Origin of the sequence: Streptomyces sp. CB03238 (genome assembly GCF_002099185.1) — a bacterium.
GTDB lineage: Bacteria > Actinomycetota > Actinomycetes > Streptomycetales > Streptomycetaceae > Streptomyces.
The window spans coordinates 1-41,900 of record NZ_NBCN01000040.1; the positions used below are offsets into that span (position 1 = coordinate 1).

43 protein-coding genes, 1 rRNA gene and 2 pseudogenes are annotated in these 41,900 nt (G+C 71.5%); 22 read left to right on the forward strand and 24 right to left on the reverse strand.

Going from position 1 to position 41,900, the window contains the following annotated elements; genetic code table 11:
• Positions 1–277 (forward strand): annotated as a pseudogene (locus BKD26_RS40965) (hypothetical protein); the annotation flags it as partial.
• Between the two features lie 278 nt (positions 278–555).
• Here the strand turns inward: BKD26_RS40965 and BKD26_RS37155 are convergent.
• Both BKD26_RS37155 and hemL read right to left on the reverse strand, forming a co-directional pair.
• Positions 556–1,245, reverse strand: coding sequence for a histidine phosphatase family protein (locus tag BKD26_RS37155; protein WP_084907426.1), 690 nt, complete (start codon positions 1,243–1,245; stop codon positions 556–558).
• A complete protein-coding gene (gene hemL / locus BKD26_RS37160; RefSeq protein WP_084907428.1) occupies positions 1,242–2,549 on the reverse strand; it encodes a glutamate-1-semialdehyde 2,1-aminomutase in 1,308 nt (435 codons plus the stop codon). The genes BKD26_RS37155 and hemL overlap by 4 nt, the downstream gene beginning before the upstream one ends.
• Positions 2,550–2,851: 302 nt before the next feature.
• Between hemL and BKD26_RS37165 the strand changes: the two genes are divergently transcribed.
• From BKD26_RS37165 to BKD26_RS37180, 4 genes are all read left to right on the forward strand, one after another.
• The gene (locus tag BKD26_RS37165) at positions 2,852–3,439 is read left to right on the forward strand and encodes a hypothetical protein (protein WP_073753226.1); all 588 of its coding nucleotides are present in this window, start codon (positions 2,852–2,854) and stop codon (positions 3,437–3,439) included.
• Positions 3,440–3,443: 4 nt separating this feature from the next.
• Positions 3,444–3,983, forward strand: a complete 540-nt coding sequence (locus BKD26_RS37170) for a GNAT family protein (RefSeq protein WP_084907431.1) — start codon at positions 3,444–3,446, stop codon at positions 3,981–3,983.
• Between the two features lie 86 nt (positions 3,984–4,069).
• Positions 4,070–4,810 (forward strand): phosphodiesterase, encoded by a 741-nt coding sequence (locus tag BKD26_RS37175; protein ID WP_084907433.1) that lies wholly within the window; start codon positions 4,070–4,072, stop codon positions 4,808–4,810.
• A 152-nt stretch (positions 4,811–4,962) separates the two neighbouring features.
• Entirely contained in the window at positions 4,963–5,697 is a 735-nt protein-coding gene (locus BKD26_RS37180) for a Mut7-C RNAse domain-containing protein (protein ID WP_084907493.1), read from the forward strand.
• A 44-nt stretch (positions 5,698–5,741) separates the two neighbouring features.
• Here BKD26_RS37180 and BKD26_RS37185 read toward each other — a convergent pair whose 3' ends face one another.
• Complete coding sequence (locus tag BKD26_RS37185; RefSeq protein ID WP_084907435.1) at positions 5,742–6,302, reverse strand: TetR family transcriptional regulator; 561 nt, start codon at positions 6,300–6,302, stop codon at positions 5,742–5,744.
• Between the two features lie 116 nt (positions 6,303–6,418).
• Here BKD26_RS37185 and BKD26_RS37190 point away from each other — a divergent pair, with 116 nt between their 5' ends.
• Complete coding sequence (locus BKD26_RS37190; protein ID WP_084907437.1) at positions 6,419–7,840, forward strand: FAD-dependent monooxygenase; 1,422 nt, start codon at positions 6,419–6,421, stop codon at positions 7,838–7,840.
• A gap of 83 nt (positions 7,841–7,923) precedes the next feature.
• Here BKD26_RS37190 and BKD26_RS37195 read toward each other — a convergent pair whose 3' ends face one another.
• Positions 7,924–8,409, reverse strand: a complete 486-nt coding sequence (locus tag BKD26_RS37195) for a hypothetical protein (RefSeq protein WP_084907439.1) — start codon at positions 8,407–8,409, stop codon at positions 7,924–7,926.
• A gap of 122 nt (positions 8,410–8,531) precedes the next feature.
• Here BKD26_RS37195 and BKD26_RS37200 point away from each other — a divergent pair, with 122 nt between their 5' ends.
• Together BKD26_RS37200 and BKD26_RS37205 are read left to right on the forward strand one after the other, a co-directional pair.
• Complete coding sequence (locus BKD26_RS37200; RefSeq protein ID WP_084907441.1) at positions 8,532–9,323, forward strand: SDR family NAD(P)-dependent oxidoreductase; 792 nt, start codon at positions 8,532–8,534, stop codon at positions 9,321–9,323.
• An 86-nt stretch (positions 9,324–9,409) separates the two neighbouring features.
• Positions 9,410–10,210, forward strand: a complete 801-nt coding sequence (locus BKD26_RS37205) for an LAGLIDADG family homing endonuclease (protein ID WP_084907443.1) — start codon at positions 9,410–9,412, stop codon at positions 10,208–10,210.
• 27 nt (positions 10,211–10,237) lie between these two features.
• Here the strand turns inward: BKD26_RS37205 and BKD26_RS37210 are convergent.
• Positions 10,238–10,447: pseudogene (locus BKD26_RS37210) on the reverse strand (RtcB family protein); the annotation flags it as partial.
• Between the two features lie 198 nt (positions 10,448–10,645).
• Here BKD26_RS37210 and BKD26_RS37215 point away from each other — a divergent pair.
• The 3 genes from BKD26_RS37215 to BKD26_RS37225 all read left to right on the forward strand — a co-directional run bounded on the left by BKD26_RS37215 (position 10,646) and on the right by BKD26_RS37225 (position 13,751).
• Positions 10,646–11,479 carry a hypothetical protein gene (locus BKD26_RS37215; RefSeq protein WP_084907444.1) on the forward strand — a complete coding sequence of 278 codons (834 nt, stop codon included), beginning with the start codon at positions 10,646–10,648 and terminating at the stop codon, positions 11,477–11,479.
• A gap of 129 nt (positions 11,480–11,608) precedes the next feature.
• A complete protein-coding gene (locus tag BKD26_RS37220; protein WP_084907446.1) occupies positions 11,609–12,334 on the forward strand; it encodes a DUF3558 domain-containing protein in 726 nt (241 codons plus the stop codon).
• Between the two features lie 127 nt (positions 12,335–12,461).
• On the forward strand, positions 12,462–13,751 hold the full coding sequence (locus BKD26_RS37225; RefSeq protein WP_084907495.1) for a DUF2637 domain-containing protein: 1,290 nt from the start codon (positions 12,462–12,464) through the stop codon (positions 13,749–13,751).
• A gap of 16 nt (positions 13,752–13,767) precedes the next feature.
• On the opposite strand, the gene BKD26_RS37230 is transcribed toward BKD26_RS37225, so the two are convergent.
• Both BKD26_RS37230 and lysS read right to left on the reverse strand, forming a co-directional pair.
• On the reverse strand, positions 13,768–13,971 hold the full coding sequence (locus tag BKD26_RS37230) for a hypothetical protein (RefSeq protein ID WP_084907448.1): 204 nt from the start codon (positions 13,969–13,971) through the stop codon (positions 13,768–13,770).
• Positions 13,972–14,105: 134 nt separating this feature from the next.
• Positions 14,106–15,848, reverse strand: coding sequence for a lysine--tRNA ligase (gene lysS, locus BKD26_RS37235; RefSeq protein ID WP_084907450.1), 1,743 nt, complete (start codon positions 15,846–15,848; stop codon positions 14,106–14,108).
• 172 nt (positions 15,849–16,020) lie between these two features.
• On the opposite strand from lysS, the gene argS reads away from it, so the two are divergent.
• From argS to BKD26_RS37265, 6 genes are all read left to right on the forward strand, one after another.
• Positions 16,021–17,778, forward strand: coding sequence for an arginine--tRNA ligase (gene argS / locus BKD26_RS37240; RefSeq protein WP_084907452.1), 1,758 nt, complete (start codon positions 16,021–16,023; stop codon positions 17,776–17,778).
• A 180-nt stretch (positions 17,779–17,958) separates the two neighbouring features.
• The gene (locus BKD26_RS37245; RefSeq protein ID WP_084907454.1) at positions 17,959–18,738 is read left to right on the forward strand and encodes a hypothetical protein; all 780 of its coding nucleotides are present in this window, start codon (positions 17,959–17,961) and stop codon (positions 18,736–18,738) included.
• A gap of 39 nt (positions 18,739–18,777) precedes the next feature.
• Entirely contained in the window at positions 18,778–19,503 is a 726-nt protein-coding gene (locus BKD26_RS37250) for a DUF4253 domain-containing protein (protein ID WP_084907456.1), read from the forward strand.
• A gap of 105 nt (positions 19,504–19,608) precedes the next feature.
• On the forward strand, positions 19,609–20,151 hold the full coding sequence (locus BKD26_RS37255; protein ID WP_084907458.1) for a hypothetical protein: 543 nt from the start codon (positions 19,609–19,611) through the stop codon (positions 20,149–20,151).
• A gap of 83 nt (positions 20,152–20,234) precedes the next feature.
• Positions 20,235–20,753, forward strand: coding sequence for a SigE family RNA polymerase sigma factor (locus BKD26_RS37260; protein WP_084907460.1), 519 nt, complete (start codon positions 20,235–20,237; stop codon positions 20,751–20,753).
• Complete coding sequence (locus tag BKD26_RS37265) at positions 20,750–21,421, forward strand: hypothetical protein (RefSeq protein WP_084907462.1); 672 nt, start codon at positions 20,750–20,752, stop codon at positions 21,419–21,421. Before BKD26_RS37260 ends, BKD26_RS37265 begins: the two co-directional genes overlap by 4 nt.
• Here the strand turns inward: BKD26_RS37265 and hemB are convergent.
• The 3 genes from hemB to BKD26_RS37280 all read right to left on the reverse strand — a co-directional run bounded on the left by hemB (position 21,418) and on the right by BKD26_RS37280 (position 24,075).
• Positions 21,418–22,416 (reverse strand): porphobilinogen synthase, encoded by a 999-nt coding sequence (hemB, locus tag BKD26_RS37270; protein WP_084907464.1) that lies wholly within the window; start codon positions 22,414–22,416, stop codon positions 21,418–21,420. The genes BKD26_RS37265 and hemB overlap by 4 nt on opposite strands.
• A gap of 86 nt (positions 22,417–22,502) precedes the next feature.
• The gene (locus BKD26_RS37275) at positions 22,503–23,333 is read right to left on the reverse strand and encodes a helix-turn-helix domain-containing protein (protein WP_241519032.1); all 831 of its coding nucleotides are present in this window, start codon (positions 23,331–23,333) and stop codon (positions 22,503–22,505) included.
• Positions 23,334–23,634: 301 nt separating this feature from the next.
• Entirely contained in the window at positions 23,635–24,075 is a 441-nt protein-coding gene (locus tag BKD26_RS37280; RefSeq protein WP_084907499.1) for an ATP-binding protein, read from the reverse strand.
• Positions 24,076–24,261: 186 nt separating this feature from the next.
• On the opposite strand from BKD26_RS37280, the gene BKD26_RS37285 reads away from it, so the two are divergent.
• Positions 24,262–25,047, forward strand: a complete 786-nt coding sequence (locus tag BKD26_RS37285; protein WP_084907497.1) for a helix-turn-helix transcriptional regulator — start codon at positions 24,262–24,264, stop codon at positions 25,045–25,047.
• Positions 25,044–25,304 carry a DUF397 domain-containing protein gene (locus BKD26_RS37290; RefSeq protein WP_084907468.1) on the forward strand — a complete coding sequence of 87 codons (261 nt, stop codon included), beginning with the start codon at positions 25,044–25,046 and terminating at the stop codon, positions 25,302–25,304. The genes BKD26_RS37285 and BKD26_RS37290 overlap by 4 nt, the downstream gene beginning before the upstream one ends.
• 68 nt (positions 25,305–25,372) lie before the next feature.
• Here BKD26_RS37290 and BKD26_RS37295 read toward each other — a convergent pair whose 3' ends face one another.
• The 5 genes from BKD26_RS37295 to BKD26_RS37315 form a co-directional block, all read right to left on the reverse strand.
• Positions 25,373–27,037 carry a bifunctional uroporphyrinogen-III C-methyltransferase/uroporphyrinogen-III synthase gene (locus BKD26_RS37295; protein WP_084907469.1) on the reverse strand — a complete coding sequence of 555 codons (1,665 nt, stop codon included), beginning with the start codon at positions 27,035–27,037 and terminating at the stop codon, positions 25,373–25,375.
• Positions 27,034–27,993 carry a hydroxymethylbilane synthase gene (hemC, locus tag BKD26_RS37300; RefSeq protein WP_084907472.1) on the reverse strand — a complete coding sequence of 320 codons (960 nt, stop codon included), beginning with the start codon at positions 27,991–27,993 and terminating at the stop codon, positions 27,034–27,036. Before hemC ends, BKD26_RS37295 begins: the two co-directional genes overlap by 4 nt.
• Complete coding sequence (locus tag BKD26_RS37305) at positions 27,990–29,336, reverse strand: glutamyl-tRNA reductase (RefSeq protein ID WP_084907473.1); 1,347 nt, start codon at positions 29,334–29,336, stop codon at positions 27,990–27,992. The genes hemC and BKD26_RS37305 overlap by 4 nt, the downstream gene beginning before the upstream one ends.
• Positions 29,333–30,118 (reverse strand): redox-sensing transcriptional repressor Rex, encoded by a 786-nt coding sequence (locus BKD26_RS37310; protein WP_084907475.1) that lies wholly within the window; start codon positions 30,116–30,118, stop codon positions 29,333–29,335. The genes BKD26_RS37305 and BKD26_RS37310 overlap by 4 nt, the downstream gene beginning before the upstream one ends.
• A 741-nt stretch (positions 30,119–30,859) precedes the next feature.
• Entirely contained in the window at positions 30,860–31,129 is a 270-nt protein-coding gene (locus tag BKD26_RS37315; protein ID WP_084907477.1) for a glutaredoxin family protein, read from the reverse strand.
• Between the two features lie 102 nt (positions 31,130–31,231).
• Between BKD26_RS37315 and BKD26_RS37320 the strand changes: the two genes are divergently transcribed.
• The 3 genes from BKD26_RS37320 to BKD26_RS37330 all read left to right on the forward strand — a co-directional run bounded on the left by BKD26_RS37320 (position 31,232) and on the right by BKD26_RS37330 (position 34,820).
• Positions 31,232–32,137, forward strand: coding sequence for an HAD-IB family hydrolase (locus BKD26_RS37320; protein WP_073753144.1), 906 nt, complete (start codon positions 31,232–31,234; stop codon positions 32,135–32,137).
• A gap of 483 nt (positions 32,138–32,620) precedes the next feature.
• The gene (locus BKD26_RS37325) at positions 32,621–33,400 is read left to right on the forward strand and encodes an ECF subfamily RNA polymerase sigma factor, BldN family (protein WP_084907479.1); all 780 of its coding nucleotides are present in this window, start codon (positions 32,621–32,623) and stop codon (positions 33,398–33,400) included.
• Between the two features lie 229 nt (positions 33,401–33,629).
• Positions 33,630–34,820, forward strand: coding sequence for a DUF5667 domain-containing protein (locus tag BKD26_RS37330; RefSeq protein ID WP_084907481.1), 1,191 nt, complete (start codon positions 33,630–33,632; stop codon positions 34,818–34,820).
• A gap of 78 nt (positions 34,821–34,898) precedes the next feature.
• Here BKD26_RS37330 and BKD26_RS37335 read toward each other — a convergent pair whose 3' ends face one another.
• The 9 genes from BKD26_RS37335 to rrf form a co-directional block, all read right to left on the reverse strand.
• Positions 34,899–35,951, reverse strand: a complete 1,053-nt coding sequence (locus tag BKD26_RS37335; RefSeq protein WP_084907483.1) for a lysophospholipid acyltransferase family protein — start codon at positions 35,949–35,951, stop codon at positions 34,899–34,901.
• 17 nt (positions 35,952–35,968) lie between these two features.
• On the reverse strand, positions 35,969–37,027 hold the full coding sequence (locus BKD26_RS37340; protein ID WP_084907485.1) for an NAD-dependent epimerase/dehydratase family protein: 1,059 nt from the start codon (positions 37,025–37,027) through the stop codon (positions 35,969–35,971).
• Between the two features lie 159 nt (positions 37,028–37,186).
• Complete coding sequence (locus BKD26_RS37345; RefSeq protein WP_003948845.1) at positions 37,187–37,285, reverse strand: AURKAIP1/COX24 domain-containing protein; 99 nt, start codon at positions 37,283–37,285, stop codon at positions 37,187–37,189.
• A 151-nt stretch (positions 37,286–37,436) separates the two neighbouring features.
• Positions 37,437–37,646: a helix-turn-helix domain-containing protein gene (locus BKD26_RS37350; protein ID WP_158071103.1), complete on the reverse strand. Its 210-nt coding sequence runs from the start codon at positions 37,644–37,646 to the stop codon at positions 37,437–37,439.
• Positions 37,647–37,774: 128 nt separating this feature from the next.
• Positions 37,775–38,590 (reverse strand): phosphatase, encoded by an 816-nt coding sequence (locus tag BKD26_RS37355; protein ID WP_084907487.1) that lies wholly within the window; start codon positions 38,588–38,590, stop codon positions 37,775–37,777.
• A 119-nt stretch (positions 38,591–38,709) separates the two neighbouring features.
• The gene (locus tag BKD26_RS37360) at positions 38,710–39,885 is read right to left on the reverse strand and encodes an acetoin utilization protein AcuC (protein ID WP_084907501.1); all 1,176 of its coding nucleotides are present in this window, start codon (positions 39,883–39,885) and stop codon (positions 38,710–38,712) included.
• Positions 39,854–41,017: an MFS transporter gene (locus BKD26_RS37365; protein ID WP_084907489.1), complete on the reverse strand. Its 1,164-nt coding sequence runs from the start codon at positions 41,015–41,017 to the stop codon at positions 39,854–39,856. The genes BKD26_RS37360 and BKD26_RS37365 overlap by 32 nt, the downstream gene beginning before the upstream one ends.
• A gap of 43 nt (positions 41,018–41,060) precedes the next feature.
• Positions 41,061–41,705, reverse strand: a complete 645-nt coding sequence (locus BKD26_RS37370) for an HAD family hydrolase (protein WP_084907491.1) — start codon at positions 41,703–41,705, stop codon at positions 41,061–41,063.
• A gap of 62 nt (positions 41,706–41,767) precedes the next feature.
• Positions 41,768–41,884 (reverse strand): 5S ribosomal RNA (gene rrf, locus BKD26_RS37375).
• Positions 41,885–41,900: the final 16 nt, after the last annotated feature.

Here is a 41,900-nt window from a genome sequence, read left to right on the forward strand (position 1 = left end):
GCTGCGGGCGCGGGCGATGCGGGCGGGCGGGGGCTGCGAGCCCGAGGCCGACGCGGGCGCGGCAAGCCCGGGGCGGGACGGGGTCCGCTCGCCGCGACCGGGACCGAAGGTTGGGGGTGGCCGCGCGGGCGGGGGCGAGCGCCGTGGCGTGGCGCTGCAGGCTCGGGGCGGGCTGCGGGCCCGGGCGCTGCGGGCGCGGCTGCGGGCTGCGGGCTGCGGGCTGCGGGCCCGAGGCTGCCGACGCGAGGCTGCCGACGCGAGCGCGGGGCAAGCCTAGGGGGACGGGGTCCGGTCGCCGCGAGCGCGGCCGAAGGCCGGGGGTGGGCCGCGCGCCACAGCCGGGCACCGCTGGCCCGTGCACTGCGGGGCCCGAGGCCCGGCGCGGGCACGGGCAAGCCCGGGGCGGGACGGGGCCCGCTCGCCGCGGCCGGGACCGAAGGTTGGGGGTGGCCGCGCGGGGGGGGCGAGCGCCGTGGCGTGGCGGTGCCGGCGCCAGGCCCGCCCCGGGCGCCGGCCGGCCCACGTGGGGGCGGCGGCGCCCGGTGGGGGCGTGGGTCAGGCGCCGAAGGCCTTGGACTTGCCCTTCGCCGGCTTGGCACCGGCCAGCAGGTGCGGCGGGACGAGGTCGCGGGCGGGCTCGCTGTAACCGACCGAGACGATCTTGTCGCCCTGGTAGGTGAACGTGGTGAGGGACGCGAGCGTGCACTGCCGGCGGCGCGGGTCGTGCCACAGCCGCCGCCGCTCGACGAAGCTCCGGACGATCCAGATCGGCAGCTGGTGGCTGACGCACACCGCCTCATGGCCGCGTGCCGCGTCCCGCGCCGCGTTCAGGGCGCCCATCATCCGGACGACCTGGTCGATGTACGGCTCGCCCCAGGACGGCCGGAACGGGTTGGTCAGGTGCCGCCAGTTGGCCGGCCGGCGCAGCGCGCCGTCGCCCACGCCGAACGTCTTGCCCTCGAAGACGTTGCCCGCCTCGATCAGCCGCTCGTCGGTGGCGAGGTCCAGACCGTGCGACTTGGCGATCGGCTGGGCGGTCTCCTGAGCGCGCTCCAGCGGTGAGGAAACGACGTAGCTGACGTCCCGGCCCGCCAGGTGCTCGGCGACCCGGTCGGCCATCTGCCGGCCGAGCTCGGACAGGTGGTAGCCCGCCCGGCGCCCGTACAGGATCCCGTCCGGGTTGTGCACCTCACCGTGGCGCATCAGGTGGACGACGGTGATCTCGTCGTTGCCGGAGGTGCTCATGCCGTGGCCTCCGCGGCGGCGCGGGCGGCGGCCGGCAGCGCGGCGGCGATGCGCTCGATCGCGCGCTCGTCGTGCGCCGTGGAAACGAACCACGACTCGTACGCGGACGGCGGCAGGTAGACCCCCTGCGCCAGCATCGAGTGGAAGAACGCGGTGAAGCGGAACGCCTCCTGCTTCTTCGCGTCGTCGTAGTTCACGACCTCGGCGTCGGTGAAGAAGACCGAGAACATGTTGCTCGCCGTCTGGAGGCGGTGCGCCACGCCCTCCTTGGCCAGCGCCTGGGTCACCAGGCCCTGGATCTCGCGCGAGACGGCGTCCACCTTCTCGTACGCCGCGTCGTCGAGCAGCCGCAGCTGCGCCAGGCCGGCGGCGGTGGCGACCGGGTTCCCGGACAGGGTGCCCGCCTGGTAGACGGGGCCGGCCGGGGCCAGGTGGGCCATCACGTCGGCGCGGCCGCCGAACGCGGCGGCCGGGAAGCCACCGCCCATGACCTTGCCGAAGGTCATCAGGTCGGGCGCGACGCCGTCGACGCCGTACCAGCCGGCCTTCGACGTACGGAAGCCGGTCATGACCTCGTCGGAGATGTACAGGGCGCCGTTCGTGGCGCAGATCTCCTTCAGACCGGCGTTGAAGCCGTCGCGGGGCGGGACCACACCCATGTTGCCGGGCGACGCCTCGGTGATCACACAGGCGATCTCGCCGGGGTGCGCGGCGAACGCCTGGCGTACGGCGTCGAGGTCGTTGTACGGCAGGACGATCGTGTCGCCCGCCTGGGCGCCGGTGACGCCGGGCGTGTCGGGCAACCCGAAGGTGGCGACGCCGGAGCCGGCGGCGGCCAGCAGCGCGTCCACGTGCCCGTGGTAGCAGCCGGCGAACTTGATCACCTTCGCGCGGCCGGTGAAGCCGCGGGCGAGGCGGATCGCGGACATCGTCGCCTCGGTGCCGGACGACACCAGACGTACCTGCTCGACGGGCTCGATCCGGGCCACGATCTCCTCGGCGAGCGCGACCTCGCCCTCCCCGGGCGTACCGAAGGAGGTGCCACGGGAGACGGCCTCCTGGACGGCGGCGATCACCTCGGGGTGCGCGTGGCCGAGGATCATCGGCCCCCACGAGCAGACGAGATCGACGTACTCACGCCCGTCCGCGTCCGTGAGGTACGGACCCGTACCGGACACCATGAACCGGGGCGTACCGCCCACGGCCCGGAAGGCCCGTACGGGAGAGTTCACGCCGCCGGGCGTCACGAGGGACGCGCGGTCGAAAAGCGTCTGTGAGACTGGGGCTTCGTATGAATACGGCACGTTGGTCCTGACCTGCGAGAACGAGTTGACGGCAGCAATGCTCGGGCATGGCGGCCGGCGCGAAGGAGTGGGCCTTCCTTGAACGGCCTGCCTGCCCGCGACGTTGTTTACGACGAGGCGCCGGACCTCCGGGTCTGCGAAACTGGGGCGTCATAGGGAATGCTCACGGAATCCATGGTGTCAGAGGCCCGGACGTTCTTGCGGACAGGTGTTTCACCGCACGTCCGCGGGGGAGGTCACTGTCACGATGATCGGGTTGCGCGGCGGGGGCTGTGTTACCTAAAAAGCAGTCGGGTGGAGATATGCATCGCGGTGGCGGACTGGGCGAGGGGACCGACGACCTGGGACCCGAGCCTGCCCGGCGGGGGAAGCACCGGCGCGAGCAGGACAAAGCCTCGCAGGACAGAGCCTCCTTGGGGCCGATGGGCGGCGGAAGCGGGGGTGGCCGGGGCATGGGGGTGACGTACAAGTACTTCGGCGCGCCCAATGGTGCGACCGCCGCCCGCGTACCGATCTCGATGCGGCCCGAGGAATTGGGCGGCGACGAACTCGGTATGGGCGGCATGTTCACCAAGATCAAACCGGAGACCATAGCCGCGATGGTGCTCACCGGCATCCAGGGCATGCCCCTGCACAAGGTGCCGCCGCTGGAGCTGGTGGTGCTGCACCCCGACTACGCGGTGGTGAAGCTGCCGATGACGGTGGTCGACCCGCTGCGCGGCATCGGCGAGGAATCGGTGGGCGCGGCGGCGTTCATCTGGTCGACGGTCCCCGACCGTGGCGGGCCGCGGGACGCGTTCAACGTGTACCAGCTGCTGCACGAGTGGCAGGACTTCTCGGTGCGGCTGCACGAGGCGGGGCATCAGCCGTACTGCCTGGTGTGGCCCTGAGCACATGGGCAGCGGAGTGTCGCCGGTACGGCTCGAGGCGTGGTCGGAGCGGGACTTCGACCTGCTGCGGGCGGTCAACGCGCCCGCGTTGATGGCCCACCTGGGCGGGCCGGAGACGGCGGAGCAGCTGGTCAAGCGGCACCAGCGGTACGTGGACCTGAGCGCGGACCGCACGGGGGCCGGGCGAATGTTCCGGATCGTGCTGGAGCCGGAGGGCGTCCCGGTGGGCGTGATCGGCTTCTGGGAGCAGACCTGGGACGGGACGCGGGTGTACGAGACCGGGTGGACGGTTCTGGGCGGCTTCCAGGGGCGGGGCGTCGCGACGGCGGCGACGGTGGCCGTGGCGGAGCGGGCCCGGGCGGCGCGCAAGCACCGGTATCTGCACGCGTTCCCGGCCGTGGACAACGGCCCGTCGAACGCGGTGTGCCGGAAGGCGGGGTTCGAGCTGCTCGGTGAGCGGGACTTCGAGTACCCGCCGGGGCACCTGCTGCGGAGCAACGACTGGCGGCTGGACCTGGAAGCGGCCGGTCCAGGCTCGCGCTAACGGCTTAGGCTCAGGCAACCATTAGGCGCTGTTCGGCGCGCCAGCGCTGCCCGGCGCCTGGGTGCCGGCCGACGGAGGGGGCTCCCTTGCTGCTGGCTCACATCAGCGACCTGCATCTCGACGGCACCGAGCGCGTGACGGAGCGGACGGCCCGCGTCGTCGCGTACCTGAACGGGCTCACCCGGCGGCCGGACGCGGTGCTGGTCGCGGGTGACATCGCGGAGCACGGCACCCCCGGGGAGTACGCGGAGGCGGCGCGGCTGCTGGACGCCCTGGACGCGCCCGTGTTCACCTGCCCCGGCAACCACGACGACCGCGCCGCGTACCGCAAGGTGCTGCTGGGCGAGCCGGAGACCACCGGGCCGGTCAACCGGCTGCACCACGTGGCCGGGCACGCGCTGCTGCTCTGCGACTCGACGATCCCGGGCGAGGACGCGGGCCTCCTCGACGACGAAACGCTCGACTGGCTGGCGCGCGCGCTCGACGAGCTGGGCGACACCCCGGCGATCCCGGCGTTCCACCACCCGCCCGCGCTGCTCCACCACCCGTACGTCGACTCCATGACCCTGACGAACGCGGACCGGCTCGCCGAGGTGCTGGAGGGGCGGCCCACCGTCCCGGCCGTCCTCACCGGCCACGCGCACACACCGGCGGCCACGACGTTCGCGGGACGCCCGCTCCTGGTGGCGCCGGGTGTCGTGTCGACGCTGCGCCTGCCGTGGGAGAGCGGCGAGGGCCTGACGGACCGGGTGGCCCCGCCCGGGGTGGCGTTCCATGTGGTGGAAGGGGACGGGCGGGTGACGACGCACTTCAGGGTCGTGCCGTAGACGTACCCCGGGCGCCCCCGCCCGCAGGCGCCCCCGCCCGCAGGCGGCCCGACCCACGGGCGGCCCTGCCCACCGGCGGCCCCTCCCGCAGGCGCCCCCGCTCCGGCGAAATGATCTGGCTGGCCCGGCGGGCCCGGTGGCATGCTGGCGACGTGAACGGACCGGAGATCCACATCAGCTTCGCGCCCGGCCTTGGCCTCTTCGTCGCCGCCCCGCGCCGCGCCGGGCGTTCCGTCGTGGTCACCGACGGGGCGTCCACGCTCGGCCACGTCGTCGAGTCGCTCGGCGTGCCCCTCACGGAGGCGGGCCTGCTGCTGGTCGACGGCCGCCCGGTCACGCCCGCGCACATCCCGGCCGCGGGCGAGCACGTCCAGGTGCTCGGCATCGAGCGCCCGCAGCCGGTGCCGGGCGCGCCGCTCAGGTTCCTGCTGGACGTTCACCTCGGGACGCTGGCGCGGCGGTTGCGGCTGCTCGGCGTCGACGCGGCGTACGAGAGCGAGGACATCGGCGACGCGGCGCTGGCCACGTGGTCGGCGAAGGAACGGCGCGTGATGCTCTCGCGCGACCGGGGGCTGCTGCGGCGCCGCGAGCTGTGGGCCGGGGCGTACGTCTACAGCGACCGGCCGGACGACCAACTGCGGGACGTGCTGGAACGGTTCGCCCCGCCACTGGCGCCGTGGACGCGGTGCACGGCCTGCAACGGCCCGCTGGCGGACGCCGACAAGGACGCGGTGCGCGACCAGTTGGAGCAGGGCACGCAGCGCACGTACGACGTCTTCGCGAGGTGCACCGAGTGCGGCCGGGTGTACTGGCGCGGCGCGCACCACTCCCGCCTGGAGGCCATCGTCGAGGACGCGCTGCGCGAATTCGGCGACGCGGCCGCCTAGAGGCCCTGTCCGGCCGCCCGCCGGTCAATGCCGGTCAATGCCGGTCAAGGCCGGTCGGCGGTCAGATACCGCTGGATCGTGGGGCTGAGCCAGGCGATCACCTCCTCGCGCGACATGTCGACGGCGGGCGGCAGCCGCAGCACGTACCGGGCCAGCGCCATGCCGAGTATCTGCGAGGCGGCGAGGGCGGCGCGGCGTGGGGCGTCGGCCGGGTCGGGGCAGACGCCGGCCGCTATCGGGCCCAGCTGCGCCTTGAAGACCGCGCGCATGCGCTCGGCGCCCGCGGCGTTGGTGACGCCGACCCGCAGCACGCCGGTCAGCACGTCGTCTTGCTCCCAGCGGTCGAGGAAGTGCGCGACGAGGACGGCGCCGATGTGCTGTGCGGGCTGCGCTCCGAGCGGGGGGAGGCGCAGGTCGATCTCGGAGGCGGCGGCGAAGAGCCCCTCCTTGTTGCCGTAGTACCGCATCACCATCGACGGGTCGATCCCCGCGTCGCGCGCGATGGCGCGGATGGTGGCGCGCTCGTAGCCATCGGCGGCGAACCGCTCCCGGGCCGCCTCGAGGATGGCGGCGCGGGTGGTGTCGGAGCGGCGGGGGGTCGTCATGCCAACAACTGTAGGCCAACAACCGTTGACACGCCAGAGCCGACGGGTCTACCGTTGCCAACAAGCGTTGACCAACAGATGTTGACCCATCCACCGTTGGCACCCAGGAGGCAGCCATGAACGGCACGGCCGGCACGGAGTTCGACGTCATCGTGGTGGGCGCGGGGCCCACCGGACTGCTGCTCGCCGGCGACCTCGCCGCCGCGGGCGTGAACGTCACGGTCGTCGAGCGCCGACCGCACGAGATCAGCAACATGACGCGCGCGTTCGGCGTCCACGCCCGCACCCTGGAACTGCTCGACGCCCGGGACCTGGCGGACGAGCTGGTCCACAAGGGCACCCCCGTCACCCGGCTGCGGTTCTTCCGCAAGCTGTCGCTCGACCTGTCCCGCCTCCACTCCCGCTTCCCCTTCCTGCTCATCACCCCGCAGTACGAGGTCGAGCGCCTGCTGGAGCGGCGCGCCGTCGCCGCGGGCGTCGACTTCAGGTACGGAACGGAGCTGCGCGCCCTGCACCAGGACGACGGCACGGTGACCGCCGAGGTCACCGGCGCGGACGGGACGCCGGGCACACTGCGGGCCCGCTACCTCGTCGGCACCGATGGCCACCGCAGCGCCGTGCGCCGCGAGCTGGGCCTGCCGTTCCCCGGCGGCGCGGTCATCCGCTCCATCGTGCTCGCCGACGTCCGCCTCGCCGAGGAACCCGGCGAGCTGCTCACGGTCAACGGCACCGGGGAGACGTTCGCCTTCATCGCGCCCTTCGGCGACGGCTGGTACCGGGTCATGGGCTGGAACCGCCACCGCCAGGTCCCCGACAGCGAGCCGGTCGGCCTCGACGAGGTGCGGGAGATCGCCCGGCTCGCCCTCGGCTCGGACTACGGCATGCACGACGCCCGCTGGATCTCCCGCTTCCACAGCGACGAGCGCCAGGTCCCCGCCTACCGGACGGGCCGCGTCTTCCTCGCCGGGGACGCGGCGCACGTCCACTCCCCGGCCGGCGGCCAGGGTATGAACACCGGCCTCCAGGACGCCGCTAACCTCTCCTGGAAGCTCGCCTCCGTCCTGCGCGGTGAAGCCCCCGACCCCGAGGCCCTGCTCGACAGCTACCACGCCGAGCGGCACCCCGTCGGCACGATGGTGCTGCGCAGCAGCGGCGCCCTGGTCCGCCTCGCCATGGCCCGCAACCCCTTCGAGCGCACGGCCCGCGCTCTCGGCGCCGCCTTCCTGAACGCGGTCCGTCCCGCGGCCACCAAGGCGATGGGCATGATCAGCGGCATCGGCATCGCCTACCGCGCCGAGCGCGGCGCCCACCCCCTGGCGGGCCGGCGCGCCCCGGACCTGGCGCTCACCGAGGGGCGGCTGTACGAACTGCTCCGCAAGGGCCAGTTCGTCCTCGTCGCCCCGCAAGGCGCCGCCCCCCAAGCGCCCGGAGTCCCCCTGCCCGGGCGGGTCATACGGGCGAGCTGGGCGAACAGCGCCCGCCAGGACACCGTCCTGGTCCGCCCCGACGGCTACATCGCCTGGGCGGCCGAGGCCTGACCCCCACCACACGCCGCCGCCCGCGCGGAACGCTGCTCCGCAGACCTGCCGGTAATCAGCTGGTTCCCCCGGCACCGCCGACGTCAGAAGACGTACGGGTCCCCCGTGGCCAGCACCAGCACCCGGTGGTCGTTGTCGGCCGGGTTCCGATCCGCCGCGCCGCCGTTCCACACGGTGGCCACCCGCGCCGTCAGCTCCTGCGGCGCGCCGGCCGTCCGCAGGCTGAGCGCCGTCTCGTGCCGCGTGCCGTCCGCCCGCAACGGCCCGGTGGAGCACAGCACCTCCCGCTCGCCGCCCCACACGCAGCCGGCCGGCAGGGCGTGGCCGGCGGCGAGCGGGACCGAGAAGGCCAGCCGCACGGTCGTGTCGTCGAGCCCCGACGGCCCGTGGTTCTCACTCAGCAGGACGACATCGAGCCGCCCGTCCCAGAGCGTCACATGGCCGTGGTGCGCCACATCCGCCTCGGGTCCGGCCATCCCGTCACCGACCGCCCCGGCAGCCCCACCCACACCCACCACCGTCGCCACGGCGACGGACACCACCAGCAGAGCCCTGCACATCGCAACCATGTCCGGAACATACCGATATGACCGGTCGCTATGCGTCTCCCCCGCCGCTCCGGAGGGATCTTCGTGGCCGCCTATGCTGGCCGCGTACCGGCCGTTCGATCACCCGCGCGAGGAGTACCGCCATGACCGCCGCCACCCCCGCCGGCTCCCCCGCCACCCCCGCCGCCCCCGTCGCCGTCGTCACCGGAGCGAGCAGCGGTATCGGCGCCGCCACGGCACGCCGGCTCGCCGAGGCGGGCCACCATGTCGTGCTCACCGCCCGCCGCAAGGACCGTATCGAGGCCCTCGCCGCCGAGCTCACCGCCGCCGGCCACCGGGCCACGGCGTACGCCCTCGACGTCACCGACCGCCCGGCCGTCGACGCCTTCGCGGCCGGCCTGGAGCGTTGCGACGTGCTGGTCAACAACGCGGGCGGCGCCCTCGGCGCGGACCCCGTCGCCACCGGCGACCCCGCCGACTGGCGCCGGATGTACGAGGTCAACGTGATCGGCACGCTCCACATGACCCAGGCCCTGCTGCCCGCCCTCACCGCGAGCGGCGCCGGCACGGTGGTCGTCGTCTCCTCCACCGCCGCCCACGCCACCTACGAGGGCGGCGCCGGCTACGTCGCCGCCAAGAACGGCGCCCGCGTCCTGGCCGAGACCCTCCGCCTGGAAATCCTCGGCACCCCGGTCCGCGTGATCGAGATCGCCCCCGGCCTGGTCAAGACCGACGAGTTCGCCACGACCCGCTTCCGCGGCGACACCGAGAAGGCGGCCAAGGTCTACGCGGGCGTCCCCGACCCCCTCAGCGCCGATGACGTCGCCGACACCATCAGCTGGGCGGTCGCCCGCCCCGCCCACGTCAACATCGACCTGCTGGTGGTGCGCCCCCGCGCCCAGGCCTCCAACACCAAGGTCCACCGCGAGACGTGACGACCACCAAGCCACGAGCTCACCAGTTCGAGTGACACAACACCGTTCCAGCACCGCAACCCACTGCCGTCTTCGAGTATTCGTTCATGACGTTCATGAACCTCACAGACCCCAACTACGCCTACATGTTCGGCTTCTTGCAGGCGGACGGTCATCTCACGAGCGGACCGGGCCGCAAGGGCCAGCTCTCGGTGGAGATCAACTATCGCGACGCCCACATCCTCACCGAATTCCAGCAGTTGACCCCATACAACAGCTCGATCAGCGAGCGCACTCGGGCCACCAACTTCTCGGAGTCCCATCGCAGTGCGACGTGGAGGCTGTGGTCGTTCGAAGCGCGCGAGACACTCATTGAGCTCGGACTCCCCAGTGGCCCGAAATCACGGCGCATCACTCCTCCCCGCGTATCCTTCTCTCGAGCGGACTACCTGCGCGGCATCATCGACGCCGACGGCTCCGTCGGTTTCACAGCCGACGGCCTCCCGTTCGTGAGCCTCACAACAAGCAGCACAGCCATTGCCGCCTATCTGTGCCATTACGTGAAGCGCGCCCTTGGTATCCAGCGCCTGGCAGGGCGGAACGCAAGGGACAACGTCTACAACGTGATGTACGCCCGCGAGGCAGCCGTCGCCGTAGCGCAGCACCTCTACCCTCCAGAGGGGCTTGCCCTCGTTCGAAAGCGGGCCGCCGCCGACGAGGTCGCCACGTGGATTCGGCCGGAACACATGGGTTCGGCCCGCTCACGCCGGACGTGGACTCCCATGGAGGACCGCGTTCTACTCGAAGCGCCAAACCTCAGCGAAGCAGCCAGCCAACTTGCTCGGTCCTACCGCTCGTGCCAGATCCGACGCTGGCGGTTGCTGCAACGCCCCGCATCACCCTCTTGAAGCCGTGCAAACAGCAGGACACGTCTCGTCGTGCATGCCGCGCCCGACCGGAATGGCCTGCTCGATCTTCGAGCGCAGCCGCGACAGGTCGCCGGGCAGGTCGTTCGCCGCGTCTTCACCGCCGACATGTCGCAGCCGATGTCCACCCCGACCGCCGCCGGGCAGACCGCTCCACCGTCGAAGGATCGGTCCACATCCGGATCGGGACCTCGCCCCCGGCACCTCTACATACGACATAGTTCCCAATCCCCCTGAAAAGCCTGAAAGCGCAAAAACCGGCTCCAAGGTCCGCGAAAGAGACGGCGGACCGGCATCGACGGCGGCGCGTGCGATACACATTGTGTCCATCGACCGGCGACGAGCGGCAACCCGTTTTCGCCGCACCGGCCGCGCCGGCCGTACCGACCGGCACCAGAGCGAAAGGAGCCCGGGACCGTGCAGCGAAGGGCGTACGTACCCGGTGTGGCCGCACTCCTCGCGGCGCTCACCGTCGGCGTCACCGGCCTCGCCGGGTGCAGCGCCGGCTCCGGACCCGACGGCGCCACCACCGACTCCAAGGCGGGCGGCCCCGCGGACACCGCCGTCCAGCCGGGCAAGTACCGCACGCTCCTGGAGCCCTGCGGCTCCGTCCAGCGCTCCACGCTCAAGGACCTCCTCCCCGGCGCCGCCCAGCTGCCCGAGGAACAGCGCGAGCGGGTCTACCGCGGCACCCCCTCCGCCACGTACGACACCGACCGCCGCGCCGGCTGCAGCTGGAAGACCGACGGCCCGGACGCCTCCCACCAGCTGACCCTCGACTTCGAGCGTGTCGTGTCCTACGACCCCACCGTCAGTGACGACGACCGCGCCCAGCAGGTCTACGCGGAGAAGGAAACCGCCGCCGGCCTGCCCTCCCAGGGCCCCGCCCCCGCCGCCGGCACGGCCCAGCAGGCGCCGCCCGCCACCGGCCCCACCGCGAATCCCACCGCGAAGGCGACCACCCCCTCCGCCACCACCACCCCCACCGGGAGCGCCGGCACCCCCGAGGGCCTGGAACCGCGCGTGCTGGCCGACCTCGCCGACGCGGCGTTCCTCGACGACGTCCTCACCCGCGCCGGTTCGACCGCCCAGCACCGCACCGTGAGCGTGGTGTTCCGCACATCGAACGTCATCGTGACCATCCGGTACGGCGAGCAGCCCGCCCGCGTCACCGAGGTGCCGGACAGCAAGGAACTGCAGGAAAAGGCCCAGGGTCTGGCCCGTAACCTCGCCGAGCGGTTCGAGGAGTAGCCACCCCGGGGCCGTCCCGGGACGCCCCCGGGCCGGGCCCGGGACACCGCCGGGACGCCCCCGCGGACGTACCGACTCGGGCTACCGTGTCCGGACCGCCGGACCGTACGACAAGCGACTGAAGGAACCATGCACCGATCAGCCCCGCGACTCACCCGCATACTCGCCTGCGCAGCCGTACCGGTGATGCTCGTCGTCGCCGGCTGCTCGTCGGACTCCGACAGCAAGAGCGACGCGGCCGCGCAGTCGCCGTCCACCGCCTCCTCGCCGCAGGCCGCCGTGAAGCCCAAGCCGACCGTCGCGCCCGCGAAGTACACCCAGCTGCCCGAAGCCTGCAAGGCGATCACCGGGAAGACCATCGAGGACCTGGTGCCGGAGGTGAAGAACGAGAAGGGCACGCCAGGCAAGTCCAGCGACACCGCCAGCCGCGGCAGCTGCGCCTGGAACGGCCTGGACGACAACGGCGTCAAGGGCTCGCAGTACCGCTGGCTCGACATCTCCCTCCTCCGGTACGACTCCGACCCCTCGCTCGGCAGCGCCGAGCAGCGCGCGCAGGAGAACTACACCAAGGAGGTCGCCAAGGTGAAGGCGACCGAGGGCGCCACCAGCGTCAAGACCTCCCCCGCGGCGGGCGTCGGCAATGAGGCGACGGCCCTCAGCTACGGCTTGAAGAAGACCGACGAGGACTTCAAGTACGCGGCGATCGTGACCCGTACGGAGAACGTGCTCATCACCGTCTCCTACAACGGCGCGGGCTACGCCGGTGCCAAGACCCCGACCCCCTCGGACCTGATGGAGGACGCGGTCAAGGCCTCCAAGGAGGCGGTGGCCGCGGTCGCGGCGGCCAACAAGTAGCAACAGGCGGCAACCACCTGGCACATACATGCGGAGCCCGGACCTCCCCCGAGGACCGGGCTCCGCACACGTGTGCCAGGCTTTGCCCGCCAGACTCGTCAACGGGAGGGGATCGCGGGTGGCCGCGATGCAGCTGACACGCACGCACCGCATACTCATCGGCGTCGTCATCACCGGTGCGGTGATCATTGCCGGAATCGGTTTCGCCGGCTCGTACGCGGCGGTGCGCGAGCTCGCCGAGAAGAAGGGCTTCGGCGACTTCTCGATCGTCTTCCCCATCGGCATCGACGCCGGCATCTGTGTGCTGCTGGCCCTCGACCTGCTGCTGACCTGGCTGCGCATCCCCTTCCCGCTGCTGCGCCAGACGGCCTGGCTGCTGACCGCCGCGACGATCGCGTTCAACGGCGCGGCGTCCTGGCCCGACCCGCTCGGCGTGGGCATGCACGCGGTGATCCCGGTCCTGTTCGTGGTCGCGGTGGAGGCCGCGCGGCACGCCATCGGCCGGATCGCCGACATCACGGCCGACAAGCACATGGAGGGCGTACGCCTCACCCGGTGGCTGCTCTCGCCCGTACCCACCTTCCGGCTCTGGCGCCGGATGAAGCTGTGGGAGCTGCGCTCGTACGAGCAGGTCATCAAGCTCGAACAGGACCGGCTGATCTACCAGGCGCGCCTCCAGGCCCGCTTCGGCCGCGCGTGGCGCCGCAAGGCCCCGGTGGAGGCGCTGATGCCGCTGCGGCTGGCGAAGTACGGGGTGCCGCTCGCCGAGACGGCCCCGGCGGGCCTTGCGGCGGCGGGCATCGAGCCGGTGCTGCTGCCGCCGAACCCGGTGCGGCTGGAGAAGGCGGTGCCCGAGCTGGAGCTGCCCCAGGGCGAGGCCCACCAGCACGGGACGCCCGACGACCGGGACCAGCCCGTAGCCCACGCCCACCCGCAGCCCCAGCCGGAGCCCCAGCCCCAGCCCGGAAACCGGCCCGAGCCCGACCCCGAGCCGCACCCCGAGTCCCAGCTCCCCGGCAACCACGTCAGCCCCTGGTTCGCCGCCCCCCAGCTGCCCCAGGACGCCTACGAGCGCGCCTACGCCCCCACCTACGTCGAGGGCCTGGAGCCCACCCCGGTCCGCGTCCCGCCGGGCCCCGACGGCGGCGACGAGCCGACGCCCGCCGAGACCTCCGGGCCGGCCGAGACCGCCGAGCTCGCCGACCCGGACGCCGAGGAGTTCAGCCGCCTCGCGTACCCGGTGTTCAAGCAGTACGTCGACGAGAACAACGACTGGCCGAGCGTGGACGTCATCGACATCCACCTCGCCGACGGCTACGGCATCCGCCACCCGCTCAGCGCGGTCCTGCTGCGCCGCCTGCTGCCCGAGTTCAAGAACCGCTACCAGGCGGAGCTCGCCGCCGAGCACATCGCGTAACCGCCCGCCACGGGGCTCAGCGCCTGCCGCGGACCTTCGCCGTCTCCCCGTACACGGCGAGGACCGCGCCGAGCACCGCGATCACGGCGTACCCGGCCGTCGGGATCTCCCACCACTTGTGGAGCAGGCCCCAGGGCCCGTCCCCGAAGGTCCGTCCGGCGACGCCCAGCGCGCCCTGTATGCCGGTGACCCACCCGATGACTGCCACGATCTCCCTCATGGCTCCACGCTCTCGCGCCCCGCGCCCGCGATCGTCCTGCGCCGGACGGAGACCCGGGTCATCCGAAGGATGCAGAAACGCCGGGAGGGCCCTCACCCCCGGGTGAGAGCCCTCCGGCCGGCAAGCGGCGCGGATTACGCGCCGAGCAGCTTGCGCACCCGGTCCGCGCCCACCGCCAGCAGCAGCGTGGGCAGCCGCGGCCCGGTGTCCCGGCTGACGAGCAGCCGGTACAGCAGGGCGAAGAAGGTGCGCTGGGCGACCTTCAGCTCCGGCGTCGGCTTGGCCTCCGGGTCGAGCCCGGCCATCACCTTCGGCACGCCGTAGACGAGCGTGGTCAGCCCGTCCAGCGACCAGTGGCTGTCCAGGCCCTCCAGCAGCAGCCGCAGCGACTCGCGCCCCTCCTCGTCCAGCGAACCGAGCAGCTCGGTGTCCGGCTCGGAGCGGACGATGGTGCGCTGCTCCGCCGGAACCTGGGTGGAGATCCAGTTCTCGGCGCGGTCCAGCCGCGGCCGCGCCTCGTCGAGCGAGGTCAGCGGGTCGGCCGGGTCGAGCTCGCTGAGGATGCGCAGCGTCTGCTCGTCGTGCCCGGCGGTGATGTCCACGACCGAGGCGAGCGTGCGGTACGGCAGCGGGCGCGGCGTACGCGGCAGCTCACCGGCCGCCGTGCGCACCGCGCGGGAGTGGGCGGCGGCGTCGGCCGGCAGCACGCTGCCGTCGGCGACCTTGGCCTCGAGCTTGTCCCACTCGTCGTACAGCCGCTGGATCTCCTGGTCGAAGGCGATCTTGAAGGCCTGGTTGGGCTTGCGGCGGGCGTAGAGCCAGCGCAGCAGCGGCGCCTCCATGATCTGCAGCGCGTCGGCCGGGGTCGGCACACCGCCCTTGGAGGACGACATCTTCGCCATGCCCGAGATGCCCACGAACGCGTACATGGGCCCGATCGGCTGGACGCCGTCGAAGACCTCGCGCACGATCTGCCCGCCCACGACGAACGACGACCCGGGCGACGAATGGTCGACACCGCTCGGCTCGAAGATGACCCCTTCGTACGCCCAGCGCATCGGCCAGTCGACCTTCCAGACCAGCTTGCCCCGGTTGAACTCGCTCAGCTTCACCGTCTCGGAGAAGCCGCAGGCGCAGCTGTAGGCAAGCTCCGTCGACTCGTCGTCGTAGGAGGTGACGGTGGTCAGGTCCTTGCCGCACTGCCCGCAGTACGGCTTGTACGGGAAGTAGCCCCCGGCGCCGCCGGAGCCGTCGTCCTCGCTCGCCGCGCCGGAGCCCTCCTCGGCCACCAGCTCGGCCTCGTCGACCGGCTTCTGCTGCTGCTTCTTCGGCTTGCCGGTCGCCTTGTCCTTCGTCCGGTACCGGTCGAGGATCGCGTCGATCGTCCCCCGGTGCCGCATCGCGTGCAGGATCTGCTCGCGGTAGACCCCGGACGTGTACTGCTCGGTCTGGCTGATGCCGTCGTACTCGACGCCCAGCTCGGCCAGCGACTCGATCATCCCGGCCTTGAAGTGCTCCGCCCAGTTCGGGTACGGGGAGCCGTCCGGGGCGGGGACCGAGGTCAGCGGCTTGCCGATGTGCTCCTCCCACGAGCCGTCCACACCGGGGATGCCCACCGGCACCTTGCGGTACCGGTCGTAGTCGTCCCAGGAGATCAGGTGGCGCACCTCGTGCCCCCGCCGCCGGATCTCGTCGGCGACCAGGTGCGGGGTCATGACCTCGCGGAGGTTGCCCAGGTGGATCGGGCCCGACGGCGACAGGCCGGAGGCGACGACGACCGGTTTCCCAGGCGCACGTCGCTCCGATTCGGCGATGACCTCGTCCGCGAAACGGGAGACCCAGTCGGTCTCGGTGCTGCTCTGAGCCACGATCGGCACGTCCTTGATTCCTTGGGGTTCTCGAAGGCTGGCGTAAGACATTCTCCCAGACGGAACAACGTCCCCCGAGGTTGTCCACAGGCCGGGCAAAGCCCCGACAAAGAGCTTGCGGACCCATGGGACACTTGACAACCGGAATAGGCATTCACCACCACGACAGGAACGGAAGCTCATGGCCTCGGTCCCTTCCCTCGCTTCGACCGTGCAGCAGCGCCTCGCGGACGCCCTGACGGCAGCCCTGCCGGAGGCCGGCTCCGCCGACCCGCTGCTGCGACGAAGCGACCGGGCCGACTTCCAGGCCAACGGCATCCTGGCGCTGGCGAAGAAGCTCAAGGGGAACCCGCGCGAGCTGGCGACCAAGGTCGTCGAGGCCATCCCGGCCAATGACGTCCTCAAGGACATCGAGGTCTCCGGCCCCGGCTTCCTCAACATCACCATCACCGACAAGGCGATCACCGAGACCCTCGCCGCCCGCGCCGCCGACGAGCGCCTCGGCGTTCCGTACGCGTCGGGCGCCGGCACCACGGTCATCGACTACGCCCAGCCGAACGTGGCGAAGGAGATGCACGTCGGGCACCTCCGCTCCGCCGTCATCGGCGACGCCATGGTCAAGATCATGGAGTTCGCGGGCGAGAAGGTGATCCGCCGCCACCACATCGGCGACTGGGGCACCCAGTTCGGCATGCTCATCCAGTACCTGATCGAGCACCCGCACGAGCTGGACCACAAGGACGCGCACGTCTCCGGCGAGGAGGCGATGTCCAACCTCAACCGCCTCTACAAGGCGGCCCGGGCGCACTTCGACTCCGACGAGGAGTTCAAGGCGCGCTCGCGCGACCGTGTGGTGGCCCTCCAGTCGGGCGACGAGGAGACGCTCGCGCTGTGGCAGCGGTTCGTCGACGAGTCGAAGATCTACTTCTACTCGGTCTTCAACAAGCTGGACATGGAGATCAACGACCCGGACGTGGTCGGCGAGTCCGGCTACAACGACATGCTCGACGAGACGTGCCGCCTGCTGGAGGAGTCCGGTGTCGCGGTCCGCTCGGAGGGTGCCCTGTGCGTGTTCTTCGACGACGTGAAGGGCCCGGACGGCAACCCGGTCCCGCTGATCGTCAAGAAGTCCAACGGCGGCTACGGCTACGCGGCCACCGACCTGTCCGCGATCCGCGACCGTGTCCAGAACCTGGGCGCGGACACCCTGGTGTACGTGGTGGACGCCCGCCAGTCGCTCCACTTCAAGATGGTCTTCGAAACCGCCCGCCGCGCGGGCTGGCTCAACGACCAGGTCCACGCCGTCCAGCTCGCCTTCGGCACGGTCCTCGGCAAGGACGGCAAGCCGTTCAAGACCCGTGAGGGCGAGACGGTCCGGCTGGTCGACCTGCTGGACGAGGCGATCGACCGGGCGGCGGCCGTGGTCCGCGAGAAGGCCCAGGACCTGACCGAGGACGAGATCGCCGAGCGGGCCGCCCAGGTCGGCATCGGCGCGATCAAGTACGCCGACCTGTCCACGTCCGCGTCCCGGGACTACAAGTTCGACCTGGACCAGATGGTGTCGCTCAACGGCGACACGTCCGTCTACCTCCAGTACGCGTACGCCCGTATCAAGTCGATCATCCGCAAGGCCGGCGACTCCAAGCCGGCCGCCCACCCGGACATCGCCCTCGCCCCGGCCGAGCGCGCGCTGGGCCTGCACCTGGACCAGTTCGCCGAGACGCTGGCCGAGGTGGCGACCACGTACGAGCCGCACAAGCTGGCCGCGTACCTGTACCAGCTGGCGTCGCACCTGACGAAGTTCTACGACCAGTGCCCGGTCCTCAAGGCGGACACCCCCGAACAGGTCGAAAACCGCCTCTTCCTCATCGACCTGACCGCCCGCACGCTCCACCAGGGCATGGCCCTCCTCGGCATCCGTACGCCCGAGCGCCTCTGACCCGCACCCGACCACGAAGAGGGGGGCGTGCCGCATCCGGCACGCCCCCCTCTTCCGTTGCGGTGAGCGGTTCCGGCCACCTGTGACCCGCCTGCGCCCATGCGCCCCCCGTTGCGCCCGCCGCCGGGGGCGCGGGGCGGGACAGGATGCCAGCGCTGACCCGTCCGGCAGGAGGAACCGATGCACGGCATGACCAGCTTCGAGGACATCTACGACCGCCCCGACCCGCGCGCCTACTTCGCCCGGCTGGCGCCGCTGTCGTACGAGATCCCCCACCACGCCCAGGCCGTCTTCCGCCGCACCCTCGCCGAACGCGCCGAGCCCGGCCTCACCGTCCTCGACCTGTGCTGCTCGTACGGCATCAACGCCGCCCTGCTCAACCACGACCTGACCCTCGCCGACCTGTACGCCCACTACACGAGCCCAGAGGTCCGGCGCCTGACGAGCGCCGAACTCATCGAACGGGACAAGGACTTCTACGCCGCCAGGCGCCGCCCCGACGCCGTACGCGTCGTCGGCCTCGACATCGCCCAGGGCGCCCTCGACTACGCCCGCGCGGTCGGCATCCTCGACGGCGTCCACGCCGTCAACCTCGAAGAGCACGCCCCCACCCCCGCGCTGACGACCACGATGGCCGACGTCGGTCTCATCACCCTCACCGGCGGCGCCAGTTTCCTCAGCCGCCGCACCTTCGCCGCGCTGCTCGAATGCGCACGGCGCCCGGTCTGGGTGAGCGCCTTCGTCCTGCGGACGACGACCTACGCGCCCATCGCGTCCTGCCTCGCGGGCTTCGGCCTCACCACCCGCACGGACCCGGAACGCACCTATCCCCAACGCGTGTTCACGGGGCCGCAGGAGCGGCGTGCCGCCATCTCCGCCGTACGTCTCGCGGGCCTGGACCCCACGGGCTGGGAGGCGGACGGCCGCTACCACGCCGCCCTGTACGAGTCGCGTCCCTGAGCCGACTCGATTGTCAGTGGCGGCACTTAAGGTCGTTCCATGGTCATCAACCCGAACGCGCTGGGCCTGGACCTGCCGCCCGGCACCATGCGCGTCCAGCCCTCGCTCTGGTACGCGGACGAGCCCGCCACGCCCGACACCTGGGCACGTCTCCTGCCCGCCCGGGAAGCCGCCGGAATGCAGCCGTTGCTGCTCACCGAGACCCAGTACTTCCGCCCGAGCCAGGTGGCCGACCCCGACGACCACGACCCGGCCGCGACGCTGGCCGACCTGTGGGACGAACTGGCCCAAGAGGAGGACGCCGGCACCCTCACGCCCTTCTCCGCCACGTGGCCCGGCCTCGCACCGGCCTCCGACGGGGCCACCGACCCGGACGCCACAGCCGCCCACATCACGACCGAACTCCTTCACGACGACGACTGGTTGAAGGGCGCCCGCGGCGCACTGGTCCCGGCCCGCCGCAGCGCCGACATCCCTGCCGTCCTCGGCTGGTCCGGCGCCACGGCCCACACCGACGCCGTCCACCTCTCCACCGTCCTCCGCTCCTGGGAGGACCGGTTCGGCATACGGGTCGTGGGCCTGGGCGCCGACCTCCTCACCGTCTCCGTCGCGGCGCCGCCCCGCACCATGGCCGACGCCCTCGCCGTGGCGGCGGAGCACTACGCGTTCTGCCCCGACAACCTCTGGGACGGCTACGACACGCTCCGCGCCTACGCCGCCGAGGAGGTGCTCGACCGCCACGACTGGACGTTCTGGTGGGACTGACCGGCGCGCGGTGTCATCCGGGCCCGGCCCACAGGGAGTTGGAAGGAGTGGAGAGGCGCCACTTCCCCAGTTCGCCCCTGCTGATCCACAAGGAGTCACACATCCATGACCCGGATGAAGAAGTACGCGGTCGCCGTATCCGTGGCGGCCGCGCTGGTGGGAACACCGACCGTGGCGTACGCGGCGGCCGCACCCGTGGAGAAGACGTCCGAGCAGCACACCTCATCGATACGCGTGGTGGCACCGGGCGAACGCGTCAAGGCCGCACCCGGAGTGGAACTGTGGCTCACCGAGGAGGGCAAGCACTGGTCCACCCGCGACGGCGGTGAGAACTTCCGCAGCGTCGTCGACGGCAACCTGGACATGTCCAGGCCGGGCATCAGCCACCAGTCGGAATCCGACGGCCGGCACACCTTCCACTCCGGCGTCTACTACGGCACCAAGGACGCCACCCGCGTCACGCTCACCGACAAGGCCGGCAGAACCACCACCGCCGCCCTCGTGGAACTCCCCGGCAAGCCGGGCTGGGGCGCCTGGTACGTCACCACACGGGCCCACACGGCGGGCAGCCACACCATCACCCTCCACGACAACGCGGGCACGGTCCTCGCCGAACTGCCCGGCCACGACTTCTCCGACGCGTCCTGATCTCCGTTCCGATCCTGGTGGCAGGGCCCGACACGGGGCGGGCCCTGCCACCACACCCGCCGCCGAACGCGAGGACCCTCACCGTGCCCCAGGAGAACACCTCCGACTTCGCCGAGTACGCCACGGCGTCCTGGCCCCGCCTGGTGCGCACGGCCCAACTGCTCACCGGCGACTTCCACGAGGCGGAGGACCTGGTGCAGACGACGCTCGCCAAGCTCTACGCGCGCTGGCGGTGGATCCCCCGCGACGAGATCGACATGTACGTGCGGCGCGCCCTGGTCAACAACAACCTCAGCCGCCTCCGCAAGAGACGCGTCGTCCATCTGCTGATGCCGTTCCTCCCGGAGAAGGCCCACCGCTCGCACGCCGAGTCGGTCGAACAGCACACGGTTCTGTGGGAAGCGCTGGGGGACCTGTCCGCCCGCCAGCGGGCCGTGATGGTCCTGCGTTACTGGGAGGACCTGAGCGAGCAGGACATCGCCGACGTACTGAACTGCTCCGTCGGCACGGTCAAAACCCATGCCAGGCGCGGCCTGGAGGCGCTGCGTGCCCACGCCGCCCTCGCCGGCCACCCCCACGCCTCCCCCGGAGCGAAGCGATGAACCCCACAGAGGAAGCCCGGCTGCGCGAGGTGTTCGCCGACGCGGCCCACGGCATCACCCCCGGCCCCGTACCGCTCACGGCCGTCGAACGGGCGGGACGTGCCCGCCGCCGGCGGCGCACGGCGGGGCTGACGGCCTGCTGCGGCCTGCTGGTGGCCTCCTTGGCCGTCACCGCCCACCGGTTCGTCGCACCGGAACAACACCAGCCCGTGGTGACCCCGGCCTCACCGACGGCGAGCCCACCGCCCGCCCCGAGGAAACAACGCCCGGCCCCCACCCCGCCCAAGGTCGTGACACCGGGCGAACGCGTACAGGCCGCACCCGGAGTGGAACTGTGGCTCACCCAGGAGGGCAAGCACTGGTCCACCCCCGACAGCGGTGAGAACTTCCGCAGCGTCGCCGACGGCAACCTGGACATGACCAGGCCGGGCATCAGCCACCAGTCGGAATCCGACGGCCGACGCGCCTTCCACTCCGGCATCTACCACGGCACCAAGGAACCCGTCCGCATCGAACTCACCGACAAGGCCGGCAAAACCACCACCGCCACCCTCGTGGAACTCCCCGGCAAGCCGGGCTGGGGCGCCTGGTACGCGACCACGACGGACGACCCGGCCATCACGCTCTACGACAGCGTGGGCAACGTCCTCGCCGGTACGGGGCTCTAGCCGCGGCCGAGGCGCTGGGCGACCTCCGTCGCCCAGTAGGTGAGGATCATCTGCGCACCCGCCCGCTTGATCCCCGTCAGGGACTCCAGGATCGCCTTGTCCCGCTCGATCCAGCCCTTCTCCGCGGCGGCTTCGATCATCGCGTACTCACCGCTGATCTGGTACGCGGCGACCGGCACGTCCACCGCGTCCGCGACCTTCGCCAGCACGTCCAGATAGGGCCCGGCCGGCTTGACCATCACCATGTCGGCGCCCTCATCCAGATCCAGCGCCAGCTCACGCATGGACTCCCGCAGGTTGGCCGCGTCCTGCTGGTACGTCTTGCGGTCCCCCTTCAGGGACGACCCGACCGCCTCACGGAACGGCCCGTAGAACGCCGACGCGTACTTCGCCGTGTAGGCGAGCACCGCCACGTCCTCCTTGCCGATCGTGTCGAGCGCGTCCCGGATGACGCCGACCTGGCCGTCCATCATCCCGCTGGGCCCCACCACATGAACGCCCGCGTCCGCCTGCACCTGCGCCATCTCGGCGTACCGCTCCAGGGTCGCGTCATTGTCGACACGCCCCTCCTGATCCAGCACACCACAGTGCCCATGATCCGTGTACTCATCCAGACACAGATCCGACATCACAACGAGCTCGTCACCAACCTCGGCCCGCACATCCCGGATCGCGACCTGAAGAATCCCGTCCGGATCGGTCCCCGCCGTCCCGACCGCGTCCTTCTTCGCGTCCTCCGGCACCCCGAAGAGCATGATCCCGGAGACCCCGGCCTCGACCGCCTCCACGGCGGCCTTCCGCAGCGTGTCCCGCGTGTGCTGCACCACGCCGGGCATCGCCGAGATCGGCACCGGCTCGCTCACCCCCTCCCGCACGAACGCGGGCAGGATCAGATCGGCCGGGTGGAGCCGCGTCTCCGCGACCATCCGCCGCATCACGGGAGTCGTCCGCAGCCGCCGCGGCCGCGCACCGGGGAAGGATCCGTACGAAGTCATACGCCCACGCTACGCCCGCGCCACCCGTGCTCTTGCCGACAGCCTGCCGGACTCGCCGCCCCTCCGCCGCCCCGCCGCAGTCGCGCTCAGGCCGCCAAGGCCGTCCCGGAACGGCATTCGCGGCAGCACCCCGGCTCAGGCGAGCGGAACGCGCGGTCGCACGTGTCGCAGGTCTGGAACGGATGAGGCGGGGCGGCCTCGACGCCCAGGGTGTCCCCTGCGGGGAGCGGCGGAGGCAGCATCTCCCGCAGCCGGTGCCCGAGGAGCCCGGCCGGGCTGGTCATATCCACCGGCAGGCACGCGGTCAGGGTGCGGTGGACGGCGGCGGGGCTGGCACCGTTGTCGAACCACGCGGCCACGGCGGGGGCGAGGCGCCGTACCTCCCGTCCGGAGAGGGTGAGCCGGTCGTCGGTGCGGCGCAGACCCGCGAGGAGGGCGACAGCGGTGTCGTGGTGCTCGCCGCCGACCGCCTCGGCGGGTTCGGGCACGGCCACCACGACGGGCGCCGCCGCTGTCACCGATGACACCGGCGGTACGGGTTCCACCGGCGCGAGCGGCTCCGGAGGCCTGACCACGCCGAGCGCCGGGGCGTTGTAGGCGTAGGTACGGGTCACCATGCGGCCACTGGTCATGCGCTCCCGTACCCGTCGGATGTAGCCGTGCGCCTCCAGCTCACGCAGGGTCGAGGCGATCCGGTCGCGGCTCTCGGGGAACCTGGCGGCGAGGGTGCGGATGTCGATCGAGGCGCCTTCGGGCAGCGACAGGATGTGGGTGGCCAGCCCGATCGCGGTGAGGGACAGCTCGGCGTGCTGGGCCAGGTGGTTGCCGATGATCGTGTAGCGGTCCGGCTGGTGTTCCCTGATGTGGGTGACCCCGGTGTGGGTGGTGCTTCGGAGAACACGGGGTCGCGGGCGCACAGCGGCGCTAGGCTTTGGCTCAGCCATGGGGAAGACCTTTTCTCTTCCTCGATGGTCAGGCCCTCGCACTGGGATTCGCACTCCCGGCGGGGGCCGTCGCATATCTGCGGTTGTCAAGGGCGAGCGTGCCCGGCCAAACCGCCCCCGCGCCACCCGTGTTGGGCGGATTCACTCCAGCGAGTGACGTACGCGGGGTTTGGTTGGTTTGGAAGGTTCTTTCCCAAGGTTATTTGTCTTTGACCGCCTGCAGCACCGGCTCCCGGCCCACCGGATCCCGGGTTTCCGGGCTCCGGTGACGCGTTCAGCGGCCGGGAGGCTGGACGAGGTCGAGTTCCGCCCAGACGGTCTTGCACGGCACCGGACCGAGCTCGACGCCCCAGCGATCCGCCAACACCTCGACGAGCAACAGCCCGTAACCGGACTCGGCCACCCCACCGGCCGGCCCCACCGTACGTACGGGCATCCGCTCGTGACGGGTGTCCGTCACTTCCACCCGGAGCGTGGCGGCCTGCACCACAGCGAGCGTGAGCCGGAAGCTCCGTCCAGGCACCCGCCCATGCGACACGGCGTTCGCCGCCAGCTCCGCCACGATGAGCCTCGCCGGATCCAGCGCCAGCCCCCACGAACACAGTTGCTCCACCGCCAGCAGCCGGGCCAACCGTGCGCCGCGACGGGTGGCGGAGAGCGGCACGGAGAACTGGTGCGGCGGGGCGGGGGTAAGGGGCGCGATTTGTCGATTCACGTCACCCAGCGTGTCCACGCGTGCGTACGCTGTGAAGAAAGGCAGCCCGTGCGGACGGCGACTGTCCGCGTGACGTCCGGTTCCGTCCGGGCCGTACGGGATGACCGGAAAGGGCTCGGCGGGAGGGCGACGGACGTGAGTGACGACTGGGACGCGGACCTGGAGGACGACGAGGCCGGGGCCGTGATGAGGACCGTCGTACGGCAACTGAAGCTGTGGCGCGAGGCGGCCGGCCTCACACAGACCGAGTTCGGTGCGGCCATCGGGTACGGGGAGGAACTCGTCTCCTCCGTCGAGCGCGGACGCCGCATTCCCCGCCCCGAGTACCTGGACCGCTCCGACCAGGTCCTGAACGCGGGCGGCCGGATCGCGGCGATGAAGAAGGACGTGGCGGAGGTCCGGTACCCGAAGAAGGTACGGGACGTGAAGCGCCTTGAGGCCGAGGCGGTCGAGATCTGCTCCTACAACAACTCGGTCATCGACGGCTTGCTGCAGACGGAGGAGTACGCGCGTGCTGTGTTCGGCGGCCGTCGGCCTCCGTTCACAGAGGAGGAACTGGAACAGCGGGTCGCCGCACGACTGGCCCGCCAGGAGATCCTCGACACTGCAACCGCACGGCCGGTTTTCAGCTTTGTGCAGTGCGAGGCGACGCTACGCCGCTTGATCGGGGGCAAGATGGTGATGCGGCCGCAGCTCGAACGGTTGTTGGAGGTGGGGCGGTTGCGGAACGTCGACTTGCAAGTCCTGCCTTTGAGCCGCGAGGAGAACTCCGGGCTCGGCGGTCCGTTCCGGTTGCTCAAGCTCCAGGACGGAGCGACGGTCGGACTGAATGAAGTGCAGCTCACCAGCCGTGTGACCGCTGACCCGAAAGAGACCCGGATCCTCGACATGCGTTATGGAATCATCCGGGCGCAGGCTCTCACTCCTCGAGAGTCGCTGGCCTTGATCGAGAAAGTGCTGGGAGAGACATGACCCTCAAGCTCTCTGATGGAGCCGGTTCCGACCTGGAGTGGATAAAGAGCAGCTACAGCACGGACGACGGCCCGTCCTGCGTCGAAGTGGCCTGGGTGAAAAGCAGTTACAGCGGCGCGGACGGCCCCTCTTGCGTCGAGGTCGCAGCAACCCCCGAGACCATCCTCGTCCGCGACTCCAAGAACCCCACCGGCCCCCGCCTCGCCCTCGCCCCCACCACCTGGGCGACCTTCCTGCCGTACGCCTCCGGCAACTGACAAAGCGCGTACGGGGGTGGAGCGCACCGTCCGGCGCCCTCCACCCCCGTAGGAGGCCCTACCGACCGTCAGGTCGTACGCCGCCGCCGCGCCCCCGGGCGGCGCTCGCTCGGCCGCGTCACCGGGTCGCCCGCCTCCAGCGCGGCGGCCCGGCGACGGAGCCCGAACTCGGCGAGCGCCTCGGCCAGCTTGTGGACGGACGGCTCGGGCGACAGGACGTCGACCCGGAGCCCGTGCTCCTCCGCCGTCTTGGCGGTCGCCGGCCCGATACAGGCGATGACCGTCACGTTGTGCGGCTTACCGGCGATGCCCACCAGGTTCCGCACCGTCGACGACGACGTGAACAGAACAGCGTCGAAGCCACCGCCCTTGATCGCCTCGCGCGTCTCGGCCGGCGGCGGCGACGCCCGCACGGTCCGGTACGCGGTGACGTCGTCGACCTCCCACCCGAGCTCGATGAGACCGGCGACCAGCGTCTCGGTCGCGATGTCGGCGCGCGGCAGGAAGACACGGTCGATCGGGTCGAAGACCGGGTCGTACGGCGGCCAGTCCTCCAGCAGCCCGGCCGCCGACTGCTCGCCGCTCGGCACGAGGTCCGGCTTCACACCGAACTCGACCAGCGCGGCGGCCGTCTGCTCGCCCACCGCCGCGACCTTGATCCCGGCGAAGGCGCGGGCGTCGAGCCCGTACTCCTCGAACTTCTCCCGCACCGCCTTCACCGCGTTGACGGACGTGAAGGCGATCCACTCGTAGCGGCCCGTCACGAGCCCCTTGACCGCCCGCTCCATCTGCTGCGGCGTACGCGGCGGCTCGACGGCGATGGTCGGGACCTCGCTGGGCACGGCACCGTAGGACCGGAGCTGGTCGGAGAGCGACGCCGCCTGCTCCTTCGTACGCGGTACGAGGACCTTCCAGCCGAACAGCGGCTTGGACTCGAACCACGCGAGCTGGTCGCGCTGGGCGGCGGCGCTGCGCTCACCGACCACGGCTATGACGGGCTGGTGGCCCTCAGGCGACGGCAGCACCTTCGCCTGCTTCAGCACCTGCGCGATCGAGCCGAGCGTCGCGGTCCACGTCCGCTGCCGGGTGGTCGTACCGGCCACCGTCACGGTCAGCGGGGTGTCGGGCTTACGGCCCGCCGACACCAGCTCACCGGCAGCGGCGGCCACGGAGTCCAGGGTCGTCGACACGACCACCGTCCCGTCCGACGCCCCGACCTCCGTCCAGCACCGCTCACTCGCGCTCCGCGCGTCCACGAAACGCACGTCCGCGCCCTGCGCGTCCCGCAGCGGCACACCCGCGTACGCGGGCACGCCCACGGCCGCGGCGACACCGGGCACGACCTCGAAGGGGATGCCCTCCGCGGCGCACGCGAGCATCTCGGCGCCCGCGTTGCCGTCGAGCCCCGGGTCACCGCTCACCGCACGGACGACCCGCTTGCCGCCCCTCGCGGCCTCCATGACAAGATTGGTCGCATCCCTCAACACGGGGACCCCGGCGGGCATTGACGCATCGTCAACGACCGTCAGCTCAGGCGTGCTCACGCCCGCCCGCGCATGGCCGCGTACGACGTCGAGCACATCCGGCTCGGCGATCAGTACGTCAGCGCCTGACAGGGCCTCGACGGCGCGCAGTGTCAGCAGCCCGGGATCACCGGGTCCGGCGCCCAGGAAGGTGACGTGCCCGCACGCGGTGAACGCGGAGGAAGCCTTGGATGCAGTGGTGGGGCTCAAAGTGCTCGCTCCCCCATAAGACCGGCCGCACCCTTGGCGAGCATCTCGGACGCGAGCTCGCGACCGAGCGCGACAGCGTCGCCGTGCGACTTGGGTACGGGACCGGTGGTGGACAACTGCACCAGCGTGGAGCCGTCGGTCGTGCCGACGACGCCCCGCAGGCGCATCTCATGAACAACCTGCCCATCGGCCAGCAGGTCGGCCAGGGCACCCACAGGTGCGCTGCAGCCGGCCTCCAGGGCGGCGAGCAGGGACCGCTCGGCGGTCACGGCGGCCCGGGTGTACGGGTCGTCGAGCTCCGCGAGCGCGGCGGCGAGGCCGGCGTTCGCCGCCGTGCACTCGATCGCCAGGGCTCCCTGACCGGGAGCGGGCAGAACGGTGTCGACCGACAGGAAGTCGGTGACCTCCTCGCTACGCCCGATGCGGTTGAGCCCGGCCGCGGCGAGTACCACCGCGTCCAGCTCCCCGTTCCGTACGTAGCCGATGCGCGTGTCGACATTCCCCCGGATGGCGACACACTCGATCTCCATGCCGCGGGCCCGCGCGTACGCGTTGAGCTGCGCCATGCGCCGCGGCGAACCGGTACCCACACGGGACCCGGCCGGAAGCTCCTCGAACCGCAGCCCGTCCCGGGCGACCAGCACGTCACGCGGGTCCTCGCGCTGCGGGATCGCCGCGAGCACCAGGTCGTCGGGCTGCGCGGTCGGCAGGTCCTTCAGCGAGTGCACGGCGAAGTCGACCTCGCCGGCGAGCAGCGCGTCGCGCAGCGCCGTGACGAAGACGCCGGTGCCGCCGATCTGCGCGAGGTGCTCGCGGGAGGTGTCACCGTACGTGGTGATCTCCACCAGCTCCACGGGACGCCCGGTCAGCTGCCGCACCGCCTCCGCGACATGGCCGGACTGGGCCATGGCGAGCTTGCTGCGCCTGGTCCCGAGCCTCAATGCCCTCTCGGTCATACTCGCCCTCTATTCGGGTCGTTCATGTCGGCCCGGCTGACGGAGGCGACCGTCTCCGGGTCGAGGTCGAAGAGTGTGCGCAGCGCGTCCGCGTACCCCGCGCCACCGGGCTCGCTGGCGAGCTGCTTGACCCGTACGGTCGGCGCGTGGAGGAGCTTGTCCACCACACGCCGTACGGTCTGGGTGATCTCGGCGCGCTGCTTGTCGTCGAGGCCGGGCAGCCGCCCCTCCAGCCGGGCCATCTCCCCCGCGACGACGTCGGCGGCCATGGTGCGCAGCGCGACGACGGTGGGGGTGATGTGCGCGGCGCGCTGGGCGGCGCCGAAGGCGGCGACCTCGTCGGCGACGATGCCGCGCACCTGGTCCACGTCGGCGGCCATCGGCGCGTCGGCGGAGGCCTCGGCGAGCGACTCGATGTCGACGAGCCGGACGTCCGCCAGCCGGTGCACGGCGGCGTCGATGTCGCGGGGCATGGCCAGGTCGAGCAGCGCGAGCGGAGCCGTACGGCCCGCCATCGCACTCTCGACGGCCACACCCGTCAGCACCAGCCCCGTGGCACCCGTGCAGGAGACGACCACGTCGGCACGTGTCAGCTCGTCACCGACGGAGGCCATGGCCACCGCACGCGCGGCCACCCCCGTACCCCCGGGCTCGGTCAGGATCTGTACGAGCCGTTCGGCGCGCTCCACCGTCCGGTTGGCGATGACGATCTCGCCCACCCCGGACCGCGCGAGCGTGGCGGCGGCCAGCGAGGACATGGAGCCGGCGCCGATGACGAGCGCCCGCTTGCCCCCGGCCCAGGCGGAGACATCCGCACCGGCGGCCAGCTGCTGCAGCCCGAAGGTGACGAGCGACTGGCCGGCCCGGTCGATGCCGGTCTCGCTGTGGGCCCGCTTGCCGACCCGCAGCGCCTGCTGGAACAGGTCGTTCAGCAGCCGGCCGGCGGTGTGCAGCTCCTGGCCGCGCGCGAGGGCGTCCTTGATCTGGCCGAGGATCTGTCCCTCGCCCACCACCATCGAGTCCAGCCCGCACGCCACCGAGAACAGGTGGTGGACGGCCCGGTCCTCGTAGTGCACGTACAGGTACGGGGTGAGCTCCTCCAGCCCGACGCCGCTGTGCTGGGCGAGCAGCGTGGACAGCTCGGCGACGCCCGCGTGGAACTTGTCCACGTCGGCGTACAGCTCGATGCGGTTGCAGGTGGCCAGGACGGCGGCCTCGACGGCCGGTTCGGCGGCGAGGGTGTCGTGGAGCAGCTTGCTGCGCGTGTCGGAGTCGAGGGAGGCCCGCTCCAGCACGCTGACGGGGGCGCTGCGGTGGCTGAGGCCGACGACGAGGAGGCTCATGCCGGCATCACGGCGGGCATGTCCCCGTCAGGTCCCTTCCGGCCCTCGGCCGGGGCCGTCGCGGCGGCCGCGTCACGCACGGCGGGCGGCAGGGCGGCCTCGCCGCCCGCACCCGGCTCCTCGCCGGCCTTGCGCTGCTCGTGGAAGGCGAGGATCTGCAGCTCGATGGAGAGGTCGACCTTGCGTACGTCCACGCCGTCGGGCACGGACAGCACGGTCGGCGCGAAGTTCAGGATGGACGTCACCCCGGCCGCGACGAGCCGGTCGCAGACCTGCTGCGCGGCACCGGCGGGCGTGGCGATGACGCCGATCGAGACGCCGTTCTCGTCGACGATCTTCTCGAGGTCGTCGATGAACTGGACGGGCATGCCCGCGACCGGCTTGCCGACCATCGAGGGGTCGGCGTCGATCAGCGCGGCGACGCGGAAGCCACGGGAGGCGAACCCGCCGTAGTTGGCGAGGGCGGCGCCGAGGTTACCGATACCGACCATGACGATCGGCCAGTCCTGGGTGAGCCCGAGCTCGCGCGAGATCTGGTAGACGAGGTACTCGACGTCGTACCCGACGCCACGGGTGCCGTACGAGCCGAGGTACGAGAAGTCCTTGCGCAGCTTCGCGGAATTGACCCCCGCCGCCGCCGCGAGCTCCTCGGAGGAGACCGTCGGTACGGAGCGCTCCGACAGTGCGGTGAGCGCCCGCAGATACAGCGGAAGCCTGGCGACGGTGGCCTCGGGGATTCCTCGGCTACGGGTCGCCGGTCGGTGTGTTCGGCCAGTTGCCACGGTGCTCCTGCGGGATGAGCGGGGCTGCAGGCGGCCATACGTACCGAGGCCGCCCCGTCGACAGCAGGCTATGTCTTTGTGAACGCGTGCACAAAGATGGTGTCCATTTTGTCCGCGCAAAGTGACCGGGCTCACGCGAATCGATCGCGCCATCCCGGAACCAAGGCGAACCTCAGTCCGTTCACGAGCCGAAGGGGGCAAAGCGGTACACACTCCTCATGACCACGCCCCCGAAGCGCAACAAAACGCACACGATGGTAACCGCCTTTCCCGGTCATCTCCCGCCCTCAGCCATAGGCGGAGCCGGTTCGGTTGCTGCCGGTGGGCCAGGGTCGGGGCCCCTCCGGGCTCACCTCCTCGCCGTCGGCGGGGCGCCGAGCCAGTCTCCTCACCGCTTCTCGCCGCCGAGCGGCTGCGGGGGCGACCCTGCACGGCCCCTTCTCGCCGTGGTCGACGACAAGCGCGCCCGCGGACGGCGTACGACCGGGGTGTGGCCGTGCAGGATCGCCCCCGCAGAGGATGGGGGTCCCCCCTGCTCGAGCGAAGCCGAGAGCTTGGGGGAGGCGTCGGAAGGGCTCCGAACCGCCGAGACCCAAGGCCGCCGGCCTCGAGGAGGTGAGCCCGGAGGGGCCGCACCCCACCACCCACCGGCAGGCGCCGCACCGCACCGCACCCCACCACCCACCGGCAGGCGCCGCACCGCACCGCACCAAGAACCGCGCCGCGCCGCGCCGGCGAGGGTCACACCTCCAGCGCGCGCCGCAGCCGCCCGGCATCCACCTTCCAGAAGGTGTGCTGCTCCCCGTCCACCAGGACAACCGGAATCTGCTCCCAGTACGCGCTGTGGAGCTCCGCGTCCTGAAGGATGTCCTTCTCCTCCCATACGGCACCCGTCTCGGCGCACACCTCACGGATCACCTCCCGCGCGTCGTCGCACAGATGGCACCCGGGCTTACCGATGAGGGTCACCGTCCGCGGACCGCCGGCCTTCTTCTTCGTACGTCCGAACATGCCCCCTATTCTCCGCCCGCGTCACGCCGTCGCCCCACAGAGTTCACGCCATGGCATCCCCACAAGTCGGGAAGGACCGAACACAGTGGCTATGCTCACGACATGGCCGCACTGGGATGGCTCACTCCTCATAGGCGTTCCGCCACCGCGCGCAGCGTGCTGGCGGGCGAGGCGTCGGCCGAGGCCGCCCGCAAGACCTCGCAGCCGGCGCCCGAACCCCAGTTCCCCGTCCCCGGCGACGAGCACGCCGCCGCGTTCTTCGACCTCGACAACACGGTGATGCAGGGCGCCGCGATCTTCCACTTCGGCCGAGGGCTGTACAAGCGGAAGTTCTTCCAGCGCCGGGAGCTGGCCCGGTTCGCCTGGCAGCAGGCCTGGTTCCGGCTCGCCGGCGTCGAGGACCCCGAGCACATGCAGGACGCCCGCGACAGCGCGCTGTCCATCGTCAAGGGCCACCGCGTCTCCGAGCTGATGACCATCGGCGAGGAGATCTACGACGAGTACATGGCCGACCGCATCTGGCCCGGCACCCGCGCCCTCGCCCAGGCCCACCTCGACGCCGGCCAGCGGGTCTGGCTGGTCACCGCCGCGCCCGTCGAGACGGCGACCATCATCGCCCGCCGCCTGGGCCTCACGGGCGCGCTCGGCACGGTCGCCGAGTCCGTGGACGGCGTCTACACCGGCAAGCTCGTCGGCGAACCCCTGCACGGCCCGGCCAAGGCGGAGGCGGTCCGCGCGCTGGCCGCCGCGGAGGGCCTGGACCTGTCGCGCTGCGCGGCGTACAGCGACAGCCACAACGACATCCCGATGCTGTCCCTGGTGGGCCACCCGTACGCCATCAACCCGGACACCAAGCTGCGCCGGTACGCGCGCGAGCGCGAGTGGCGCCTCCGCGACTACCGCACGGGCCGCAAGGCCGCCAAGGTCGGCATCCCGGCCGCCGCAGGCGTCGGCGCCCTCGCCGGCGGCACCGCCGCCGCAGTAGCCCTCCACCGCCGCCGCCGCTGACCCCCGGCCCGCCCCACGTTGTGGGCGGTCGTTCCGCTGGGGGCCCAGGACGAAGTCCTGGGGGGAGGAACGGGTGGGCACAACGGAACGGGGCGGCGCCCTGCCCACCCCGCGCCGCCAACCTCTGCGGGGACGACCCGGCACGGCCCCACCCCGCCCGTACGCCGCCTGCGGGCCGACGCCCAATCCCGCCTCTTACCCGCCCACGCCCCCCGCCAGTCGCCTCACCCGCACTCGGCCACAAGAGATCCCACACCCAAGCAGATCTCGAAGTAATGCGATCAATAAATGGTCACGAAGTGCGACTTGATCAGCCGCGTAGGCGCAACAGAAACGACTGAATCGATGATTTAAGCAACTCGGTGTAGCGCTCCCTGCACTAAGCGTTATTCTCCTCAGACGCATACGGAACCTCCACGCGTCGCTACGACGAGTGAAAGGTCCCGTACTGCACGTGATGGAAGCTCTGCCTCTGGGAGTCCCGTGTACCCACACGTCGGGGTTGACGCCTCGGGCCTGGCTACGCTCCGCGCAACGGTCATCGACCATCTGCGCGGCTTCGTCCCCACCGCGTACGCCGTCCCGGCCTTCGCCTCACCGGCACTCGCCGGTCCTTGCTATGCCCTCGCCGACGGCGGTGCAGCCGTCGGGAGACGCGGCGGCCGGGGCGGTTCGGGCACCTCGACCACCGCCCGACGGCCCACCGCCGACAGCGACAGCGCCCGCATGATGGAGCTGGTCGAGCGCGCCCAGGCCGGTGAGGCCGACGCCTTCGGCCGTCTGTACGACCAGTACAGCGACACCGTGTACCGCTACATCTACTACCGCGTCGGCGGGAAGGCGACGGCCGAGGACCTCACCAGCGAGACGTTCCTGCGCGCCCTGCGGCGCATCTCCACCTTCACCTGGCAGGGGCGCGATTTCGGTGCCTGGCTGGTCACCATCGCTCGCAACCTGGTCGCCGACCACTTCAAATCGAGCCGATTCCGGCTGGAAGTGACCACCGGCGAAATGCTCGACGCCAACGAGGTCGAGCGCAGCCCGGAGGACTCGGTCCTGGAGTCCCTCTCCAACGCGGCCCTTCTGGAGGCGGTCCGCAAGCTGAACCCGCAGCAGCAGGAGTGCGTGACGCTGCGCTTCCTCCAGGGCCTGTCGGTCGCGGAGACCGCCCGCGTGATGGGCAAGAACGAAGGTGCGATCAAGACGCTCCAGTACCGGGCGGTCCGCACCTTGGCGCGCCTGCTGCCCGAAGACGCCCGCTGACGCACAGCGGGCGACCTCAACTCACCGTCGGTGACGCCTCGATGACGCGCTGGTCCGATCATCTTTCGTGCGTAACCCAAGTGCCGAGACGCTCGTTGTGCGGGATGCAGGCTCCCTGTGGTCACACCATGACCCCAGCCACTCACTCGTTCGTGTGGATGTGCTCAAGGTGTGCAACCTTCCGGACCCCCCGGGGAGTCGACCGTCATGACGAGAGGAGGTGCCGCCAGTGATCGCGAACGTATCGGCGCACCGGCGGGCGAACGCCTTCGCCCAGGCCCTGGAAGAGCAGGCGGCCGAGCAGCCCGAGGCATCGGTCGAACCGACCGAGCAGGGTCGGCTGTTGGCCCTGGCGAGCGGCCTCGGCGAGCTGCCGAAGCCGGAGTTGGACCCCGACGTGAAGGTGGTGCAACGAGCGCAGCTGGTCGCCGCCATGGAGGCGATGTTTGCCGAGGGGAGCGCATCCGCGGGCCCTACGGTGCCGGAGCAGCGGGCGGCGACCGGGCGGGGCGCCCACCGGGCATCCGCTCTCCGGAAGTTGCGCCCCCGTTCCCGCTGGTCGAAGGGGCTCGCCGCCGGCGGACTCACGGTCGGGGTGGCGGCGGGCGCGTTCAGCGGGGTGGCCGCTGCCAGTTCCGACGCCCTCCCCGGTGACTCGCTCTACGGGCTGAAGCGCGGTATGGAGGACCTCAAGCTGGGTATGGCGGACGACGACGCCGACCGGGGCGAGATCTACCTGAACCAGGCCTCCACCCGGCTCAGCGAGGCCCGCCGCCTCATTGAGCGCGACCGGTCCGGGGTGCTGGACCACGAGTCCCTGGGCGAGATCCGGCGGGCGCTCAACGGCATGCAGCACGATGCCGCCGAAGGCCACCGGCTGCTCCGCCTGGCGTACGAACGGGACGGGACCATCGCCCCGATGGCCACGCTCAACTCGTTCGCCCGCAACCACCGGGAGGCCTGGAACGGCCTGCGCGACCGGCTGCCCGCCCAGCTGACCGACGTACGGGACCAGGTGAGTGACGTCTTCGCCGCCATAGACGAAGAGGTCGGCCCGCTCCAGTCCAAGCTGCCGCAGCCCCCGGAGCGGAGCGACGGCCGGGAATCCGGCCGACCCGGCGCCACCGAGGACTCCTCGGGCTCCGGACCGTCCCGCCAGTCCCCCTCGACGCCGGAAGCGCGGCCCTCCGGCAACAGCAGCAAGCCCGGCCCCTCCGGCTCCGGATCGGGCGCGGCGAAGGACGACGGCCTGCTCGGCGGCAACACGGGCGGCCTGCTCGAACCGGACCCGACGACGCCTCCGCCGGCCTCGGGCGGCGACAGTCGGCCCACCCCGCCGCCGGCCCCGGACGTCACCATCCCGCCGATCCTCCCGGGCATCATCCCGGGCCTGGGCATCGACGAGGAAGACGCCAGGTAGTTGCATGGGGCCCTCCCCAGGGAGGGCCCCCACCAACTCAGAAAAACACCGACCGCCGCGTCGCCGCGCCCGGCTCCGTCAGAAGAACACCGACCGCCGCTGCACCAGCAGCTTGTAGAGCGTGTGCTGGATCTGTTCCCGGACCTGGTCCGTCAGGTTGAACATCAGCATCGGATCCTCCGCCGCCTCCGGCGGGAACCCGTCCGTCGGAATCGGCTCACCGAACTGGATCGTCCACTTCGTCGGCAGCGGCACCGCCCCCAGCGGCCCCAGCCAGGGAAACGTGGGCGTGATCGGGAAGTACGGAATCCCCAGCACCCTCGCGAGGGTCTTCGCGTTGCCGATCATGGGGTAGATCTCCTCCGCCCCCACGATCGAGCACGGCACGATCGGCGCACCCGCCCGCAGCGCCGTCGACACGAACCCGCCCCGGCCGAACCGCTGAAGCTTGTAGCGCTCGCTGAAGGGCTTCCCGATGCCCTTGAAGCCCTCCGGCATCACCCCGACGACCTCACCGCGCTGCAGCAGCCGCTCCGCGTCCTCCGCGCACGCCAGCGTGTGCCCCGCCTTACGGGCCAGCTCGTTGACGACCGGCAGCATGAAGACCAGGTCCGCGGCGAGCAGCCGCAGATGCCGCCCGGCCGGGTGGTTGTCGTGCACGGCGACCTGCATCATCAGCCCGTCCAGCGGCAGCGTCCCCGAATGGTTCGCCACCACCAGCGCCCCGCCCTCCGACGGGATGTTCCCGATGCCCTTCACCTCGACGCGGAAGTACTTCTCGTACAGCGGCCGCAGCAGCGACATCAGGACCTGGTCGGTCAGCTCCTCGTCGTACCCGAACTCGTCGACCTCGTACTCGCCGGTGATCCGCCGCCGCAGGAACGCCAGCCCGCCCGCGAGCCGCCGCTCCCAGCCGCCACCGCAGCCCGCGTCCGGCTGTGCGCCGCCCCCAGCGGCCTCCGGAGCCGCCGCCTCGGGCGCCTGCGGCCCCGGCAGCGGGCTCACCGCGCCCTCGCCGTTCCGCCGCCGTGCGCCGCCTCCCAGCAGGGGCCGGCGGCGCGCCGGTCGTGGAGTGGCCGCACCACCGCGCGACCGGTCGTCGTCGAACGGGATGACCTTGGCGTCCGCCATCGTTGTATCGCGCTCCCTCATCCGGCGGTGTGCGTCGTCTTCGCGCCGCCCAGCGGCGGCCACGCGGCGATCCGGTCGACCGCGCCCGCGAGGGCCTCCGGCGGCAGCAGGCCCGGGCCGCGGCTGCGCGCGAAGTCCGCGAAGGCCTCCGCGGTCGTGTACTTCGGCTCGAACCCGAGCGTCTCGCGCATCTGCGCCGTACTGACCACCCGGCCATGCGTCAGCAGCCGGATCTGCTCGGGCGAGAAGTCGGTCACACCGACCGTACGCAGCGCCGTGCCGACCCAGGTGACCGCGGGCAGCAGCACCGGCACCGTCGGCCGCCCCAGCCGCCGCGAACACTGCGACAACGTCAGTACACCGTCGCCGGCCACATTGAACGTGCCGCTGTTGAGCGTGGCGCGCCGCGGCTCGTGCGAGGCGATCCGCAGCACCTCGATGACGTCGTCCTCGTGGACGAACTGGAGCCGGGGGTCGTAGCCGAACACCGTCGGCAGGACGGGCAGCGAGAAGTACTCGGCGAGCGGCGAGTCCGCGTCCGGCCCGAGGATGTTGGCGAACCGCAGCACGCACACCGCCACATCGGGCCGCCGGCGCGCGAAGCCCCGCACATACCCCTCCACCTCGACGGCGTCCTTGGCGAAGCCGCCGCTCGGCAGGGACTTCGGCGGGGTCGTCTCCATGAAGACGGCCGGGTCGCGCGGCGCGGAGCCGTACACGCTCGTACTGGACTTCACCACCAGCCGGCTGACCGTCGGCGACTTCTGGCACGCCCCCAGCAGCTGCATGGTGCCGATGACATTGGTCTCCTTGACCGCCGTCCGGCCACCGGCGCCCAGCGGCGTCCCGGTGACGTCCATATGGACGACGGTGTCGACCTCGTACTCCGCCAGGACCCGCCCTATGGCGGGCTGCCGGATGTCGGCACGGACGAACTCCGCCCCGCCCAGCCGGTGCGCGGGAGGGACGGCGTCCACGCCGATCACCCGCTCCACCTCGGGATCCCGCTGAATGCGGCGTACGAACCGGCCGCCGAGCTGCCGGGCCACGCCGGTGACGAGCACGACCTTCCCCAAGATCAGCGCCTTCCGTTCGGTCCTCGCCTACGGGCCACCGTAGCGGGTGAATGGTGCGCTGTAATGACCGCCGCACCCCCAGGGGTGCCGCGGCAAACACCGCGGCCCTCCCACCGGAACCGGTGGAAGGGCCGCGAATGGCGCACGTACAGCCGTCGCCTACTTCTTGTTGCGACGCTGAACGCGGGTGCGCTTGAGCAGCTTGCGGTGCTTCTTCTTGGCCATCCGCTTACGCCGCTTCTTGATAACAGAGCCCACGACTACCCTCGCTCACTTCTCGGAACACCCCCGCACAAGCGGGGATCTCGGTGCGGGGCGTCTGGGCCCACACGACCTACGTCGGCCTAGCCTACCGGCCAGAGCGCCGAGCTTGTAATCCGAGGGGTACGTGGGACTCCCTCGACCACCGCTACGCGGTCTCCACCCCCACAAAGGACTCACGGAGGTACTCGTGAACCGCTTGCTCCGGAACCCGGAATGACCTGCCCACCCGGATCGCCGGCAGATGACCGCTGTGCACCAAGCGGTACACGGTCATCTTCGACACTCGCATCACCGCGGCGACTTCCGCCACCGTCAGGAACACGACCTCATTCAGAGGCCTCTGCTCTGCAGCCATGACCCACCTGTACCTTCCGCCCACAACGCCCACCGGCTTCCCCTCCGGTGACTCTTCGTCGCGGTGCGCTCACTCACCAGACTAGGGGCGGGTGATACGAGTGGGGAAGAGGAGCTGTTATCCCCCGCCTACCGTGACAGACACGCTCGATTGAGTACATAGCGAGTAAGCGGCCGGTAGTAATCAGACCGCACACCGTCATCAATCGGAACGGCGACGGACACGCGCCCCTCCGCCTCTCCGACGAACAGCGCGGGGTCGTCCGTGTCGGCCAGCCCGATGGCCTCAATACCCAGCTGACCTGCGCCGCAGACCCATCCGTGGTCGCCCACGACGAGCTCCGGAAGCGGCCCGCCGACGTCCGCGAGACCCTCCAGAGCGGCCCTGACGGGGAGGGGGGAATGGGTGTGTGCGCCGGTCTCACAACCGGCGCCTTCGGCCCCCGGTTCCCGCACCAACGCGACTCCTCGTACGTAGTCGAGGCTGTACGTACGTACGCCGAACCGGGTCGTTATGTCGACACATCGCCCCTGCGCGGGTGTGAGAACGAGACATCCGGCCGCCGACAAAGCGTCTGCGAGCCCGGCGTAGAAGCCGAGCAGCCGGTGTGGATGCCCGGTCCCGAGCAGCACCGGCGCCCGCCTCCCCGCCGCCTCCGCGAGCCGCGCGGCGAACGCGCCGAGCGCGCTCAGCGTCCGCTCCGGGTCGATGACATCGGGCCCCGACCGGTACGCGGGATCGCCGGACACCCCGCACTTGTCGGCCATCAGGCGTAACAGGTCCCGCTCGTCCCACCCCCGCTCCGGATGGAGCCCCAGCGTCACCCGCGGATCCCGGGCCGCGAACAGGCGGTAGCTGCGCAGGCTCTCCTCCCGCGAGGTGGACACCGGGCCCGCCAGCCCGGCCGCCAGCAAATGCGCGCGCAGCGCACCGGTACTCAACACCCTGCCGATGCTGCCGCACCTCGCCCGGCGCGGCGCCAAAACGTCCCGGACACCCCACAGTTGGCGTAACCGCGCCCGTGGCACGATCGCGCCAATGCCGCCCGAGCGGCGGTGTACGCCTACGGCAGCAACCCCCGCAGCGGGAACGCCGCCCGCCGCGCCGCCAGCACCGCCTGGTCCAGACGGTCCGCCGGGTCGTACCCCTCGTCCCAGCCCCGCCACTCCACCGGCCACCGCCCGTCCGTCATCCGCCCGGGTGCCAGTTGCCGCGTCCGCGCGTACACCTCGTCCCGCCACGACGACGGGACGACCGACTCGGGCTCCACCGGAGCACCCGCCGCGATCCCCACCAGATGCGTCCACGACCTCGGTACGACGTCCACGACCGCGTACCCGCCGCCACCGAGGGCGACCCACCGCCCCTCGGCGTACTCGTGCGCCAGGTCGTGGCACGCCACCTGGACCGCCCGCTGGGCGTCCAGCGACACCGCCAGGTGGGCGAGGGGGTCCTCGAAGTGCGTGTCGGCCCCGTGCTGCGTCACCAGCACCTGGGGCCGGAAGTCCGCCAGCAGCTCGGGCACCACCGCGTGGAACGCCCGCAGCCACCCCGCGTCACCCGTCCCGGCCGGCAGCGCCACGTTCACCGCGCCGCCCTCCGCCGGCCCCGCCGCGCCCGTCTCCTCCGGCCACCCGGTCCCCGGGAACAGCGTGCGCGGGTGCTCGTGCAGCGAGACGGTCAGCACCCGCGGGTCCTCCCAGAACGCCGCCTGTACGCCATCCCCGTGGTGCACGTCCACGTCCACGTACGCGACCCGCTCCGCGCCCAGCTCCAGCAGCCGCGCGATCGCCAGCGACGCGTCGTTGTAGATGCAGAACCCGGCCGCCGACCCCGGCATCGCGTGATGCAGCCCACCCGCGAAGTTCACCGCGTGCGCGGCCTCACCCCGCCACACCGCCTCGGCCGCGCCCACCGACTGGCCCGCGATCAGCGCCGACGACTCGTGCATCCCGGCGAACGCCGGGTCGTCCAGCGTCCCCAGCCCGTACGCCTGGTCAGCAGCCTTCGGGTTCGCCGACGCCGCCCGTACGGCCGCCACATAGTCCTCACGGTGCACCAGCCGCAGCGTCGAGTCCCCGGCGGGCTTCGCGGCCACCACGTCCACCTGACGGTCCAGCCCGTACGCCCGCACCAACCCCATGGTCAGCGCGAGCCGGACGGGGTCCATCGGGTGCCCGGCCCCGAAGTCGTACCCGGTAAGTGCGTCATCCCACATCAACAGTGCGCGGCCGCTCATGCCCGCCACCGTATCGGTCCCGTTCAACACCGAACGACCGGGCATACCGCAGCGTCACCAGCACCAACACCAGCGGTACCAGCATCGCCCCGCGATAGCTCCACGCGTCACCGACAGCCCCCACCAACGGCGACCCGACCAGGAAGCCCACGTAGTTGAAAACGTTGAGCCGCGCCACCTCCGCGTCACCGCGCGCCGCCGCGAACGTCTGCGGCACCACCACACTCAGGCCCAGCCCCAGCACCGTGAACCCGGCCACCCCCGCCCACGCCCCCGGCGCCCCGGCCACCACCCCGAACCCGACCGCCGCCAGCACCGCCCCACCCCGCACCACGGCCACCGCCCCGAACCGCCGCACCCCCAGATCCCCCACGGCCCGCCCCAACAGGGTCATGACCATATAGGCGTTGTACGGCACGGTCGCCAGCGCCTCCGAACTCCCCAGCACGTCCGTCAGATACTTCGCGCTCCAGTTCGACACCGTGGAATCGCCGATGTACGCGAAGGTCATCACCAGGCACAGCGGTACCAGCAACCCCACCGGCCGCCCCGCCGAGCCCCCCGCCCGCCGCTCCCCGTCCACATACCACCGGCTCCCCAGCAACGCCGCCGGCAGCACCACCACCACGACCGCCAGGTACGAGACGCCCAGCCCCAGACGCCAGTGCACCGCCGCCCACGCCAGCGAGGCCCCCACGATCCCGCCCAGGCTGTACGCGGCGTGGAACCCGAGCATGATGCTGCGCCCGTACGCGTGCTGGAGGCTCACTCCGAGCATGTTCATCGCCGCGTCGAGCGCCCCGACGGCCAGCCCGAACATCCCGAGCGCCACCGCCACGTGCCACAGCCGCTCTCCCGCCCCCACGCCCAGGAGGGCCAGCAGCACGACCGGCTGCGCCCACCGGAGCACCACGCTCGGCGCCACCCCCCGCACCAGCTTCCCCGTGGCCACGCTCCCGGCACCCGCGAGGACCGGCACGGCCGCCAGGAACACCGGCAGCAGAGCATCGGATATCCCGTACCGGTCCTGAATGGCGGGGATACGCGTCACCAGCAGCGCGAAGGTCACCCCCTGCACGAAGAAGGAGACCGCCAGCGAACCCCGACCACGCCGCAACCGCGCATCCGTCATGGCGGCACAGCGTAGGGCTCTCACCTACCCGTGGGTAGATCACTCACGCGAGCAGCCCCATCAGCTCCCCCATGTCCTCGAAGTACCCGTTCGCCCCGGCCAGCTTCCCGGCCGCCGTCATCGCCGTGAACCCGTACACGGCCATCCCGGCCGCCAGAGCGGCCTGCACCCCGAGAGGACTGTCCTCGACGACGACACACCGCTCAGGCGCCACGCCCATCCGCTCGGCGGCGTACAGGAACAGATCCGGCGCCGGCTTCCCCCGCCCCACATCCTGCGAACTGAACACGTTGCCCTCCCCGAACCACCGGTCCAGCCCCGTCTTCCGATGCCCCACCCGGATCCGCTCATGGCTCCCGGAGGAAGCGACGCAGTACGGCACCCCTTCGGCGACCAGCTTTCCCAGCACCTCCGGCACCCCGGCCACCACCTCCAACTCCCGCTCGAAGGCGGCGAACACGCGTGCGTGGAAGATCTCGTCGAAGTCCTCGGGCAACCGCTGCCCGGTCCGCTCCAGGACGAGGTCGTGTACGCGGTGCATCGCGGCCCCCATGTAGTCGCGCAGGGAGTCCTCGTACGAGGTGAGGTGCCCGAGCTCGGTCAGGTACGCGGCCAGGAGGGTATTGGACAGGGGCTCGCTGTCGACGAGGACCCCGTCGTTGTCGAAGATGACGAGTTCATAGCGCATGCCACCACCGTAAACGCAGAAAAGCCCCGCACCATAAGGTGCGGGGCTTTCCCACAATAATTGTTCGGCGGTGTCCTACTCTCCCACAGGGTCCCCCCTGCAGTACCATCGGCGCTGAAAGGCTTAGCTTCCGGGTTCGGAATGTAACCGGGCGTTTCCCTAACGCTATGACCACCGAAACACTATGAAGATGTC

What these genes read in the sequence shown, in the direction of transcription:
- BKD26_RS37350 (WP_158071103.1), bottom strand. Translation starts at nt 37,646, where the DNA reads ATGGCTGCAGAGCAGAGGCCTCTGAATGAGGTCGTGTTCCTGACGGTG.
- BKD26_RS37245 (WP_084907454.1), top strand. Translation starts at nt 17,959, where the DNA reads ATGCACGGCATGACCAGCTTCGAGGACATCTACGACCGCCCCGACCCG.
- BKD26_RS37185 (WP_084907435.1), bottom strand. Translation starts at nt 6,302, where the DNA reads ATGACGACCCCCCGCCGCTCCGACACCACCCGCGCCGCCATCCTCGAG.
- BKD26_RS37265 (WP_084907462.1), top strand. Translation starts at nt 20,750, where the DNA reads ATGAACCCCACAGAGGAAGCCCGGCTGCGCGAGGTGTTCGCCGACGCG.
- BKD26_RS37190 (WP_084907437.1), top strand. Translation starts at nt 6,419, where the DNA reads ATGAACGGCACGGCCGGCACGGAGTTCGACGTCATCGTGGTGGGCGCG.
- BKD26_RS37165 (WP_073753226.1), top strand. Translation starts at nt 2,852, where the DNA reads ATGCATCGCGGTGGCGGACTGGGCGAGGGGACCGACGACCTGGGACCC.
- argS (WP_084907452.1), top strand. Translation starts at nt 16,021, where the DNA reads ATGGCCTCGGTCCCTTCCCTCGCTTCGACCGTGCAGCAGCGCCTCGCG.
- BKD26_RS37200 (WP_084907441.1), top strand. Translation starts at nt 8,532, where the DNA reads ATGACCGCCGCCACCCCCGCCGGCTCCCCCGCCACCCCCGCCGCCCCC.
- BKD26_RS37360 (WP_084907501.1), bottom strand. Translation starts at nt 39,885, where the DNA reads ATGAGCGGCCGCGCACTGTTGATGTGGGATGACGCACTTACCGGGTAC.
- BKD26_RS37155 (WP_084907426.1), bottom strand. Translation starts at nt 1,245, where the DNA reads ATGAGCACCTCCGGCAACGACGAGATCACCGTCGTCCACCTGATGCGC.
- BKD26_RS37170 (WP_084907431.1), top strand. Translation starts at nt 3,444, where the DNA reads ATGGGCAGCGGAGTGTCGCCGGTACGGCTCGAGGCGTGGTCGGAGCGG.
- hemB (WP_084907464.1), bottom strand. Translation starts at nt 22,416, where the DNA reads ATGACTTCGTACGGATCCTTCCCCGGTGCGCGGCCGCGGCGGCTGCGG.
- BKD26_RS37220 (WP_084907446.1), top strand. Translation starts at nt 11,609, where the DNA reads ATGCACCGATCAGCCCCGCGACTCACCCGCATACTCGCCTGCGCAGCC.
- BKD26_RS37230 (WP_084907448.1), bottom strand. Translation starts at nt 13,971, where the DNA reads ATGAGGGAGATCGTGGCAGTCATCGGGTGGGTCACCGGCATACAGGGC.
- BKD26_RS37285 (WP_084907497.1), top strand. Translation starts at nt 24,262, where the DNA reads ATGAGGACCGTCGTACGGCAACTGAAGCTGTGGCGCGAGGCGGCCGGC.
- BKD26_RS37205 (WP_084907443.1), top strand. Translation starts at nt 9,410, where the DNA reads ATGACGTTCATGAACCTCACAGACCCCAACTACGCCTACATGTTCGGC.
- BKD26_RS37335 (WP_084907483.1), bottom strand. Translation starts at nt 35,951, where the DNA reads ATGGCGGACGCCAAGGTCATCCCGTTCGACGACGACCGGTCGCGCGGT.
- hemC (WP_084907472.1), bottom strand. Translation starts at nt 27,993, where the DNA reads ATGACCGAGAGGGCATTGAGGCTCGGGACCAGGCGCAGCAAGCTCGCC.
- BKD26_RS37365 (WP_084907489.1), bottom strand. Translation starts at nt 41,017, where the DNA reads ATGACGGATGCGCGGTTGCGGCGTGGTCGGGGTTCGCTGGCGGTCTCC.
- BKD26_RS37370 (WP_084907491.1), bottom strand. Translation starts at nt 41,705, where the DNA reads ATGCGCTATGAACTCGTCATCTTCGACAACGACGGGGTCCTCGTCGAC.
- BKD26_RS37305 (WP_084907473.1), bottom strand. Translation starts at nt 29,336, where the DNA reads ATGAGCCTCCTCGTCGTCGGCCTCAGCCACCGCAGCGCCCCCGTCAGC.
- BKD26_RS37225 (WP_084907495.1), top strand. Translation starts at nt 12,462, where the DNA reads ATGCAGCTGACACGCACGCACCGCATACTCATCGGCGTCGTCATCACC.
- BKD26_RS37290 (WP_084907468.1), top strand. Translation starts at nt 25,044, where the DNA reads ATGACCCTCAAGCTCTCTGATGGAGCCGGTTCCGACCTGGAGTGGATA.
- BKD26_RS37320 (WP_073753144.1), top strand. Translation starts at nt 31,232, where the DNA reads ATGGCCGCACTGGGATGGCTCACTCCTCATAGGCGTTCCGCCACCGCG.
- BKD26_RS37255 (WP_084907458.1), top strand. Translation starts at nt 19,609, where the DNA reads ATGACCCGGATGAAGAAGTACGCGGTCGCCGTATCCGTGGCGGCCGCG.
- BKD26_RS37250 (WP_084907456.1), top strand. Translation starts at nt 18,778, where the DNA reads ATGGTCATCAACCCGAACGCGCTGGGCCTGGACCTGCCGCCCGGCACC.
- BKD26_RS37315 (WP_084907477.1), bottom strand. Translation starts at nt 31,129, where the DNA reads ATGTTCGGACGTACGAAGAAGAAGGCCGGCGGTCCGCGGACGGTGACC.
- BKD26_RS37195 (WP_084907439.1), bottom strand. Translation starts at nt 8,409, where the DNA reads ATGGTTGCGATGTGCAGGGCTCTGCTGGTGGTGTCCGTCGCCGTGGCG.